Source organism: Chryseobacterium sp. HNCC26DJ240, from assembly GCF_057180485.1.
Map to the genome: position 1 here is coordinate 230,686 of NZ_JBXUGK010000006.1, position 57,671 is coordinate 288,356.

Below are 57,671 nucleotides of genomic sequence, written 5' to 3' on the forward strand. Positions count from 1 at the left end.
AATTTACAAGGAAGTAGCTAAAATTGAAGAAGTTATATTACTTTAGATATTGGTAAAGACTAATAAGTAGTAAGTAATAAAGTTACAATTAACCTAAAAGTGAAAGTCAGCGAATGCTGACTTTTCTGTTTTATTCAATAAAGAATTTTACGTTTTCAATCGGCCTTCCGAGCATCGCCACTGAGCCTTTAATTAAAACTGGCCTTTGAATAAGTGAAGGATTTTTCACCAGTACACCAATCCACTCATCTTCAGAAAGTTCTTTGCCTGCATAATTTTCAAGGTAAAGACGGTCAGTCTTTCTGATGAGATCATGAACGCTGTGGCTTAGCTTTTTGAGTAATGTTTTAATTTCCAGTTCCGAAAGCGGATCTTCAATTAAATCTATAATTTCGAAAGCAACGCCGTTTTCGTCCAGGTATTCTAAAACTGCTTTGGATTTTGAGCAGTTTCCGTTGTGAAGTACTTTCAGTATCATGATTTTTTAGATTTGAGATTTGATTCTTCGGCAAGCTCAGAATGACAATTAAGATTTAAAACAAGCCGTTGAGTTCTGCTTCAATCTTTTCAAGAATAAAGCCAAAGTCTTCAGGTTTTTCTACAAAATCAAGATCATCAACTTCTATGACAAGAAGTTTGCCTTCGGTATATTCAGAAATCCATTTTTCGTATTTCTGATTCAGTTTGGAAAGATATTCAATGCTTATTGAAGCTTCGTATTCTCGTCCTCTTTTATAAATTTTCTTAACCAAATTAGGAACGTCAGATTTCAGGTAAATCAAAAGATCAGGAGCTGAAACGAATGATTTCATCAGATTAAAAACAGAAAGATAATTGGCGTAATCTCTGTCTGAAAGGAGTTTCATATCATTCAGGTTTTCCGCAAAAATATGGGCATCTTCATAAATCGTTCTGTCCTGAATGATGTTTTTTCCACTTTCACGGATTTCTTTCACCTGTCTAAAACGGCTCCCAAGAAAATAAATCTGCAGAGCAAAACTCCACTTGCTCATGTCTGCATAGAAATCTTCAAGATATGGATTGTGGTCTACATCCTCAAACTGTGCATCCCACCCATAATGTTTAGCGAGCATGGTCGTTAAAGTAGTTTTTCCTGCTCCGATATTTCCTGTAACCGCAATATGCATATTTCTATGTGTCTTATTTAAATTTTAATAACCCAATTCCTCAATTTCGTCTAGAACCTTAATAATGTCGCCTTTATCAGATTTTTCATTTTCAAGTTCTTCGATGGTTTCTTCCAGCTTAGCTTTCTTAGCCTGGGCTTCCATAAGACGAAGAGTTTCTGGGCTGTAAAGATAGAGTTTGTTGCCTTTTAGTTCAAAAAAAGCAAGGCTGTTTTTTTCCACAATCTGCGTATCGGGATCTTCAAATATTTTGGTAATCTTCTGATCCGGACTGAATCTCAGGATACTGCTTTTGGTAATAATCAAAACCATTTCGTTTTCTCTTCTGAAACGTTTGGCATTGGCAACTTCAGCTTCAAATAGTTTTTCAAATTTTAAATTATAAATTCTGAAAAGTTTTTTACTTAAAACATAGACTTTATTTTCAAAAACCAAAAGATCAATAATATCTTCAAAACCACCATCGTAAGGATAAGAATTAATCGTTGTATCATTACGGAAATTATATTGCAAAAGTCGTCTTGTACTTTCATCCAAAAGCCAAATCTGCTGCAAATCCTCAGCATAAGCATGTTTGATGTAGCTGAATTTCTGTTTGAAATCTATTTTTTGAATATCATTAAGATTTTGATCCACAAACTTCATTTCCTGAGCATTTTCAGAAAAAAGCGGAATGCTTAAAGGATTCTGAACACTCTGTATTTTGTAAGGAACAGGAAGCATCATCTGACCAATCTGCTTCCCCAAAGAATCGTATTTGGTAAGGCTGAAATCTTTGCTTTTGTAGATATAGAGATTTCCGTAATCATCCGCAAAAAAATCTTTTACCTCCTTCAGTTTTAGCGTGTCTAAAGGAAGACTTTTCTGTGCCGAAACCGTACAGAATAAAAACACAAAGATGATACTAAATAACCTCAATATTATTTTACTAAGAAAGCGTCCCAAAAGGAACGCTGACAATTTACATACTTTATTTTATTAAGCGGGAAATTACTTTCAATTTTAACTATTTTACAGCAACCTCATAAATTTTTGACCACTTTTTACCCGTCACAACCATGTTGTCGCCTTTAAACGCAATTCCGTTCAGTACATTTTCGCTATCGGCATCGGTAAATGGTTTTGCAATATTTGTAAAATCAAATTTACCAACAACTTCTCCGTTGGCAGGATTAATTTTTAAAATAATCGGCTGGTGCCAAACGTTGGCATAAATGAAACCTTTGTAAAATTCAAGTTCGTTTAACTGATCGTAAACCGAACTGTTTCCTGCAACAGAAATATATCTTACAATTTTTGAAGGATCGCTTGGATTCAGAAAATAAAGATTTTTAGTACCATCCGACGCAATCAGATTTTTACCGTCGTACGTTAATCCCCAACCTTGTACCATCATATCAGGATAAGGAAATTCTGATAATAATTTTAAGGTGTTTTTATCATAAATCAGACCTTTTTTGTTTTCCCAAGTCAACTGAAAAATTTTATCTCCGGCGATAGTACTGCCTTCAGAGAAAATATCCGCCGCCTGCTTTGTCTGGTTTATCGGAAGCGTGTCTCCCAACTTATAAGTAAGAAGTCTTGAAGTTCCGTACTGACCGTCACTTTCATAGATTGTAGAACCGTCCATCTGGAAACCCTGTACAAAATTGGCACGATTATGAGGATATTCTGCTACAATTTCATAATTTAAAACCTGCTCAGGGCTTTTGCTGTAGACATTGATTGTCGCATCCTGATTCAGCATTTCGCCACTTTTTGTTTTGATATTAAAAGTGACAGCATTATCTCCAAGCGTAAAATATTTTGGGTCAACTACCAGATCTTTAGTTTCCTTGTCTCCAAAACTGATTGTGATTGATTCTGCCATATCTAAAACATCCTGTGGCAGATTAAGTTTATCTCCGAAATGATATCCTTTCGCCTCCATAGAATTGTTGTAATCTGCAAGATTATTCATTGTTTTCTCGTCATTTTTACAAGAAACAACCGAAAAAAGCGTTGCAGATATAAGAAGCGCAGAAAATCCTGCTATGATTTTATTTTTCATATTCCTTTTAAAAAATTTCTCAAAAATAACAAAATTTATGGCTCTTTGCTAATTTCAGAAACATTCTCTCCGAATTGTAATATATAACCGTTGTTGTCGTAGACTGCAAACTCTCTCATTCCCCATTCAAATGTTTCAATTTCGTAGCAGACATCAGCTTTTTCCTTTAAATCTGACCATAAAACTTCCACATCATCAACATTAAAATAAAAGGAACCTGAAAACCCAATATTGTTAAATTTAGAATGGTCATTCTTCTTGGAAATCATCAGAACCACCTGATCCTTCTGTAAAGAAGCCCACTGCCAGTCATCGTTTTTTTCATTTAAACTGAATCCTAAAATATGAGTATAAAACGATATGGATTCATCCAAGTGATCTGTCCACAGTATTGGTTTAAGGTTGTTGAATTTTGACATTTGAATTTGTTTAAATTATTTCTCCAAAAACGGTTTCAAACTCTGATTCAGAATTCCGCTCCAACCTTCTGCAAAACTTTTTCTGGTAAAGTTTTCGCCAAGACCTTCAAATTTATCTGTACCCGTGTGGGTAATTTTCACTACAGTTTCTCCTTTTTCATTTTGAATAATTTCCCAGGTCACGACCGTTTTTTCAACCGAAAAATCAGGATAAGTCCATGTGTAAGACAATTTCTGATTGGGTACAACCTCTAAAACTTCTCCTACGTGGTGGTATTTTTTGTGATCTCCTGGTTCATAAAAATTAAATAGAGCACCCACTTCCGGAACAAAATCAGGAATATCAAAATACCACGATTTCATCTCATTTTTATCTGTTAAAGCTTCCCAGATTCTTTCTGGCCAAGCATTTACCACGGACTGAATTTCGATAGGATTACTCATTTTTTTTTAAGTTTAAATGTTAAGTATGCGCAAAACCTGTGATTTTCGCTTCATCAAAATCGAGCTGCATTTCTATCGTTCTCATCACATGATCGTCAAAAATTTTCTCACGCTTCATTCTGTGAAGTTCGTTTCGCTGTGCCTGAATTACCTGCCTCAGAACATCTTTATTTTCATTCATTGCAGAAGCATAATCTACTGTAGAACTCATGCATTGAGCCTTATCTGCAATTAATTTCATCTCGTTTTCCAGTTTGTAAATCTGATGTTTTACCAAACTGTTGTTTTCAGAAAGTTCAGAAAAATCACCAGTAAGTTTTTCGAGTGCCGTTTCTTTAAGCTTTTTCATTAAAATTGCTTCCTGCTTTTCTTCAGGCAAATCGCTTCCGGCATCGTCAATTTTCAGCCATTTTAAAATTGGAGAAAGTAACAAACCCTGCCCCACTAAGGTAATTAAAATGATAACAAAAGTGACGAATAAAATTATATTTCTGTGCGGAAACGGTTCCCCTGGGCTGATATAAACCGGAATTGACAGCGCCGCAGCCAATGAAACTACTCCCCGCATTGCTGCAAAACTAATGATAAAAGGCTCTTTCCAATCTGGTTTGGGGTTTTCCAGCCTTCTTTTTTTGGATAGAAGCCATGGTACATAAACAATCGCATAACTGTAAGCCAGCCTCGTGAAAATAATAGCTCCACCGATGACAATACTGTAGAAAATACCTTCAGAAATGGTGTAATCTTTCATCGCTGCAACAACAATGGGTAATTCCAGACCAATTAAGATAAAAATAATCGTATTCATCAGAAAGATAATGACACTCCAGACGTTACCGGTCTGGATTCTTGAGGTATGACTGAGATAGCAATGTGAATTGTAAGACATCAATAAACCACCTGCTACAACCGCCAAAACACCGGAAAAGTGAAAATGTTCTGCAGCAACGTACATTACATACGGGACAATCAATGTAATAACCGTATCAATATTTGAATTAGATGGAATTAACCTTAAGAATTTACCAAAAATGAGTCCGGAAGCAATACCGACCGCTACTCCGCCAATAGCCATGGTAAAGAAATCCTGCACTGCATCACGGAAAATAAACTGCCCGGAAATCACAGCTGCGAGAGCAAATTTAAAAACTATTAAACTTGATGCATCGTTGATTAAACTTTCACCTTCCAGGACAGTTGTGATTTTTTTGGGAATTTTCATATTTCTTAAGATGGAAGTTGCTGCAACAGCATCAGGCGGAGAGTTTACACCACCTAAAAGAAATCCCATCGCCACAGTAAGCCCAGGAATAATGGATGAAGAAAGATAAGCTACCACAATCGAGGTAAGGAAAACCAGACCAAATGCCATTGAAAAAATCTGTTTGCGCCATTTGTGGAAATCCTGCCAGGACGTAAACCAGGCGGCTTCAAATAAAATTGGAGGCAGAAAGATAAGGAAAACCAAATCCGGTTCTATCTCGATTTGGGGCATTCCCGGGATAAAACTCACCAGCAAACCTGCAATAACAAGGAAAATGGGATAGGCAACTTTAAGCTTCTGACCGATCATTACAAGAATCATTACGGAAAGCAGCACGGCTATTGAAATAATTACGTAATCGTGAATCATACTGAAATGGTATTTTAGTTTAAAGGTATTTAGAATTGAAAGTAAAGTTAATTAATTTCTTCTATCAATTAAACAAAATTAATACTAAAAATCAATAACAGACAAAGAGTCGGATTCTTCAGTTTTAAACTGACGGAACTTCACTTTTAAAATTATTTTCAATAAATAAAAAGTCAGTTTGTCATTTATTGTTTAAAGGTTAGTTGGTTTAGTGGCTTAGTCTCTTTGTTTTATACGGATGATTTACAAATTTCTTTCTGTTAAATAAAAAACCGCCAGAAAAACTGACGGCTTAAATTTAAATAAATCTTAAGGATGTTGCTGCATTTTTGCAGGATCATCATAGTTTACCATCCAGTTGATGCCGAATTGATCAGTCAGCATTCCGAAATAAGCTCCCCAAAATGTGTCTGCCATCGGCATTTTCATGTGACCGCCCTGTCTTCCCAGACGTTCGTAGATTCTGTTAGCTTCGTCACGGGATTCTGCATTTACAGAGATTGCAAAATTGTTTCCTGCAACGAAATCGTTTGCCCATTCGCCACCAGTGTCGCTTCCCATCAAAACCGTTTCCTGGGAAATCGGCAGACTTACGTGCATAATTTTGTTTTTGTCTTCTTCAGACATTTCCATTCCTTCCTGCGGAGGCATTTCACCAAAAGTTCCCATGTAAGGAATTTCTTTTTCAAAAACATCCTGATAAAATTCAAATGCTTGTCTGCAATTACCGTTGAAGGTAAGATAAACGTTTACCTGTGCCATTTTTATATAGTTTAATGTTTGTTAATTTGAAATTTGAGGTTTGAGATTCGTGTTATAGGATGCGGGATGCGGGACTTGGGTTGTGAGTTTTGAGATGCAGGATTCATTCATCATTCATCAATTATTGCTCATTGCCAATTACTCATTACCCATCACCCATCACCGATGCTGATCGATAAGAATCATATTTCCGTCGGGGTCTTTGAGGAAGATATGTTCGGGACCGGTGGTAGATTCATCAGCCGTTTTTTCTAGTTCGATTCCGTTTATTTTGAGTTTTTGCTGAATCACTCTTACATCATCAAATTCCTCGAGATCCTGAGCATTTTCGTCCCAACCGGGATTGAAGGTGAGCATATTTCCATCAAACATGGCTTGAAAGAGACCAATTAAGGTAGTTCCGTTTTTCATGATGAGATAATTATGTTCCATACTTCCTCCCATCGATGAGAAACCCAGTTTTTCGTAGAACTCTTTAGATTTAGCTAAATCTTTTACGCTTAAACTTAATGAGAATACTCCTAATTTCATAAACTAATCTCTATTTTTTATTTAAAGCAACTTTGTATCCTGCGAAAACAATAAAGGGCGCTAAAATCCCTGAAATCCACATCCAGGCTGGTGTAGGCAGCATGGTAAAATTCCAAATAATGGCTGAAAGCAGTAGTACTCCGCAGATGATGGCGTAGTATGGTTTACCGTCTTTTGCAATTTTTGTAGAAACGAACCCAGCTGCAAATGCGCCAATTACATATCCAACAATGATCATCAGCAGCGCATCGGTAGGGAGACTTTCAACATATTTGCTGAAAGCTTCTTTATTTTCGTAAGTCACATCTTTTGGCAAAGGATAATGGTAATGATTAATGGCTTCCATCAAAAATATGATCAAATTACCGACAATCATTCCACCGATAACCGCAAATATTTTTCTAATCATCATTATTGGTTTTTGAGCTTTGTTTTAAAATTCATTGTTTTATCATAGCTAAACCAATCGCCAATCAGCTCTATCTCTTGATTTTCGATCTGATCCTTTTCTTTATTCCAGCTGAAAGTATAGATAAATTTTCCTTTGAATTCACCGGAGTGCTTGCCTTTGTTTTCTTCCGCCAGTTCGTAAGTGCCATAAACAGTACTTTTTTTAGCAGAATTTTTGTATCTGGTAATTTTTAATTTACCTTCAAATTTCGCATAGACTTTATCCACCAAAGAATATCCGGAAACGAAATACTCCTGATCATTCTTTTTATCCTGTTCAGAAATGTCAATCTTAAGTTTTAAAACTTCTGCATCTTTACCGATTTTCCCGACATATGGTTTACTGTTGTTGAGCCAGACAGTAGAAATATTCGGCATTTGTGCAAAACAAAATGAAGAAAGAAAAGATAAAACAAATAAAAATTTTCTCATAGAAAAATCTTTTAACATTAAAAATTTTGGCTAAAGCCCAACGGAATGTTCATCTTGCAAACGGGCTAAAGCCCGTTTTTACTGATTATATTTTTTTTAAACTCCAAACTGGCTCAAATGATGATTAAGGTGTTTTGCAAACATATTATTCCACTCCTGAGATTTAAGTTTTCCAAATGAGAAAGATTCTTTTCCTTCAAAAGCATCAGAGCCCAATTGCTGTGTTTTCTGAATAAATCCGATCAGTCTTTTTTTCTCTTCATGAAAATTTCTTCTGTTTGAAATCAAAAATTGAGGTGCTGTAGGCGAATCTCTTGGATAGGCTTTCTCGCTTACCACCTTGGGCTTTACAAACTGTTTCAAAATAAATTTTGCAATTGCTCCCGGTTTTTTGTGTTTTTCAGGCTCATAAACCATCTCATAAGTAACGCAACAGTGCGCCAACATTTGATCTACGGTCATTCTTCCCCACATTCCGTGCGTGTCTTCGATGAGATTATTGATTCTATTGATGTAATTCTGAGCGTCTTTAGAGTCGAAAACGTTTTCCATAGTCTGATTAATTGTATAGAAACAAATATATTATTTTTTTGTTTTAATTTTTAGTTTAAACTTAAACTCAATGATGATTTAATTGAAAATTCATTCAAATATTACTTTACAGAGCCGTTACAAACATCGCCGTCATCATAGCCATTCAGCCAAACTTTCAAATCATTAATGCGTTGCTCGGTGAGTTGCTGAAGATAAATATTGTAACACATGGGATAAACGCTGCCATAATGATTTTTCGCATCAGCTTCCGGATATTTCATCTGAACTTCAGCATCCCGAAATTTTATCCAGAGATTCTGTGCGACTTTCAGTTTCTTCAGAAAAACCGAATCTTTGGCATATTTCTTTAAAATCTGACCGTAAACTAAATTGAGTTGTTTGTCAGCTTTTGCATAATTATCATAAGCCGTTTTATTCATTTCAGCCTGAGTCTGAGCAAAAATAAATGAGCTCAACATTAATGAAAACAAGACTACTATTTTTTTCATTTTTAAATATTTTTATTTAAATACATCATAACGCAAAGCTTGAACGCAGAGTACACAAAAGATTTACTTCTGCTAATCGCTTAAGTTTCACAAAGCCGTTTCACTTATATAAGCTCACGATGATTTTTAATTTATTACAAATTCAGAAATATATCAGAATTATTCTTTGATTTCAACTTTGACACCTTTCGTATTCGAATTCATCTGCGGTGCATAATAATTCTGAATTGTGGTAATTCCGTTTGAGAAAACTCCGGATGCGTTGCAAATCAAATCATATTCAAAAACATATTTTCCTTTCTGCATCGACTGAATATAGAAATTGGTGGAAGCGTCTTTTGTAGACTGATAATAGCCCAAACTGTTTTTCCACTGATAACCCGAAATGACACTTAAAGGCTCTAAACCTGCCGCTCTCATGTCTTTGATCTGGATGAATTCCATCGCACGGTCAGTATTTAAAATCATTCTTACTGTAACTTTATCGCCTACTTTTAATGGAGTTTCTGGAGTGATTTTTTTCAGTTCTTCGCCGTTAACCGTTTTTATTTTTTTGTATAATTCTTTGGTCACGGAAAGGTAGTTTTCGGAAGATTTTATTTTATCCAAATCATCATAATACTGCCAGAATAATCCGCCCTGAACAATTCCTGCTCCTGGTTTTGTAATGGTAACGGTTGCTAATTTTTTATCTACAACGTCCGTTTTTAATGAAGATTTCACATAACCGGTTGCCTGAGTTTCAGGTTTTAATTCTTTTCCTCCCCAAATAACAGTTGCTTTATCGCTTTCTGCTGTCGTCCATGATTTTCCTGAATTTAAGATTGTGAAAATCACTTCTGCAGTTCCTCTGGAGCTCCCCCATGAATTCACTTCTTTTTGAGTGATCAGCCAGATTTTCATTTCTTCAATAAATTTCTGGTCATTTGGTTTTAATGTACTGAAAGCTTCCAAAGCACCTGCGTGATTCACCACTTTTGAGCTGAACCAGCCCCAGTCATTTAAATTCTGTTTCCAGTAAATACCTTGATTTTTGGTATCAACCGAAGTTTCCTTTAAAAAAGTCAATAGTTTTTCTGAAACATCTTTCAAACCGTAATCACTCATCAGTAAAGCTGCGCGGTGCAGTCCGAAGAATGTAAAATCTGTGATTTTTGCTGTTTTGGCTTTTTCTTTTACCGAAGATTTTAAAGTTGCAGATTTTCCGGTCAAAGGATATTCTTTTTCCCAGTAATTTCTGGCATTCAGGTAATCCAATGTCCAGTTTGTCCACACATTTTCCTTTTTCACGTCATATTTTCCAACTTCCTGATCGACATATTGAATCAGTTTTTTAACCAAATCTTTCTGCTCTGAATTTTGATAATCTTTCACATTATCTTTCAGCCAAAGATTGATTTTGCCTAAATTTTTTAAAATATAAAGCGATGTAGAATACGAACTAGGATACCCCTGATACCAAGAGAAACCACCATCCGGATTCTGCAGTTTTTTTAGCTCATCCCAATCCTGACTGATTGAATTTTTCATCGTATTGGCATCAAAAAGCAAAGCTAATTTCTGCATTTGTTCCGTCTCATTTTTACTTTCCAAAACCCATGGCGTTTCGTCGAGCAACATTTGTTTCAGTTCCTGATTTTTTTCAAGATTTGAAGTTAACAATCCTTTGTTTTGATATTCTTCAAAAACAGTTTTAAGTTTCGGATTGGCTTTAAAAATTTCCGATGCCAAAACATCTGCAAACCATTTATTAAAAGTAACATCAGCAGAATTGTTCTGATCATTTTTAAGGCTTGGCAACGCAAACATGATTTCCCAGATCGGATTTGTGGTTAGTTCCAACGTATTTGAAACATTTGAAATCGTAGTTGAACTGTTATTTGTAAGGTTTTCAAGCTCAAAAGTTTTGGTTTCGCCTTCTATTACAAAAACGGGAACCGCTTCTGTGACAAGCATTCTGTTTGGTAGAACCGCAACAGCTTTCTGCTCGCCATCAGAATAATTTCCGGCCTTGGCAACGACTTTTAAAATGATCGACGAAACATTATTCGGAACTTTTATCTTCCAAGTTAAAGCTGAATTTCCCTTTTCCTTTAAATCAAAATTCTGAATGCTTGATTTTAAAGCAAATTTATCAGAAATATCTTCATTGGTAAAAGCATCTAAGATTTGGAGTTGAGCCGTTCCGTTTAGTTTTTTATCGGTAAGATTCGAGAGTTTAGATTGTAAGTTTAATTCATCACCTTCTCTCAAAAATCTAGGATAATTCGGTGTTACTGAAAATTCTTTTTGCGTAACGACTTGTTTTTCCAAAGTTGCCGCTCTTGCATCTTTTGTGTGAGCCAGGAACATTAATTTCCATTTGGTTAATGCCTCCGGCGAAGTAAATTCAAAGCTTACATTTCCATCTTGATCGGTTTTTAAATCGGGATAAAAGAAGGCGGTCTCGTTTAGGTTTTGACGAACGGGAACAGTATTTGATAATATTTCCTGAATTTTTAATGGATCTACTTTATCATCGTATCTTGCTAATTCCGCTTGAGTTAAAGATCTTCCGGAATTGAGAATGTCAATCGCTTCATCATTCACTCGAACACTTTCTAACCGATTACGGATAGGAGAAGCAGATTTTGTAAGTGGAGAAGCTGCGTATCCCTGATTAGAAGTTGGCTCCTCATCATGATAATCTAAATCTTCATCTAAAGAATAATTTAGCCAGTTTAATTCAGGAATTCCAATGCTTTTTACTCTTAAATATTTATAATTTTTTTCATAATATCCCTGCTGAAGACTATTTTGCATAGAATAATTTTTAAAATCATCATAAGATATTTTTAAAGTATTCCAATCGAAGTTATTGACATTGAACTGATCCAACGACATATCATACATATTCGCAAGCACTTCTGCGTTTACTTTTTCATTATCGTTTCCTGAAACTTTGACTGTCCATTTTTCTTTAGAGTTCGGTTCTATTTTATCTCTGAAAGTTACCGTTTCAATCGTTACGCTTTTTGACTGATCTACCACACTAAAATTAACAGTTTTTGTTTGAACATCATTGAAAGATACCATCTGAAAAGTAACATTTAAGTTGGAAATCTTCTCATTTAAAGATGCCGTAACGGGGAATTTTAAAACTCCATTTTTAAACTGATGAACAGAGCTCACAGCGGGATTTACTCCATCCTGAAAAAACACGTTGACTGATGCATCCTGAATCGAAGAATAAACATAAATTTCCGAAGTTTCCCCGCGATTCAACTCTGTTTTTGGCTGAACAATTTCAAGGAAAATATTTTGCTCTTTACCGACAGATTTTTTACTGAAAACAGAAAAATTCTGCTTCGTTCTAATTGTGTCTTTTCCTTCGATATTAAATAATTCAAGTTCGTAATTTCCTGTTTTAAGTTTGCCTAAACTTAGATCCTGTGAAGCTTCGACTTCGCTTTTTGAAACAGTTTTACTTAAGATAACCGACTGAGGTTTTTGACTGTCTTCATCATCACTTTTATCAAAACGGTCGTGCGGAAATTTGCTTATAAATTCTGCCTTGGAATACTGCGGCAAATTCTGAGTATAATCTTCAAAATTACTTCTGAAAATCCTTTCCGGAGATTTCAGTTTTGAAAGTTTTATCTGATACGATTTTTTAAGATTCTGCTCGTTATAATTTTTAGTTTCAACTTTCAGTTTTACATTTTCATCGTCAAAAACATTTTTAATTTCATCCGTTTTGATATAGTGCGAAACTGATGAAACCTTCATATTTGTATTTGCAGACTGAGTTTCGCCGTTGATATCAGTAACAGAAGCATTCACCGCGAAATTATCGATTTGAATACCGTCAATTCTGTTGTCTTTCTTTAAATCAACTTTTATAGTAAATTCGCCTTTGTCATCGGTTTTAACATCTCCCAAAATTGAATTTTCGTTATCATAATCATGTGGAAACCAAGGGAAATATTTCCATCTGATGTTATGTTTTTTAATTTCATAATTCACGGTTGTACTGCTTAATGCTACACCCGAAAACATCATTGCTTTACCTTTTAATTCAAGCGTTTCTCCGTATTTGTATTCAGATTTTATGGGTTCAAAAGTAACTTCGAACTTAGGTCTTTTGTACTCTTCAACCTGAATATATTTGTTCCATTCTGCAAAACCTTCAGTTTTAATTGTGAAGGAGCCATTGAGTTTACCCTTGGGCAAAATAAAGCTTCCATGATAAGAACCAAATTCATTGGTTTGAAATTCCTGAGAAGTTATTTCCTGATTATTTGCATCAATCAGACTGATTTTCTGTTTCGTATTTGAAGCTACAGATTCTTTATCATTTACAATCTGAGTGTTGATTACTTTAAAATAAACTGTTTGACCAGGTCTGTAGATTGCTCTGTCTGTAAAAATCTGTGCTTTCTTTGCAATTTTCTCCTGAGTGTACTGACTCCTGCCGTGACCGTAAACACTCATCATCTGAAAACTGTTGGTTTTTGGCTGGCGGATCAAATAATTTCTGTAAAATTCTTTATTTTCGGATAATGGAAATTTAAAAATCCCGTTTTTATCAGTCAAAAGCTTCGTTTCAGATAATTTTTTATCACCTGAGAATTCATAAATGATAAGATTTTCTTCGCCAACAACATTACCATTTTCACTGTTTACCAATTTCAAAAGATTCTGTAAATCTCCCTCATCAGATTTTGTCTGATAAAGAATTTTGTTTTCTGAAACGAAAAAATAAAAATGTTGAGATTTAAGACTTTCTTTATCGTTTTCAACTAAAAATTCTGCAAAATAAATTCCCGCAGGAAGAGGTTTTATTTCGAGTGAAGTGATGTGAGTTTTGTAATCTTTAGGATTATTCAGTTTAAATTCATCCTTTCTAACCAATGCTTTTTTGACACCGTCTAATGAATTTTTGTTTTTGTATGAGAAAAACTCATTTACGTTTTGAGGTTTATAAATATTAATACTGAAATTTTCTACATTTTTAAATTCCGCAGAAAAATGGATCGGCAAATTAGGCTGCGTCTGGTCTTCATAAGTTATATGCAGAGACGGATTTACAATTCGGTTTTCGATATTTTTAAGGTTATTTAAAAAAGACGATTTAGGAAATTCCTTTTTAGCTTTTTCAATTGCTGCAAGCGCGTCTTTTTCCTTATCGTCCAAAGTCAGAGTTTGAGCAATATCTTCGTAGATCAAAACTTTGTAATCTCCTTCCACAGGAGAATTTGCTAATTTGTAAAGCTGCTCAACCTTATTTTTGCAGTTGGTATTTACACAATCCTGAACTATCTTATCATGAGAAAAATACAGTTTTGAATTTCCTGTATTTGCAGCAATTAATTCATCCAAAATTTTACTGATTTCAATTTTATTTTCAGCTAATTCGTTTGGTGTGAAAAAATTGAGATTTTTAAGAAAATTAATCTTTTCCAAAGCATACCAGTCGTATAAAGTCGGGAAAAATTCGATAGACGAAGTATTATAAAAGACTTTCTTATACTTCGAAAAATCAATCTTTTTTAATTCAGCTTTCATCTGATCCAACTCCTGATGCGATTTGGAAATATAGTTTTTAAAATCAAGCTTTGACCAGGTTTCAATCGAAGAAACGTCCTGTTGATTGATATTGGTTTGGTCGTTAATCTTCCAGATATTGTGAATGTAATATTCGTGTAAAAAATTTGAAACTAAAATTTTAAAGAAAAGCCTGTCGTCTCCCTTCAACTGCTGTTCAGTAGCTCTTATTTTCGCAAAAAATTTTGAATCCAAATCATTTTCTTCACTGTGGGAGATTTCGAAGATGATTGCATATTCTGATTTCAGAGCTTTTATCAGTTCAATCGTTTTATTTTCTTTCATTGCACGTGTCTGTATTTCTGTAATGATGGGAAGATTGCTTTTAAACTTCCCTGCATTCGAGTTTTCCTGAACTTTTTTCCATTGGGCATCATAATAGTTTTGTGCCTGAATCTGATTAAAAATTCCAAAACACAGAAGAATCAGGATGATTTTAATGCTTTTCATATTTGATGTTTAGTTTTTAATTTCTAGTTTATCGCCTTTTGTGCGGGCATTCATTTGAGGAGCATAATAGTTTTGAAGCGTTGCAAATCCGCTGGAGAAACTGCCCGCTGCATTACAAACGAGATCGTACTCAAAAACGTATTTCCCTTTTGGCATATAGTAAATATAAAAATTGGTTGAAGCATCTTTGGTTGCCTGATAATAACCTAAATTATTCTTATACTGATACCCCGAAAGCACGTCTACAGGCTCTAATCCTGCGGCTCTCATATCTTTCAGATGAACATACTGCATCGGTCGGTCTGAGTTCAAAATCATTCTTACCGTAAGGCGGTCTCCAACATTCAACGGACTGTTTTCTGTGATTTTAAGCAGTTCTTCGCCATTTGTAGTTTTCACTTTTTTGTAAAACTCTCTCGTCATCGAAATGTACGTTTCGGTAGATTTTGCATTATTGATATCTTCATAATATTGCCAGAACAAACCGCCCTGAACAATCCCCGGACCTGGTTTGGTTACCGTAACCTGACCCAGTTTCGGATCTATTTTACCTGAATTGATGGTCTGTTTCAGAAATCCTGTGGTTTTGGTTTGTGGAGCAACTTCTTTTCCACCCCAGATCACCGTTGCTTTATCGGCTTCAGGCGTTGTCCACGATTTACCGGAATTCATCATGATGTAAATGATCTCCGCCGTCGTTCTTGAGTTCCCCCACGAATTGGTTTCTTTCTGTGTTGCCAGCCATATTTTGGATTCTTCAATAAAATCGACATCATTCGGTGCTATTTTGGCTAAAGCTTCAATCGCTCCGGCATGATTTACAGCCTTGGATTCGTACCAGCCCCAGTCGTTGAGATTTTTCTTCCAGTAAGCACCCTGTGTTTCCGATGAAACTGAGGTTTCCTTTAAATAATTGATCAGTTTTTTCGAGGTGTCTTTCAATCCGTAATTATCGTAAATCAGAGCTGCACGATGAACACCGTAAAACGTTAGATCCGTTACTTTAAACTTATCAGCTCTGTCTATGATCATTTGTTTTAATCTTTCTCCTTTTCCTGAAATAGGATATTCTTTTTCCCAATAACGTCTTGTATCCAGATAATCCAATGCAAAATTGCTCCACGGATTGTCTTTTTCTTCACTCCAATATCTTTCTAATTGAGAATCGATATAGCCGATCAGTCGCCCAACCATCGATTGTTGTCCACCCGGTTGGTATTCTCCGATTCCGTCTTTCAGCCATGAATTCATCTTACCTAAATTTTTAAGAATATATAAGGAATTGCTGTATGAACTTTCATATCCCGGAAGCCACGGAAATCCGCCATCGCCATTTTGGTAACGCAGTAAAATATTCCAGTCTTTGGCAATAGAATTTTTCATCTGATTGACCTCGAAAAGTCGGGCAACTCTGTTCATCGTTTCGGTCTCAGACTGAGATTGCAGGACCCAAGGTGTTTCTTCAAGCAAAACCTGTTTCAGTTCCTGATTTTTTTCAAGATTGCTTTTCAGCAAATCAGCGCTTTTGTATTCATCAAAAACGGCTTTCATTCTTGGGTTGGCTTTAAATATTTCGGTACCGACCACATCTGCAAACCACGTATTGAACCAGTCATCCGAACTGATGTTTAAGTATTGACTCAAATCCGGCAAGGCAAAAATAATTTCCCAGATCGGATTGGTTTTCAGCTCTAAAGTATTTCTCACATTTTCTGCTGTTCCCGTGGAATAATTCGCAAGACTTTCCAAAGTAAAAGTTTTGGTTTGACCTTCTTTCACGAAAATCGGAACTGCGTCTGTTAACAACATTCTGTTAGACAATACCGCAACTGGAATCTGCTCTCCATCAGAGAAACCGCCTGCTTTTGCAACGACTTTTATGATGATGGAATTTACTTTGTTGTAAGGTGTTTTAATTTTCCAGCTCGCTACAGCATTTCCTGTATTCTGAACTTTAAAATCCTGAACTGAACCCGTAATTCCAAATAATGATGAAATATCTTCATCGGTTTCTGCATTTAAAATCTGAAGTGAAACTTTTCCATCCAAAGACTTTTCAGTAAGATTTGAAATTTTAGTCTGGAAACTAAGCTCATCTCCTTCCCTCAAAAACCTTGGATAATTTGGAGTAACCGAAAGTTTTTTCTGAGTAATGATATCCTGTTCCAAAACAGCATTTCTGTCGTCTCTTGTATGGGCGAGAAACATTAATTTCCATTTGGTTAAAGCTTCCGGTGTGGTAAATTCAAAACTTACATTTCCATTGGCATCGGTCTTTAAATGAGGATAGAAAAAGGCAGTTTCATTTAGATTCTGTCTCGGATTTACCTTATCCAGATCTTCATCTTTCACAGGTGGTGGCGGTGCATCGTCTTTATCTAAAACTCCATCTGCATCGTTCTTATCGAAACGGCTGGCAGATTTGTTACCCATAGCCACAACTTCCTCAACGGCCAAAGTTTTCGGTGCTGGACAGCCATTGTACGTTTCCAATCCTGGAACATCTGGACAGGCATCTTTCATATCATCAACGCCGTCGCCGTCGATATCTGTTGTTAAACCATATTTTACTAATAATTCATAAAATACATTTTCATCAAACCATTTAAGTTGCGGCAGATTTATTTGCTTGGTTTCAAGATATTTAACCTGTTGATACCAGTACAGTTGTGATGGATAAATCTCAACATTAAAATCTTTGAAAACGTTTCTCGGTCGATAAATTTTCGTCCATGAATAGGTGTTTGGAACAAATTTATCCAGCGATTTATCATACATATTCGCTAAAACTTCAGCAACAACCTTTTCCTTCTCTCTGCCTAAAATTTTGATGCTCCATTTTTCTTTGGAATTAGGTTCAAGTTTATCTCTGAACGTCGTCAATTCAATTTTAAGAGGTGGATCTTCATTTTTAATGTTGAGATTAATGTATTCATTTTGAACATCGTTGTACTGAGCCAGAACGAACTGAATATTATATTTTTCAATATTTTTATCTAAAGAAATTGTAAGTGGATAAACCAAAATTCCGTTTGAGAATTTCCTTGTTTCCATTTTAGGAGCTCCGAAACCATCCTGGACGTAAATGTTGACTTCTGCATCAGGAATTGCAGTATAGGCATAAATCGTCACTTTCGAACCTCTTTTCACATCAGCCTTTGGACCAATGATTTTTAAAAAAGGAAACTGATTTTTCCCAAGACGGCTTCTGTCCCAGACACTGAAATCCTGCTCGGTTTTGATGGAATCTTTGCCTTCAATATTATAAATCAACAATCTGTAAGTACCGGGATCAAGTTTTCCAAAGTTGAGCTCTTTGCCTGATTTTGTCTCATTGATTACCGTTTTTAAAGTCTCCCAATATTTCTGGTCATCCTTTTTATCATACCGGTCGTGAGGAAATTTGCTTAAAAACTCATCTCTACCCATTTTCGGAAGATTCTGAATCATATTTCTGAAATTATTTCTCAAAATCCTCTCCGGCTGTTTGAGCTGTATCAACTTTACTTTATAGCTTTTATCGAGTGCAATATCATTATAATTAAAGCTTTCAACTTTTATTTTGAGATCTTCATTCGCAGACGCTTCAGAAATAGGTTTTGTTTTTAAATAATGGGAAACTGAAGCCACTTTTACATTAGTTTCGGCACTTTGGGTTTCCCCGTTGATGTCGGTAACAGTGGTGTTGACTTTATAATTATGAACCTGAATTCCTTTTACATTTTCATCTTTTTTTGGATCAATTTTAATGGTAAATTCTCCCTTTTCATTTGTTTCAACCTTTCCTAAAACTGTATTTTCATTACTGTATTCTGCAGGATACCACCAGAAATAACGGTTTCGGATATTTTCTCTTTTAATGTCAAAATTTACCATCGTTTTACTGAGCGGAACTCCAGAAAACGTGGTAACTTTTCCAATCAGTTCAATGGTCTGACCGTATTTGTATTCACTTTTAATGGTATCAAATGTGATTTCAAATTTTGGTCTTTTGTATTCTTCTACAGAAAAATATTTTCCGTTCGAATAAGAATTATTGACATTAAGTGAAAACTTCCCATTTAAACGGTCCTTTGGAATTTCAAAACTTCCGCTGTAAGAACCGAAATCATTGGTTTTAAACTTTTGTGAAGATATTTTCTGATAATTAGTATCATACAAAACCACTTCATGTTCCAGATTAGGCAAAAGGACATCTTTGCGTTTTTCAAAATCAGGCCTTGTAGCAATCACTTTAAAATGAACGGTCTGTCCGGGTCTGTAAATTTCTCTGTCAAGAAAAACCTGGTACAAATCGTTGTGACTTCTGTAGTCATCATCTCTTTCATAAACAGAATTTAGAATATTAAAATCTCCCGAAACAGCATCATAAATTAAATAGGGATACTCACGGTGATATCCTTTAACAGAAGCAAATCTGGCAAAATTATCGGTCTGGATCAAAACTTCTGCTTCACTTGTATTCTTATAATCCGTGAAAGCATACTTATGAAGTTTTGTATTAATTTTTCTCTTCCCCGTTTCTCTCTCAACCAGAATATAATCTTTTTTTTCATCATAAATTACCCTTGACGAAGTAGAAACAAACAGAAACTTGGAAACATCTCCCCCATTGATATGCTCTCCGATGTAAAGGCCTTTTGGAAGCCCTTTCATTTCCAGTGAGGTTGAATAATTTTTGTAATCTTTTTGATTTGGAAGTTCAAAAATGTCAGTTCTTACTAAGGTTTTATCGATTTTTTTGTAATATTCTGCATAATCTAGGCTTTGCAAATAGAGCAACTGATTTTTAAAATCATTAACCTTATAAATTTTTATTTCAAAGCGGTGTGCATTTTTATGCGTTGCCACCAGATGCATTGGTTTTTCGGGGATATTGTGTTCTTCGTAAAAAACCTGTACAAAAGGACTTTTGATATTATTCTCTAAATAATCAAGGTTGCTCAAAAGCTTAGAATTAGGATATTCAGATTTTATTTTTTCGATCCAGCGGATGGCTTCTTTGTATTCAGATTTTCTCTGTAATTCTTCTGCAATTCTCTTGACAACTAAAATTTTGTACTCACCTTTTTCGGGAGAATTTATAAGATCGATCTGTTTTTTCAGAAACTGTTCATCCGTATTTATGCTGTTTTCAAAAATTAAAAGTTGATGTTGAAAATAAAGCTGCGGATTTCCCTTGTTGAAACTAATTAAATTCTGAAACAAAGATCTTATTACCGAACGGTTTTCTTTTACTTCATCTTTTGTGAAAATGCTTTCATTATTCAGAAAGTCTATATTTTTCTTTAATTTCCAGTCACACAAAGTTGGATAATAATCGTAATCAGCGTTCTCGCCAAGCGCTTCTTTATAAGATTCAAGTTTTACTTTTTTAAGTTGATTATCGAGTGCTGAAAGTTCTGCAAACTTTTGGGTATAATGATTTTTATAGTCGAGTTTTGTCCACGTTTCAATTTCAGAAATTTTTCCGTCTGCTGTATTGGTCCGTTGCTGAATCTGATACCTTGTACGGTTGAAATATTCCTCAAAAAATTCAATTTCAAGGATTTTAAAAAACAAAAGATCATCTTTTTTCAGTTGGTTTTCGGTTTCTTTAATTTTTGCAAAAAACGCAGATGCATAATCATTTTTTGTATCGTCATGCGTTTCCTTATAAATTCCAAATTCTGCCTGCAAAGATTTGATGAGTTGCGGAGCATTTTTATCTTTGATTGCTTTCTTCTGAATATCGATAATCAGCGGAAGTGAAGATTTAAATTCTCCGTTTTTGTAACCTTCCGCAATTTTCTTCCATTGCTCTTCATAATAATTCTGAGCAAAGATCGAAGTTGTGAAAAATACAAATAATAGTAAAAGACATTTGGATATGGTTTTCATAGGTCTTATTTTTGTCTGAATGAATGCTTTAAAATTACTGAAAAAATACGTCATCGACAGTCAAATATTTGTCTCATTGATGGGAACTTTTTTTGCAGTATTTTTCATGTTGGAACAGCAAACCTTTCGCTGGCCGACGGTTGCACTGATTTTCATTACTTATTTCAGCGGCTATATTTACACAAAATATCAAAAAACGAAATATTTCCCCAAAATTTTGGTTTTCAATTGCCTTGCAGGCATCGCTTCAGCAGTTTTAATTATTTTAAATCATAATGAAATACGCTTGCTGAAATGGTTTGTAATCGTCGTTCTTGGATTGCTCTACAACTCATTTTTTCTGGAAACTTACATTAGAAAAATCCCTTTACTGAAAGTATTTTACGTGGGTTTGATCTGGGGTTTAATGAATTGTTGGCTTACACTACCCGAATTCAGTTTACCCATTTTTCTGATTAGTTTTCTGTTTATTACCGCTTTGGTATTGCCGTTTGACATTCGGGATATGAAAAGTGATACAGTGAAGACTTTCCCGATGCTTATCGGGGTTCAGAATACCAAATATTTAGCTTACTTTCTGGTTTTCTCAGCGACAATTTTAAGTTTATTTTATTTAAAACTAAACTTTTCTATAAGCTTTTTTTTAACCTTAATTTCAACCTTCATCCTCATCTACTTTTCTGAAAATTCAAACCGGGATTCTTATTATTCTTTCTGGGTTGAGCTTTGCTCGGGATTGCCCCTTTTGTTTTTAATTCTGTCTGAAATGTTTTACCTTTACTAAAATTTGGTACACAAGAAAAAACCTTTCCAAATTTTAGATCTCATCAAGAGTTTTCAAAAATGACCATCAACAAACTTACCCTCTATAATTTTAAAAATCATGCAGAGCAGCACTTCGCTCTTTCCCCGCAAATCAACTGTTTTGTAGGAAATAACGGTGTTGGAAAAACCAATATTCTTGATGCACTTCACTATCTTTCGGTCGGAAAAAGCTTCCTTGGAAACAGCGATTTGAATAATATTCTGAATGATGAAGATTTCTTTACAATAGAAGCGGAAATTCAAAATGAAGATTCTGAAGATATTATTAAAATTCTTCAGCCAAGAGAAGCCAAAAAAGTCATTAAGAAAAACGATAAAAGTTACGACCGAATGGCTGATCACATAGGTTATTTGCCAAGCGTGATGATATCTCCGTACGATTCCAATTTAATTTCAGATTCCGGAGAGAGCCGTAGAAAGTTTCTGGATTCAATGATTTCACAAACCGATTCTTCGTATCTTTTTGATTTAATTCAATATCAAAAAACCATTCAGCAGCGGAATGCTTTGCTGAAATACTTTGCCAAAAACAGAACGTGGGACAAAGATTCACTTGAGATTTATGATGATCCTATCGTAAAATCAGGCACAAAAATTTTTGAAAAGAGGAAAGAATTTGTTTCTCAACTCTATCCTATTGTTCAGAATTTTTACAATATTATTTCCGGCGGTAAAGAAACTGTATCTGTAAAATATGAATCTCATTTGCTTGAGGAGTCATTTGAAAATTTATTGAAGGAAAGCTTAGACCGCGACAGAATGCTGACTTATACGTCCAAAGGAGTTCATAAAGATGATTTACTTTTTGAAATGAATTCAGTTTTGATTAAAAAAATCGGTTCTCAAGGGCAGCAAAAATCGTTTTTAATCTCATTAAAACTCGCTCAGATGAGTTTAATAAAAGAACTGACCGGAAAAACACCGATTCTTCTGCTCGATGATATTTTTGATAAGCTTGATGACAATCGCGTTTCGCAACTGATTGAGCTTGTAAATCAGGAAAACTTCGGGCAAATCTTTATTACAGATACGCATCGCGAACGTACGGAAAATGTAGTGAAGCGAATTAATGAGGAATCTAAAATTTTTGATATTTGATACGGGTTTCGGGATACGGGATTCGGTAAATATTTAAACAAAAGACTTTTTAATTTTGTCGGTTCTGTTTTTGATTTAATTTTATTTCCAAACATAAATAAGATGAGTTACCGAAATTTAGACATTTACAAAATTGCCTTCGACCTTTTTCCGAAAGCACATAAAGCTTCATTTTTACTTCCAAAATATGAGTTGTATGAATTGGGTAGTCAATTAAGAAGATCTTCAGATTCCGTAATTACAAGTATTGTTGAAGGATATGGCAGGTCTTGTAATAAAAATGAATACTACAGATTTTTGGTATTTTGCCACGCCAGTAACGATGAAACAATTAATCATTTAGAGAAAATTACTATTCTCTATCCTGAAATTGCCAAAGAATTTATGAATCTTAAAGAGCAATATAATATTCTTGGAGGAAAAATTAATAACTATAAAAAATGGGTAAAAGAACACTGGAACGAAAACAAAGACCAATAATCATAACATGAATCACGCAACTCATAACTCGAATCCCATAACCCATAACTCGAATCCCGTACCCCGAAACAAATGAGAAAGAACAAAAAACGTGAATTTCAATCCTCGGAACTGGTAAAATCTTTCGCCAGAATTCATGGTTTTGAAGATAAACTGGTGGCTTTTGAAATTAAAGATTTCCTTGAAGATTATCTGGATGAAGCCTTATTCAATGAAATTAAATCTGTAAATCTGGATGACAAAATTATTTCCATTAAAGTAAATTCTCCTTTGCTGAAGCACGATTTTCAGATGAGAAAAAGTTTTTTTCTAAAGAAATTTCAGGAGAAATTCGGGGAAGAAAAATTTAATGATCTTCAGATTTTGTAGGAATGCTGTTGCTGATTAAGGCATCAGATTTTCTGTCGTAAACAGAACGCATCGGAATAAAAAAACTGAGCGGACGACGCAGAAAATATCTGAAAATTTCACGGTAAATATCTCTCACTTCACCCAGATTCAGTTTTCTTGAACGGAATGCCAAAAACATTGACAGACCAAAACTCACCGCAAAGTTGAAAAAACCAATCATGAAAACGGTAAAAAACGAAAGCCAGAAAGTGTAGCCGTCTATCGAAAAGTCTCTGCCGTAAAGTCCTAAAGCGAAGTTTCCTGCAGCAAACGTGATGTGGCGGATATCCAGATCAAGTCCGAAAAACAGCCCGATGGGTGCCGTAGCTCCCAAAAAGACACCAAACCAGAAATTGGAAATAATCCCAGCCCAGTTTTTAGCGTAATATTTTGAAAGACTTTTGGCAAATTTTGCTCCGAACCATCTTTTAATGGTCAGATTCTTTGCAATTCTATCAGGAATTTGATAAAAAACAGAATTGTTTGCAATATTTCCTGAGATAATTCCCGAAATAAACAGATAAAATCCCGCAATACTCGCATGAAGAATGGCTTTAGACTGAAAAGGATCCAAATCTTTCAAAAGCTTATCTGATTTTTCTACAGCTAAATTTTGTGAGAAAAAAACATCCAAACCGTAAATAATCGCCAACGCAATCGGGAAAGACAATAAAACATTTCCTACAAATGCTATAAACTGACTTCTGAATAGTCTGGAAACCAAATCTGCAAATTCGGTATAATTTTTCTGTGAATTTCCCTGCTCCGAGAGTACTTTGGTCATCGTTGCGGCCGTCATAGCAGGCTGTTTGGTTGCCAATGTGAAACTCATCAGATAAATCATGATGAAACCCATCGCATAATTCATGGCATACAAAAATGCATGAAAAAAGTCGCTTCCGGGCATAAATCCATACAGCATTTTTAAGACGCAGAGCGCACCGACAATAATCCCGCCACCGCTGGCTTTGTAGAACATGCTCATGTACTGCTTACGATTTGCAGTAATGTAATGACTCCCCGCTTCAGCCGTGTGATTGGTAATTAAATGTGAAATCAGTCGTGTGCTGTCATTGAACAGTTCAGCAATATTATTTTTATGAGATTTATAAGATAAAATATTAAATATCAATTGTTTAGATTTTAATAAATAATCTTTTTCAGAGTCAATCACCAAAAGATTTGCAATTTCGAAAATTCTTGTGGTCTGCTGTCTGATTTTCAGAAGAGATTGATTGATTTTTCCTGAGATTCCATATTTTGATGAGTTTTTAAATGAAATATTAACAAAATCCAGACATTGCTCAATATAAATTTTTATCTGTTTGAAACGACTGTCCTTCGAAGAAAGCTGAAGTTTAGGATTAACTTTAAATTCTTCAGCCAAAGCTTCAAGCTCGTTTTGAAGCGCTAAAAATGGATTATCAAAATTTCTGTATTCAGGTGCCATCCTCACCACGTCAACCTCCAAAGCCATTCCTGTAACCCGCCAAGACAAGATATTCATGGAAAAAATAAGTTCGCTTTTTACCTTTTCATTTTTAATAAAATCTGAAATATTCAAAAGCTGTAGAAACTCATCAAGTTCATTTTCAGGAATATTGTGAAAGTATTCAAGATCTTTTTTTGGTCTTACGCTGATGTTGTCTATGAGATACCAAACCGTCTGCTCATGCTCCACAGAAGGCAGAATTTTATTTAAAGTTCTCTTTCTTAACTCTGAAAAAAATGAATTCTCAGATAAAATATTGGCCTCGGTAAGGGATAAATTGAAAGGTCTTTCTGAAAAAATATTTCTGATGTATTGAGAAAAGTGACTTAGCTGCTCGTCATTAGACCTGAAATAAGCTAAAACATCTTTAAAATCAGACTTTCGGATAGCTTCCAGAAACTCCGCAAGAGGTTCCAGCGACTTCGTTTCATTTTCAAAAGAAAAGTATTTGGAAAGAACTGTTCTAAAATTTTTACTATTCAAATCAATGTATTTTTATGATCAGCAGTACTTTATTTCAAACTGATATTTTTCATCTGTCTCATAATCCATCTGTGCTTTTTACTAAGATAAGCTGATGGATTTTTAGGATCATATTTTTTAGGATTTGGCAAAACAGCAGCTATCCAGGCAGCTTCCGACTGATTCAAATCTTTAGAAGATTTCCCGAAATAGTATTTTGAAGCGGCTTCAACCCCGAAAACACCACGTCCCATCTCAATTGAATTCAGGTAACGTTCCAAAATAATATCTTTAGACCAGACTTTCTCGATTACGAAAGTGTAAACCGCTTCCAAGCCCTTTCTCACCCAACTTCTGCCCTGCCAAAGGAAAATATTTTTTGCAGTCTGTTGAGAAATTGTACTTCCACCGCGTATTTTTTTTCCCTGTTCGTTACTTTTGTACGCTTTTTCAATTGCGGTATAATCGAAACCATCGTGGTTAAAAAACTTTTGATCTTCGGATGCAATGACGGCTTTTTTCACATTTGAACCCATTTCATCGTAAGAAATATAGTCTCTGTCGAGCTTTCCGTATTGTATTAAACCGCCAATCTGCGTAATGGTAATTGGAGCATTAAAAAATCTCCCCCAAATGATGAAAAACACATTCAAAAGAAGTATGATGAATATAAACTGTTTAATTCTTTTCCACATAAGCTAAAAACTAATACAAAAGTAAACAAATACTGCGAGGTTACTGCAATTCTTTGAAGTAAGTCAACTGATAATCCGGAAATAATTCTGGATGAAAAATCTTGATATAATCTTTCAATACCACGTCGCAACGTACTACTCCACTTTCAAAAAAATCATTGGCTGTAGCAGTTTGCTTTGCACTGAATGCATACACTTTTCCTTTGTTGAAAACATTTAATTTTGAATATAACGGATTGATTTGCAGCATTTCTTTCTTAGTTAAATGATTCCCCGCATTTACCCAAAAATTGATTGAATTTGACTTGGCATACACTTCTTCAAAACTCATGTTAACTGCTTTGTCATCTGTATTTTTACTTAAAATATAATTGGAATTGGCATCAGAAATAAAATTTGCTATAGAAGTTTTTCCGCCCGGCATATACCAGACATTTCCGTACATTTCATTGGCTAAAACATTAGGTTTTGAACTTGCAGATGCTGCCAATTTTTTATAATCACTATAATTTTTCTCAATCTCTTTAAATTTCTTTTCGGCTACATCGTTTTTACCTAAAAGTTTTCCAAAAATTTTCAGATAAGAAGTTTTTTCAAGAGGTTTTTGCTCCAAATATTCATCCAGAAAAATAACTTTTATTCCATTGGTTTTCAGAAGTTCATATGTATTTTCAAAGTTGGGAATGTGATTGGTGAAAATAGCGTCTGGTTTCAGAGAAAGTATCTTTTCGACATCATATTTTTGGTCGTTACCAACATTTTGAATTTTCCCTGATTTCACCAAATCCTGCACTTTCTTCGAATAAATATATTCCGGACTGGAAACTGCGATAATTTGATTTTCTGCCTCCAATTCAGAAATGTAACCAATCATACTTGCATTAAGGACGATAATTTTTTTAAAGGGAAGCTCACTTTTTTTAAAATTATAGTTAAATTTTCCCGCCTTAAGTTCAAAACTCTCAGAATCATCTTTGATTTGTGTACGCTGAGACAATTTCTGCCAATTCTCGGGCGTAATTTTTTGTTCTCTTTTACAGCCAATTAGCGATAAAAAGGCAATTAATATTAAAATTTTCGATTTCATATTTCAAAGAAAACAAAAAATTTGTATATTTGCAAACCTTTAAACAAGGCCTCGTGGCGCAACTGAATAGCGCATCTGATTACGGCTCAGAAGGTTACAGGTTTGAATCCTGTCGAGGTCACAAACAGCCAAATGGCGCCATCTGAAGACAGTTGGCGCCATTTTTTTAGGGTATTTCAATAAATTTCCACTTTTTGAAATGCTAAATATACTTATATATCACTTTTAAATTAAAGTACTTGATTGACATATTCATATAATTGCATTTAAATAATTCAAATGGAATTTCTAATTCTTAATTTTACGGGATTTTCTATTTGTACTTTTTCATTTTTTAAAACCATTTCCGAGAGCCTCTTTCCCATTTCGGAAAAGTCTGTTGAAAGCGTTGTGATTCCATCTTCCACTACTTTTTTCAATGGTGTTTCATTATAAGAAATGATTCCAATATCCTTTCCAAGTTTCAGACCTCTTAACTTACATTTCTCCACTGTTTCCACCAACTGTCTGTCATTGGGGATTAGAAACAATTGTCCTTTTACTAATTTGAAATCTTTTAAAGACGGAATAATTGTGTATTTCTTTTTAACCGTTTCACAATATTTTGTAAAACCTGTTACCATATCAGCAGGCTCTTTATCACCAGGGAAAATGAGAATGTAATGACTATATTTTTCTATGATGTGCTGAGAGGATTCGAAAGAACTGTAAATGTCCGTAATGAAATTCTGATAAATTCCTGAGTATTGGCGCAAAGAGTCTCTCATCTGATCGATGATATACACATCTTTTTCAGGGAGTTTTGCAATCACCTCCTCTACGCCTTCAAGATTTCCGGGCATTATGATGTATTTTGAATAATTTCCCATATTATCCAAAATCTGTTTTCTAAAAACACTGAAATTGAAATGATGGAAAAATAGATCCACCTGTGCTTTGTTATTAAGAGGTTTCATAAATCCCATCAAAAGATCTTCTTTAAATGAATTGAGTTCATCAAACAAAACAAAATAATTTTTATCATAGTTAAATTCTTCTCTTTTCACATAATAGCCTTTGGAAGGTATTGATTTTATTATTCCTTTCTGTTTTAACTTTTCGTAAGCCAATAAGACAGTATCTCGCGAAATTTGATGTTCCAGACAGACTTTATTTACAGATGGAAGCCTGTCATTGCGGAATAATCTTTTGCTGCTTATAGCATCTTCAACACTTTCTATTATCTGTTGATAGATAGGTATTAAACTTTCCTTGTTGATGTTAATTAATTTCATTACGACTAATCTAGTAGGCTAATTCTAAAAACTGGTAGGTACTGGTATGTAAATTACACAAAGTTATTTAGATTTAAACATCTGTTAATATTAATTTAAATAAAAATTCACAAATCATTGTAAATTAGAATTTTACAAACAATTTTTTAAAGAAAACGAATACTGATTTTGATTTTAATATTGATATTATAAAATAAAAACACATTGTAGAGATGCATTTTAGTGATTTTATAAAAGATTTAAGGATAAATGAAATTTAATTAAAAACAATGTTAATCTGAAATTTCATTGATAAAGAAAATCAACGATTTTTTTGAAGTTTCAGAAACACTTTTTTATATACATATTATGCTACAATGACTGAACTCGTAAATAAAACGAATACAATCTTCAGGGAACATTATGGTACAGATTCCTCAATAACAGTTCTATCTCCAGGTAGAATCAATATTATTGGGGAACACATAGACTATAACAATGGCTTTGTACTTCCTGCTGCTATTGATAAATATATATGTATTTCGATTTCAAAAATTGAAGAGGGAGAGAAAAGCCATTTTTTTGCCATTGATCTGGACGATCATTATACGTTGGATCATTGGCAGAAGCTGCAACCTTCAGGAGACATTTCTTGGACCAATTACCTTTTGGGCGTTATCAATCAAATACAAGAAAGAGGTAAAAAAATAGGGCCAGTTAATTTGGCTTTTAGCAGTACAATTCCAATTGGCGCAGGGCTATCTTCATCTGCTGCTTTAGAATGCGGTTTTGCATTTGCTCTAAATCAACTTTTTGATTTGAATTTTTCAAAAAAAGAAATTGCCCTTATCAGTCAGAAAGCAGAACACACATTTGCAGGTGTAAATTGTGGAATTATGGATCAGTTTTCTTCTGTTTTTGGTAAAGAAGATAAAGTATTGAAATTGGATTGCGATACCTTAGAATACGAATATTACAATGCTGATTTGGGAGAAAATTCGTTAATTCTTTTCGACAGCTGCGTGAAACATTCTTTGTTGGCAAGCGGATACAATGTCGTAAGAAAGGAGGTTGAAAAAGGACTTGAATTAATAAAGCACAATTTTACAGAAGTCAAAAATTGGAGAGATGTCAATGTAGAAATGCCAAAACAGATCAGACATTTACTGGGAGACTCAATATACGATAAATGCATTTTTGTGATAGAAGAAATTCAACGTGTAGGATTGGCTGCAGTTGCTTTTCAAACGGGCGATTTTGATGTTCTTGGAAAACTATTAACCCAGACGCATTTCGGACTTTCAAAACAATACGGTGTGAGCTGTAAAGAACTGGATTTTTTGGTGAATGAAACATTAAAATTGGATGGTGTTTTGGGATCAAGAATGATGGGAGGAGGTTTTGGAGGATGTTCAATTAACCTGGTGCGACAAGACCAATCTGAAAGAATAGCACAAAAAATTGCAAAAGTGTATAAAAAAGAATTCAATATCGATCTCAAAGTTTATCCCGTAAAAATTTCTGAAGGAACATTAAAATACGAAACCAATGTCAACATTTAATTATAAAGACCATTCTCACAGAAGATATAATCCCTTACTTGGAGAGTGGGTGCTTGTCTCCCCACAACGGTCCAAGAGGCCTTGGCAGGGACAACAGGAATTGATTAATGAAGAAATGCTCCCTACGCACGATCCGAGCTGCTATCTATGTGCCGGAAACCACAGAGTCAACGGTGATATAAACCCAGATTACAAAGGTGTTTATGTGTTTGACAATGATTTTGGGGCACTTCTAAAAGATGAGATCGAGTGGAATTCGGCAGAAACAAATTCTGATGATTTCTTTAAACTAAAGCCGGAACGGGGCATCAACCGTGTTGTTTGTTTCTCAGAAGATCATAGCCTTACGATTCCGGAATTGTCTGTCGATGATCTGAAAAAAGTCATCGAAGTCTGGCAGAATGAATTTCGAACGCTTGGTGCACTCGATTATATCAACCACGTGCAGATATTTGAGAATAAAGGAAGTGTAATGGGATGCAGCAATCCACATCCGCACGGGCAGATCTGGTCGCAATCCAGCATACCAACGTTAGTCGCAAAAACTCAGGAGAATCTTCAGAAATATTATCAGAAGCATCAATCTTCTCTCATAATGGATTATTTAAAAAAAGAGTTGGAAAGCGGAGAAAGGATCGTTTATGAAAACGAACATTTTGTCTCTCTCGTGCCGTTTTGGGCTGTCTGGCCGTACGAAACTATGATTGTGAGCAAAAGACATATCCGCAATATTCTTGAATTTACCGAAGAAGAAAAAGTTGCTTTCGCAGAAATCCTGAAAATTAATACCGTAAAATATGATAATCTTTTTCAGATTTCATTCCCATATTCTGCCGGCATTCATCAGGCTCCAACAGATGGCGAGGAACATCCTGAGTGGCATTTCCATATGATGTTTTATCCACCGTTATTACGCTCGGCAACTGTGAAAAAATTTATGGTAGGATACGAACTTCTTGCAGAAGCACAACGCGATATTACTCCTGAGCAAAGCGCAAAAATCTTGAAAAATCTTCCTTTGGTACATTATAAAAATAGAAATTAACCAAGTTTCGACATCAAAAATCGCATTATAAAATTTAAAAGTAATGAGTGTGAAAATTTTTATAACAGAAGGTTTAGGATATTTAAGGTCGCATAAAGTTGTTGAATCATTAGCTAATAAAAATCATTAACGATGGAAAATAAAGAAAAAGAAATCAATATCATAGATTCAATTTTAAAAAAAATAGAAGTTTCTGCTTTTGGCATTGCAAAAAATGGTCAAACGATAAACTGTTATACTTTAAAGAATAAACAAGGGATGCGCGTTCAGATAATTAATCTTGGCGGAATAATCACTTCCCTGACGGCTCCAGATAAAAATGGAAACTGGGAAGATGTTGTGTTGGGCTTTGTAAATCCCAAAGACTATCTTGAAAATGAATACTATTATGGCGCAATCGTCGGAAGATATGTGAATCGGATTTCTGGAGGGAAATTTACCATCGACGGAAAAGATTATATTCTTAATAAAAATGACAAAACCAATACATTACACGGAGGAAGTGAAGGTTTCAGTCATCAATTTTGGACTGCGGAAATTTTGGAAAATACCGATTTTCCAACCCTAAAGCTCTCCTATATCAGTAAAGATGGCGAACAGAATTTTCCTGGAAATCTTACCACCAATGTTTTCTATACCTTGAAAGAGGACAACAGTTTGGAAATTTCTTACGAAGCTCAGACAGACAAAACCACAGTAATTAATCTGACACAGCATTCATATTTTAATCTGAGCGGAAATTTTTCACAGTTAATTACAGATCACGAATTACAGATCAACGCAGAAAAATTTCTTCCGATAAATTCAAACTTAGTCCCAACCGGAGAGCGAAGACCAGTATATAAAACGTCTTTTGATTTTAATACATCAAAACTGATTGGACAAGATATTTGCAATGAAGATGAACAGTTAACTATTGGTAACGGTTATGACCACTCCTGGATTATCGAAGGATCAGATTTGCGAAAAGCAGCCAAAGTTTACCACGAAAACAGCGGAAGAGTAATGGAAGTGTGGACAACTCAGCCTGGTTTGCAATTTTACTCAGGAAACTTTTTAGATGGGAAATTTCTCAACAAATCTGGTGGGAAAAATGAGAAAAGAACAGGATTTTGTCTGGAAACGCAACATTTCCCGAATTCTCCAAACCAAGATGATTTCCCGTCCACTATTTTAAAACCAGGAGAAAAATATACTACAAAAACCATTTACAAATTTTCAGCAAACAACTATTTATGGAAACTCTAGATATTATTGTATTCTTAGCCTATTTTGTACTGGTTACAGGATATGGACTTTGGATCTACTATAGGAAAAAATCAAAATCATCAGGCAGCAAAGATTATTTTTTAGCTGAAGGATCATTAACCTGGTGGGCAATTGGTGCCAGTCTGATAGCTTCCAATATCTCTGCGGAGCAGTTTATCGGAATGAGCGGAGAAGGCTTTTTTGTAGGTATTGCAGTTGCTGCTTATGAATGGATTGCTGCGATTGCATTGATCATTGTAGCAATTTGGTTTATTCCCATTTACCTGAAAAATAAAATCTATACAATGCCCCAATTTTTAGAAATTCGGTACAACAAATCGGTTTCTTTGGTTATGGCGGTTTTTTGGTTGTTTTTGTATATAATCGTGAACCTAAGTTCTATTTTGTATTTAGGAGCTTTAGCAATTGACACCTTATTGGGTGGTAATAATTTCCATGCAATTATGATTACTTTGTTGATTATGGCTCTTCTAATCGGACTCGGCGGGATGAAGGTTATTGGATTTACCGACGTTATACAAGTAGCAGTTCTCATTATTGGCGGATTTGCAACGGTTTACATGGCTCTTCAAATTGTGGATCAGAGAATCAATGGTGCTGCTGTAGGAAATGCATTTGCAGGTTTTCAAACATTGTTGACAGAAGCACCGCAGCATTTTAAACTCATTTTGGATAAGCCATCTGTTAATACCACAACATTGGCAATACCGGAAAATCTCCAAGTTCAGAAATATGTCGTTTTACCTGGTTTGGCGATGTACTTTGCCGGACAGTGGATTGTACAACTTAATTATTGGGGTTGCAATCAATATATTACACAACGAGCTTTGGGAGCGGATTTGAAAACCGCAAGGACAGGAATTCTGTTTGCTGGATTTTTAAAATTGTTTATGCCGATAATCGTAATGCTTCCGGGAATTGCCGCTTATGTTTTGTATTCAAAAGGACATTTACAAGGATTTAATGGTGTAAAAGATGGAGCTTATTCTGCTATTTTACAGTTTTTACCAACCGGGCTTAAGGGACTTGCTGTAGCAGCACTCACAGCTGCGATTGTTGCCTCACTTGCCGGAAAGGTTAACAGTATTTCCACAATTTTCACATTGGATATTTATAAAAAATACATCAAGTCGGATGCAACGGAAATTCAGATGGTAAGGATGGGACGTTGGGTCATTATTTCTGCAATGCTGATAGCACTCGCATTTACCTGGACAGATGTGCTCGGAATTGGTGGTGAGGGCGGATTTACCTTTATTCAAAAATACACGGGATTTATTAGTCCTGGTGTTTTTGCGATGTTTTTGCTTGGGATGTTTTGGAAAAGAACTACCGGAACAGCAGCATTGGTCGGCGTTATTTTAGGATTTGTACTTTCTGTATTTTTCAACAATTTTGCGGTTGATATTTTCGGAAAAGAAACCTGGTTGTATACAGCTTTTACATACGAAAAATTAGAGAACGGAGTGGTTCATACCATTACTGAAATTCCGTTTTTGATCAATATGGCGTGGTCATTTTTTATCACTGTTTTGATAATGATACTTATTAGTTTGGCAGGTCCAAAAATTAATCCGAAAGCATTTGAAATTGATAGAACGATGTTCGAAGTTGATCCAAGAACAATGATTTTAATCGTTATCACATTGCTTTTACTAACTGCAATTTACGTTAGGTTTTGGTAACGTTTAATTATTTTATTTAAATAGATTTAGAGAAAAAAAAATAATATGAAAAATATTACAGCGTTCTTATTTGCTTGTATCTTTTATACAACTTCTTTATTCGGACAGAATAACAATAATAATGTGCGGATCTCACAACTGTTTAATTTCGGCTGGAAATTTAAATCAGGTGATATGCCCGATGCAAAAAATATCAGTTTCAATGATTCCGATTGGCGACCTTTAGATTTGCCTCACGATTTCCAGATTGAGCAGCCTTGGGATAAAACAGCCAACAAAAACCGTGGCTATAAAGCAATGGGAATCGGTTGGTATCGAAAAACATTTAAAGCCGATGAATCGTGGAAAGGCAAAAGGGTTTTACTTGATTTTGAAGGAATTATGCTGCACGGCGATGTCTGGCTTAATGGTAAAAAAATTGGCGGTACAGATTACGGATATCTCGGTTTTGAAGCCGATATAGCAGACGTTATTAAATACGACGCCGAGAATGTTGTAGCTGTTCGTGCATCTACAGGCGAAAACGAAAACTCCCGTTGGTATACAGGCGGAGGGCTTTTCCGCGATGTACATTTGGTGGTAAAAGATAGTGTTTCCATCGCTCGCCACGGAATTTTTATTACTACCCCAAACATTTCCAATCAAAGTGCTGATGTAAAAGTACAGGTCGAAATAGCTGGAATACAAAACAAACAATACGAACTTGAAATCAATACAAAAATATTTTCACCGCAAGGAAAACTGGTAGCTGAAACGAAAACGCCTGCTCCTAAAAAATCCAATCTTTTTGAAGTGGAAGTTGCATTGCCACAAGTATCTGTTGTTAACCCTCAATTGTGGAGTTGTGAAACACCAAATCTATATTCAGCAGAAGTTGAATTGGTTTTGAATGGAAAAGTTGTAGACAAGCTTACCAAGAAATTTGGAATCCGTACCATCGAATTCTCTAAGGATTTTGGATTAAAATTAAATGGGAAAAAAGTATTTTTAAAAGGCGTAGCCAATCACCACGATCTGGGTGCAGTAGGAGCAGCAGCTTATGAAACATCCATTGCCCGAATGATGGATCAGCTGAAGGCTTTTGGCTTTAATCATATCCGTACTTCACACAATCCTTACTCAGAATCGTTCTTTGACATCGCTGATGAAAAAGGAATTTTGGTGGTAGATGAATTGTATGATAAATGGGGCAGCATCCGTGCTTGGGCAGGCAATAAACCTTGGAATGACATCTGGTATGGCAATATGAAAGAATGGATCAAGCGGGACAGAAATCATCCTTCTGTGATTATGTGGAGTTTTGGAAATGAATTGCAGTTTCAGGAAGAACGCTGGAATTTCCCGACAAGTGACTGGGGTGTTACCACATATCGCCTGATGGATGTGGTGGCAAAGCGTTACGATCCAACCCGTAAAACAACCGTTGCAATGTACCCTGCGCGTGCTGGTGGTATCATAAAAGCAAACCCTGATTTTAAAATTGAAGCCAACATCATTCCGCCTGAATTGGCCACTGTAACTGAAGTTGCAAGTTTTAATTATGTTTGGGATGATTACCAGACTTATTTGAAACACGCACCCAATATGATTATTTACCAAAGTGAGGCTGTGACGAATGAACTGGCTGCACCTTATTTTGGGATGGATAGAGATAAAATGGTTGGACTGGCCTACTGGGGCGGAATAGAATATTGGGGAGAATCTCAAGGCTGGCCGAGAAAAGGATGGAACTATTCATTTTTCAATCATTCGATGGAGCCTTTTCCGCAGGCGTGGTTAACGAAAAGTATTTTCACAGAAGAGCCGGTTGTTCACATCGGTATTGTCGATAGCGAAGGTGAATCTAAAATGTGGAACGACCAAATTGTAGGTCAAAAGGTTATTTCAGCTCACTGGAATCGGGTTGATGGCGAAAAATACAATCTTTACACCTACACGAATGCTGAAGAAGTAGAATTATTCATCAACGGGAAATCCTTGGGCGTACAAAAAAACAGTGATGAGGTTAAAAAACGAAATACTATTTACTGGAAAGATATTCCCTACTCTTCTGGTACAATTACCGCTGTTGCTAAAACTGCTGGCAAGGAAGTTGCCCGTCACGAATTAAAAACCACAGGAAAAGCTGTCGCATTAAAAATTGAAACAGAAAACACAAACTGGAAAGCCGATGGTATGGATTTGCAATACGTGAAAGTCTACGCAATTGACAGCAAAGGAAACAAGGTTCCTACTGCTGCAGGCGAATTGACTTTTGAAGTAAGTGGCGCAGCACAATTAATTGCTTTGGATAATGGTGACCATTCAAGTGATGAATTATTTAGTGGTAATAAAAAAGCTTTGTATAAAGGTTTTGCAATGGCAATTTTGCGTGCGGAACAAAAAGGTGGAACTGTTAAATTGAAAGTATCGGGAGCAGGTTTAAAGCAGACAACACAAACTTTTAAAACTAAGTAAGTTTTGAATAATTCTTTTGATAATATTATTTCAAAGTTATTATGATCAAAGAAATTTTAATCTGTAATATTCGTTGCAATCAGTTCGTTAATAACTTTGTTAAATATTAATTTAAACAACATACTTAACTGTAATAAGTTTCATCTTTACATAAATTCTATTTACTATATACAATTTAACTATTCTCCGTAAAATCTTTATGAAAATGTAAAAATCAATCGAAGTCAAATAAAGTCAAACTATTTAAACTTCGATTGTTTCAATTATTTAAAATGATCTTGTAAAAAATCCACAACTATAAAAAATTAAATGCAAAATTAGGAATTGCCAATTCTTGTTTATTTTGGCTCAACCGAACCAAATCATCTATAAAAGTGTTTGAAGATACGCTCGTCTTGGTCACAAACAAGTAAATGGCTCCAATTTAATCCAAATTGAGCCATTTTTTTATTTTTGATTCCAGAATAAGCCAGATTAATCTATTTTATTGTTTGGGTAAATCTAGATGCAAAACATTAAAATAAATTTGTAAACGACACCTCACAAATTACTAAGAATCTATTGGTACATTAAAGTATATAGTTGCCAAAAGAAATTCATACATAGATCTTAAGGAATAAATGTCATAAAAAGATAAAGGAGAAAATTGAAAACTTGGATAAAATCAGATAACATCATAATCGTTCAACGTAGTTACAAAATGATGATTAATAAAATTTTTAGAAGTCTTACATAATTCCAACGATTCTTTATTGCTGCGGTATTCTAAAATTAAAATCGTCAGAAACATCCATTATATATTCTGTTATTATTTCTGTATAAAGAAGCTCTATTGCCATCAGATCATTAAGAGAATTAAGCAGACTTTTTTCTCTCAGAAGAGGAAATTTCTGCGTGAGTCTTTAAATTTATATAATGTAATTGTTTTCATTTTTTTTCAATTTTTTTTGAAAAATAATAAGCTGAATTCTTACAGATGAAAGATATTGCTTTAGGTCTTTAGTAGTGATATATTTCTCATTTTACGTCATCAAAAAAGGAGTTTGATTTAAAAGAAAATATAATTACGGATATAAAGTCTGGATTTTAACTGTTACCTCAAAAATCTTTTTGGTAAGGTCTTGTAAAGTATCAATTGATTTCACATTTATCATATTGGAGGACACATTCAATTATTTTAAAATAAAAAAAGAGCAGAAACTTAAAAGCTCCTGCCCCTTTTTCTACCAAAGCCTTTAAAACATATGTACTATTTCTTAGATTTTGATAAGATCCTTTATGAAAACTAATCGTTATTAAGGATTAAAATAACTTTTTTCACGGTTTTTTAGCTATAATTTATTTCTATCCAAAGATGCTGCTTTAATCAGATAAAAATGCTACACATTTCTGCAATAGATTTACATTTATCACACTTTTTTATAGGTCCTCTAAATTTTTCAGGCGTTTTTGCTTCAGCAGTTTGTAGAAAGATGGAGAAAGTCCAGTTATCTTTTTAAACTGATTGGAAAGATGCGCAACACTGCTGTAATTGAGTTTATAAGAGATTTCAGTAAGATTGAGTTCATCATACAAAAGAAGCTCTTTTACCTTTTCTACTTTATTAATGATTATAAATTGTTGTAAAGTCATTCCTTTTACTTCAGAGAAGGTATTGGCAAGATAGGTATAATCATACCCAAGCTTTTCACTGAGATAATCCGAGAAATTTTCTTTTGGAAGAGATTCGGAATAATGGATCATTTCTGTGACTGCATTTTTTATTTTTTCAATCAGAATGCTTTTTTTGTCATCTAACAATTCAAGTCCGGTTTTGAGGAGGTTTTCTTTTAGCAACTCTCGCTTTTCATTAGTAATATCATCCAATATTTCTACAAGACCAAGATCTACTACGGCATTCCTGATATTCAGTTTTTCTAGTTCCTGATGAACCACCATTTTACAGCGCAGGCTTACCATATATTTTACATACAACTTCATAATCCTTTACTGTATTTAAGTCCGCCAATCAATACATCAACAGCCACTCTTTCAAAGTTAGTCCTTTAAATTTTAATAACTATGATTTATGTAACAAATCGAAAGACTATTACAAACCTTTCTTTTTTTAATAGATGACCTTTACATACAATAAAAATATTTAAAATGTCTAAAGAAAAGGATACGAAGAAAAAAACAGATAAAACACCTGCATCTAAATCACTAAAAGAGAAGCGCGAAGACAAGCAAAACAAAAGGAAAGACAAAGAAAATGAAAGTCGCAACGCAACAACGTAAATGGTAGAAATAAAAAAAGAAAGAATTATACTCAGAAAAACCAATTTAAGTTTTGAAAACGAAGGAGTTCTGAATCCTGCAATCATTAAAGAAAATGGCAAAATACATTTATTTTACCGCGCCGTGGCCAAAGGTAATTTTTCAACTGTCGGGCATTGTGTATTGTCAGATCCGCTTACGGTAGAAAAACGGTCAGATACGCCAATCATTATTCCTGAATCTGAGTATGAAAAACAAGGTGTGGAAGATCCCCGGATTGTAAAAATTGATGATTTATTTTATATCACCTATACCAGTTATGACGGCATCAATGCTTTAGGAACATTAACGACTTCAAAAGACCTCAAATCCTGGAAAAATGAAGGAATTATTGTCCCGAAAATTTCTTATGAAGAGTTTAAGCTTCTATCAGAATCAGAGGGTTTAATACCTGATAAATATAGAAGATACAACGAATTTCAAAGTAATCATACTGACAGTGACCCTATTTTTTTATGGGATAAAGATCTGATTTTCTTCCCACGAAAAATAAACGATAAATTTTATTTCCTTCACAGAATAAAACCTGAAATTCAGATTGTCAGCGTAAAAAACATCGAAGATCTGAATTCTGATTTCTGGCAGAATTACTTTTCACATTTTAAAGACCATATTCTTTTATCACCGAAGTACGATCACGAATCAAGTTATATCGGCGGTGGTTGTCCGCCAATAGAAACAGAATATGGCTGGCTGATGATCTATCACGGTGTTTATGATACCGTTAACGGTTACGTTTACAACGCCTGTGCAGCTTTATTGGATCTTGAAAATCCGGAAAAAGAAATTTCCCGACTTCCCTATCCGCTTTTCAAACCAGAAGAAGAATGGGAACTGAAGGGTGAAGTTAACAATGTGTGTTTCCCGACAGGTACCATTGTGGAAAATGACAGACTGTATATCTATTATGGAGCAGCGGATGAAAGGATAGCCGTAGCATCACTTAATATTTCAAAATTATTGAAAGAGTTAATGATGTACGCTGTATAAAGATGATTAGCCAAAATATGGTTAAAAAGAAATTAAAAATGAATAAAAATATTAAATCAGACGCGGAGGATAAAGCAATTAGACAATCTTATAATGATAAAAAACACAAAACCTATAATAAAACCAACATTGTCTTTGTAAGCACTTTTCCTCCAAAAGTATGCGGAATTGCCACTTATACGCAGGATCTAATAAAATCTCTTCATTTGAAATTCGGAAAATCTTTCAATGCAATTATTTGTCCGATAGAAACAGAAGAGGAAAACTATGAGTATAAAAGATACACCGAGTATAAATTAAATATCTCAGATGCCGTTTCTTATTTGGAATTGGCCGCAAAGATCAATAAAAACGATACGATTAAGTTAGTGATGCTCCAGCACGAATTCGGCTTTTTTAATGAAACCCGAAATGGTTTATTTCTTTTTCTCAAAAACTTAAAAAAAGATGTTATCATCACTTTTCACACTGTTTTACCAAAACCGGATAAAGAGCTAAAGGAAAAGGTGAAAGAAATCGCCGGTTTTGCAAAATCTCTTATTGTAATGACTGGTATTTCTGCGGAAATTCTTTCGAATGATTATGAAATTCCTTTCGATAAAATTACTATAATACCTCATGGAACGCATCTTCTGCCTTTCACAGACAAAACTGCTTTGAAAGAAAAGTATAATCTTCAAAACAAAAAAGTTCTTTCAACTTTCGGATTATTAGGTTCGGGGAAAAATATTGAAACTACACTGAAAGCCTTACCGGAAATCATTGCTAAAAATCCTGATGTTATTTTTTTAATTCTTGGCAAAACACATCCTGCAATAGTAAGACGCGAGGGAGAGAAATATCGTGAACTTTTGGAAGACCTTACTTGTAAGCTCCATTTGGAAAACCATATCCGCTTTATTAATGATTATCTGCCACTACCAGAATTACTAGAATATCTTCAGCTTACCGATGTTTATCTTTTTACGTCAAAAGACAGAAACCAGGCAGTGAGCGGCACTTTTTCCTATGCAATCAGTAGCGGATGCGCCATTGTCTCTACTCCAATTCCACACGCTCTGGAAGTTTTAAAGGAAGATACGGGAATTATTGTTGATTTTGAAGCTCCAGAGCAGTTGTCTGTTGCTGTAAACACATTATTAGAAAATGAAAGCAAACGGGAGGAGCTACGTTTGAAATCACTGGAGAAAATGGCTCCGACAGCTTGGGAAAATTCATCTATTTTACACGCTTTATTATTTCAGAAATTGATAAATAATAAAACAGAACTCAATTATAACCTACCGGTAATCAATCTTGGGCATATTCAAAATATGACGACAGATTTCGGGATGATCCAGTTTTCAAAAATCAGTAAGCCGGATATCGATTCAGGTTACACATTGGATGATAACGCACGGGCGATGATTGCTATTTGCAGGCATTTTCAAATCAGTAAAGACAAAGCTGATCTACAATTAATTTCAATTTATTTAAACTTTATTAAATTTTGCCAGCAGAAAGACGGAAGTTTCCTAAATTATGTTGACGAACACCAACAGTTTACACAGCAGAATTACGAAACCAATCTGGATGATTCCAACGGCAGAGCAATTTGGGCTTTAGGTTATTTAATCTCATTAAAAGAAATTCTGCCTCAGGAATTGTCTGATATTGCAGAGAAGATTATTCAAAAAAATCTTATTTGGGCAGAAAAAATCCATTCTACAAGAGCAATGGCTTTTATTATTAAAGGATTGTATTATCAAAATTCAGAAAAAAACCTTCCATTGTTAAAACAATTAGCGAATCGTCTGGTAAAAATGTATCAACACGAAGCAAAAGACGAGTGGCATTGGTTTGAAAGTTATCTGACCTACGGAAACAGCGTGTTGTCGGAGGCTCTACTCTGTGCTTGGCTCTCAACCAAAGATGAACTTTACAAACAAATTGCGGAAGAATCTTTCGAGTTTTTACTATCTAAAATTATGATTGATGATACTATAAAAGTAATATCAAACAAAGGCTGGTTGCAAAAAGAAAACACTGAAAACGACACTCCAATTGGCGGAGAACAGCCTATTGATGTTGCTTACACTATTTTGGCATTATCAGCATTTTACAAAGTTTTTGATGACGAAAAATATTTAATGATGATGAATAATTCATTCAATTGGTTTTTAGGAAAAAATCACTTGAATCAAATTGTTTATAACCCTGCAACAGGAGGTTGCTATGACGGACTTGAGGAGAGAAATGTAAATCTCAATCAGGGTGCAGAATCTACAGTTAGTTATCTAATGGCAAGGCTTAGTCTTTAAAAATTAAGGACATTAAATACTTAATTTTTATAGTATTAAGAGACAATTGAAGTAAAATAGAGTCAAAATATGTCAACATCGATTGTTTCAAATACTTAAGATTACATAACAAAAAACTTTGCAACTATAAAAAATCAAATGCTAAATTCGCAATAATCAATTCTTGTTTAATTTGTCTTAACCAAATCAAATCATCAACAAAATTGTTTGAAGATTAAGGCCACAAACAGCCAAATGACGCCAATTGAAGATGATTGGCGCCATGTTTATTCTTAAAAAATTTATTTCTTAATTTCTTCAATCGCAGTTTGAATTCCACCACCCGCAACTTCAAAGAAAGACGGAACAGCTAAAAGATATACTTTTTTAAGTTTCTTAATTATTAAATTAATCTTAAATTCAAAAATGGAATGTTCTTTAGTTGGCTATTCATCAATAAGTTTTTTAATTTTAACTTTTTAAGCAAATCAACTGCACAAAATCACTCATTCAATATCAAAAAAAATGATTCAACTGCCAGAGGAATTTAGTATCTATAAAAAAGCAATCCTTAGCATTCATCCCGAATGTTCTGAAGAAGAATGGGAATATCTGGAAAGCGGACTGAGCGTTCAGCATTTTAAGTCTAAAGAAATGTATATGGAAGCCGGAAAAAAAAATCATCAGCTTGGATTTTTAACGAGTGGACTTGTCAGAGCATATTACATCAATGATAAAGGGAACGAAATCACGATTTTATTTGCAAAAGAAAATGAGTATATAACAGATTATCCCTCATTGCTCAATCAAATGCCCAGCAGATATTATTTTCAATGTCTGGAACCTAGCACCATTATCACGCTTCCTTATGAGCATATGCAAAACGGTTATAAAAAGTTTAGCGGCTTCGAGCGTTATGGCAGATTGATGGCAGAGGAAATATTGATAATGCTTCAAAGCAGAATAGAGAGTTTCCAGTTTGACCAGGCAGAACAGCGTTATATTCAATTTATCAGACAAAACCCTGAACTCTTTAACCGAATTCCTTTGACTCACCTTTCTTCTTATCTCGGAATTGAACGACCTTCATTAAGCCGGATTCGAAAAAAAATAGCCGGACTGTAATTTTGTAACATATGTGTCAGTGAACAGGTTTCTATAAGGATGACCTTTGTAGAAACAAAAAATAAATGAAAACAACTGTCAATGCAGTGATTAACCTGCATAAAATTTTAGTCAGTCCTATCGTCTTATTACTGATGTGGACTTATAACAACTGGAGTGCGCCTACTTTTCTATATCTTGGATTGCACGGCACTTACACCATTCTCTGGCTATTCAAACAAAAACTATTTCCCGACAAGAGATTTGAACAGAAATTACCCGTCACTACAGGGCTTCTGACTCCATTTTTGCCACTTGCAGGCTATTACATCGCACCTTACCTGCTTATTTCAGAACACACTAATATACCGGTTTGGGTTTTTGGGCTGGCTCCAGCTATTTACACGGTGGGAATTTTTCTTCATTATGTAGGTGATGCCCAAAAGTTTTATACTTTAAGAATCCAGAAGGGATTAATTGAAGACGGACTTTTTGCTCGCACCAGAAATCCTAATTATTTAGGCGAAATATTGATTTACGGCTCATTTGCACTTGTTGCCTGGCATTGGATTCCACTCATTGTACTGGCTTTCTGGGTTGGATATTTCTTTATCAATATGGGCAAAAAAGACCAATCAATGTCTAGACACGCAGGTTTTGCAGCTTATAAGGAAAAAACCAACAAACTTTTTCCAAAGTTGTGGTAAAATTTTGGGTATAAATTTTAGTAACAAAAGTCTAATCAATTTATAAATAAAAACAACCGGCATTTAAACAAATACCGGTTCTCTCACCTTCACTTTCTATTATAAAATTATTTCTTATTCACTTCCGCAATCGCAGCTTGAATTCCCCCGCCTGCAACTTCAAAGAAAGATGGACCAGCCAAAAGATATACTTTTTCCAGTTTTTTTGTTTTGGAAAGGTTGTGTTCTTTCAAATACGTTTCAGAACGGTTTGCATTCACAACACCTTTCACCACATTTCCTGCAACCAGAGCGGTTGGAGAATCAATTCCGGCATCTTTTAAGTCGCTGGCAAAGGCAAAGTTGGTTACGCCTAATCTCAAAGCTTCTCTGGTAGCCACTTCTGCTACGGAAGTCATCAGTTCCGGAGTGAAATTATTGCGGTCGCCCAAACCAATCAATAACAATTTTTTCGCTGACATAGAACCTGCCGGAGGCGTAATCAACAAGGTTTCCAAAGAATGTCCTTTGAACTGACCCAACTGTCTGATTTTGGTGAATTCACCTTTTAAAGCTTCATCCAAATGCACCAATCCGTTTAAGTTGGCAGGCAATGCCTGAGCGCTATGGATGTCGTTATCTGTATATTCGAAAACACAGGCCACCTGCAGTTGAGCGTCGGCAGAAGATGGTCCCTGAACCAATCCAATCATTGAAATTCCGTCCACTGAACCCCAGTTTTTGGATGTTCCGATGGCTGTGGTTTTTGCAGTTGCGTTGGTTGTAGTTGTAGCAGTTTGTGCAAATATCAGGGTAGAAAATGCTAGTCCTGCGATTAATAATGATTTACTTACTGTATTTTTTAAGATATTTTTCATAATATTTTTTTGTATTTTAGCTTGAGCAGTTTGCTGTGAGCTGATGATAATTTTGTTAATTTATTTTTGTTTTAATGTTATTCAAAGGTAGTTTCAGAAATAGACTCTGACATTGATGTGAGATAACTATTGAAATTAATTTTCAAATTACCGCATTCTCAAATTTTCAAATTAATTCATTAAAATTTGAATACAATTCTTGAATTAATAAAAAGTCCGTCTTTATCGTTTTCAATAATATCATCTACGAATTCTCCGGTTTTGAAATATTGAATTCCGGTATTGAAAGTAAAAGATTTGCTGATTTTATAATTAAAGCTTCCTAAAAATGCTGTTCCGATATATCTTTTTTTAGAATTCATTGACGTAAGATTTAAAGAACCACTCGGTCTGTAAACACCGTCCTGCGTAGAATATCTCCAGTTAAAAACCACATCGGCCTGAACCGTCATTTTACTATTCAAATCTACGGTTGCATACGGGTGAATGTCAATCAAATTAACAGGGCCGATTTGTGGATTGAATCCGAAATAACCACCTTTCGGATATAATGGATTGAAAGTTCCCAATTTGCCGTCTCCTCTGTTTCGGTCTCCGGAAATGTAATCGTTTCTAAGATTGATGGTCGGTTTTCCTTTTACGTTTTCGAATAGATATCCGATGTCTGCAGAAGCTGTCCAAGCACTTATTGTACTATTATTGAAGTTTCCGAACTGATAAGCGCCTTCAAAGTTGTAAATAAAACCGCCACCGTATCTGTAAAATCTTCCGCCCAAAGTATGTCTGGTTTCATCGCCTGTTCCATCTTCAAAACGGGTTTCCTTGCGGTGAATTCCTAAATAATAGAATTCCAGATTTCCACTTTTCGGAAGAGCTAAAGTGTTGTAACTTCCCCAAAGATTGACTGATTTTGAAGGTTTGTTGTCAAAAACTCCGGTGCCGATTTCACTCGCCATCATCATAAACGCATCCGATTTGAAATTCCCTCTTTTGTACATCAGTTTCAGTCCGTCAAAATAGAGTCTCAGGTTCGGACCTTCACGCACCGAAATCAATCTTCCGCTTCCGTAATCTAACTCCTGTCTTCCGGCACGAACGGTTAGTTTTTCTTTTTCATTTTTAATGGCATCAACGTCTATGAAAAGGTTCTGAACATTCAAATGGTCTTCATCAATCGGTCTTGGTCCGTTTTTTCTTCCGTTTTCCCAAGCACTTCTCAACTGTCCGAAAACACGAACTCTTGAACCTAAATGCAAATCGGCGTGAACTGTATATCTCTGGATAAAAAACGGATTGCTTCCAATTCCCAATCTTCCCCAATCTTCATTATTAAATTCTACAAATTCTGCTCTCGCCTCTCCGCCTAATGATAAATATTTATTGTTATTTTTTTCGGAAAGCGGAATGTATTTGATGGAATTAGAAAATGTGTCTGCAGAATCTTTATAAGTAGAATAATCTTCATCAAATCTCATCAGTTTAAATTGTGCGGAGACTACCGTCGGAAGGATGATTTGAATAATCAATAATATTTTAATCAGCTTTTTCATTTTAAATTTTTCTTAAATAATTATCGATTGAATATTTTCCCGGACCTACAAAAAACAGAAATAGGTAACACAGGCTATACACAAACGGTGTGTCTTTTATCAGCAAAGCATCGTTCCAGTGAAGGATAAAATATCCTGTCAAAGTCACCGCCAGAATCGGAAGAACGGCCACTCTGGTGAACAATCCGAAGATAACAAACACCGGAAATACCAAGTTGGCCGCGTCTGCAAAAAGGCTGTTGAATGCATCAGGTAAATGCAAAGGATTTGGAACCTGTTCCGCTTCCGCGACGCCTACTCCGAGTTTTTTCAGTCCGTGAGCGACGATTAATTCTAAGGACAATGCAATTCTGAAAACGAATAATGCAACTTGAATTAATTTGCCTTCGAGGTTGGTATTGGTGATGATTTGAACGAGCTTTTTCATTGTTTTTAGGTTTGAGTTTTTCAGGAGTGTATTGAGTTACTTTTGATTGTCAGTTTTGAACCACCCCGTCAAAAATTCTTTGAATTTTCGCCACCCCTCCAGAGGAGGGGAATTTTTATGCGAAATTATTTTGTTTAAATCTTAGTTATTTTGTTTGATATCCGCCGTAATATTTTACAGGAGACCATTCTGGAAGTACTGGAAGTGCAGGTGGAGAAACTATTTTGTACGTTTCATCCCCGTACACTACTTTTCCGTCAACGATGGTTAATTTGGAAGTGATGTCTTTGATTTGTTCTTCATCAACAGAGAAATAATCTTTATCTAAAATCGTAAGGTCTGCGAAATATCCTTTTTTGATTTTTCCCTTCTCATAATCCTTTATCAATTCATATCCTCCAAAAGTGGAAAGCGATAAAGCTGTTTTTCTGTCAAGAGCATTTTCTTTTGCCATCACCTGAGTTCCGCCCAAAGTTTTTCCTGAAGTAATCCAGTACAAAGCCACCCACGGATTATAACTAGCGACTCTGGTTCCGTCTGTTCCCAGTCCTACAGGAATTCCCATTTCCAGCATTTTCTTGACTGGTGGAGAAGCCAACGCAGCCTTTTTCCCATAACGGTGGATGAAACTTTCACCCTGATACGCCATTCTGTGTTGCACTGCAATTCCGCCATTTAAAGCTTTAATGCGTCTCATATTTTCTTCGGTTACGGTTTCTGCGTGGTCAAAAAACCAGACCAATCCGTTTAAAGGCGTTTCTTTATTTACTTCTTCGATGACGTTTAAGAATCTTGTGATGCTTTCATTATACGTTGCGTGGATTCTGAAAGGCCATCTTTTTTTTACCAAAAGGCTTACGACTTCTTTCATACTTTTCTCCATTGTTGCGGGCAATTCCGGTCTTGGGAAAAGGAAATTTTCAAAATCTGCGCCGTCTGAAACCAGATTCTCTCCGCCACCTTCTACGTGATAATCAATTCCGTTGTGGTCGTTGTGCCCGTGGTCATCGATGTCTACCATTCCTGTCCATTTGGTGTAGTCTGCCAACTCGGAACCTTTTTTCTGAGCAAATAAATAGTAAGGCAAACGAACGGTAATTTTTCCTTTTTTATTTAAAGCATCGGTTGTTCCGTAATCATCTGGGAAGTTTTGAAAACCACCACCAGCATCCATTACCGCTGTTACGCCAAGACGATTCAGTTCAGTCATATATTGAAGCGTTGAATTTTCTTTTTCCGCTTCGGTCAGCTCAGGTAATTTTGCCAAAGTTGAATATAGGATAAATGCATTCGGTTCTGCAACCAATAAACCTGTCGGGTCGCCGTTATTGTCTTTTTCAATTAAACCCTGAGAAGGATTTGGCGTTTCACCGTTGATATTTAATTCTTTCAAACCTGATTTATTCAACCAAGCTTTTCCGTAGAGATACATCACAAAGGCCGGCACATCGCCTGTCGCTTCGTTGATTTCTGCTAAAGTCGGCAGTCTTTTTTCTTCAAACTGATATTCATTCCAGCCACCGATCACTCTTACCCATTGACCTTTCGGTGTTCTCTGAGCCTGTTCTTTCAACATTTCTAAAGCCCTTTTCAAAGTTTTCACACCGTCCCAGCGAAGTTCTGTATTGTAAAATCTTCCACCACGGATGACATGCAAATGACTGTCAAACAATCCAGGAATCACACGGTTTCCTTTAGCATCAATGATTTTTGTGGAGCTTCCTTTTAGTTTTAAAATCTGCGCATTTGTTCCAGTCTGGAAAATTTTGTTGTCTTTAATGGCAACCGCCTGAACTTCCGGATTTTTATCATCCATTGTGGTGATTTTTCCATTGGTTACAATTAAATCTGCTTTCTGAGCATTTAATAATCCAGCACCTAAGACGAATGAGAATAGAATTTTATGGAGTGGTTTCATAATGTACTTTTTAATGGTTTGAAGAAAAAATGGCAGGTCGGTTTTCAACCTGCCTCTGTTGAAATTTGATTAGTGTTTAAGCATATCCTGAGCGTACTGAATTCCCAATCCGTAAGCACCACCATATTTTTTCATTAAATCATTGACCGGTTTATATGTTTCTTTTCTTGACCAATCTCTCTGTAATTCAAGAACATACTGAACTGATGTGATCGGTCTTGCACCTGCCTGAACCATTCTTGTAACCGCCTGGTCGTGAGCTTCTTTCGAAATATCACCTGAAGCATCCGTAATCACATACACTTCATAACCTTCATCGATGGCCGATAGAGCCGGACCAACGATACAAACGCTTGTCCACAGACCAGCCAAAACCAGTTTCTTTTTGTTTTTTCCTGTAATCGCTTTGTGAGCATTTACATCTTCCCAAGTGTTCATTGTGGTTCTGTCTACATATCCACTGGTTGCTTCAGGATAAACTGCTGAAATTTCCGGGAAAACAGGACCGGCGAATGACTTTTCCGCAACAGTTGTTACAACTGTAGGAACATTGAAGATTTTTGAACCGCCTGCAATCAATGCAACATTGTTTCTCAGTTCTTCCATACTGATGTTTTTTGTTGCGAATGCCATCTGTCCCTCGTGGTCAATTAATACCAAAGCGTGATTGGTTGGGTTTAGCATTGTAGATCCTGCTTTTTGAGCGAATGCTGTTACTGATAATACTACTGTTGCGAATGTTAAGATTAACTTTTTCATAATGTTTGATTTTTAAATGTTGTTTTGTTATAATGTGTGTTCGATTATCAAAATCTGTTTAATATTTGTTTGATTTTGATATGACAAATTTAGGGCGACGGGAAACCCTGCACATTTAACTAGTTTAATAAATCGTTTTTATTGAAAAAAAATTAAATTTACTTTTATTGAATTTCAGACATACTTAAGTATAATGATCTACAAAGAGAATAACACAACATTAAAATAATGATTATCAGTATTTTATAAATAAAATAGAAATTTTTATCTGCAAAATTTGGATAAAAAAATAAGACCCGGATATTAAACCCAGGTCTTATTCATTATAATATATCACTCAAAAATGAATGAGTGTTTAATTTTTTACTGATATATTATCACCAATTTTTCAAAATACTTTTTTAACTTTTCGAAGATTAATGACAGGACAAATTTATGATGAAAAAGTTCACTGTACATTTAACCAGTTTAATTAAATCAGTTTAGTGAAAAAAAACTGCAAAATTAATTTGTTGCTTCTTCGTCAGTAAAAATCTGTACACTTTCTTTCTTTTCAATTAACTGAAGCGGATATAATTCAGGATGATACGCTCCATTTAAAACTTCATTCAGAGCATGTTTTTTAGATTGACCAAAAGTGACAATCAAAATATTTTCAGCTTTATTGATGATAGGCTCAGTCAAAGTGATTCTGTACATTTCCTGAGGTTTAAGAAAATAGGCATCAACCCATTTTTTCTTTTCGTGTAAAACCGTTTCACCTGGAAATAATGAAGCCGTATGCCCATCATCGCCCATGCCTAAAAGGATAAAATCAAAAATGCCGTCATCGCCCAAAACATTTCGGATTTGCGCTTCATATTCTTTTGCATAATCTTTAGGTTCAACTCCATCTTTGTACATGGGAAAAACCTGATTTTCATTTACCGAAACTTTAGATAAAAGCGTTTCCCTAGTCATTTTGAAATTGCTTTTTTCATCATCAAGAGAAACCCATCTTTCATCTACCCAGAAAAAATACACTTTGCTCCATTCTATTTTACCGGCATATTCCGGAGTCGCCAATAAACTGAAAATGGCTTTCGGAGAAGAACCGCCACTTAATGCAACTGTAAACTTCCCATGTTTTTGGATAGACTTTTCTGAAAGTTCAACAAAAGTGTCTGCTGACTTTTTGTATAATGTGTCTAGATTATCAAATATCGTAGTTTTCATTTTGTTCTTTGCTTAATTTTAAACCCACTGATTTCCCTGTCTCTCAACCAAAGCATTGCTGTCATCGGGACCCCAGCTTCCTGCTTCGTAGTTCGGGAAAGATGAATCTTTCGTTTTTTCCCAGGTTTCCTGAATTGTTTTTACAACATCCCAAGCTTCCTCTACCTGATCAGAACGCATGAACAATGTAAGATCCCCTACAAGTGCCTCTAATAAAAGTGTTTCGTAAGCTTCAGGAGTATCGGTCTGACATGCAAAATTATCAAAAATCATCTCTACTGGTTTCAATTCTAATGAAAGTCCAGGCTTTTTTGACATGAACTGTAGCCTGATATCCATTTGTGGCTGAATATTGATAATCAACCGGTTGGCTGACAGAAGAGATGTACTTTCTGAAAATGCAGAATGAGGAAGCGGTTTAAACTGAATGGTAATGTAAGAATGCTTTTCCTTCATTTTCTTTCCGGTACGAACGTAGAAAGGAACGCTTTCCCATCTTTCATTATCTAAATAAAATTTAATGGCCACAAAGGTTTCTGTATTTGAATCAGGTGCAATTCCTTCTTCCTGGCGGTAGCCGCTTACTTTTAATCCATTTACTTTACCCCGTCCATATTGGCCCCGAACAGCATAATGATCTACTTTTTCGGGCGAAATTCTGCGGATTGATTTTAAAACATCCACCTTACGGTCTCTGATTTCACCGGACTCCAGTGAAACCGGTGGTTCCATGGCAACCATGCAGAGAATCTGTAAAAGATGATTCTGAATCATGTCACGCAAAGCACCTGTCTGCTCATAAAATCCAGCTCTGGTCTCTACACCCACTTCTTCTGCCACAGTAATCTGGACAGATTCGATATGTCTTTGGTTCCACAAAGGCTCAAAAATTGAATTTCCGAATCTGAATGCTAAAATATTCTGAACCGTTTCCTTTCCTAAATAATGATCGATACGGTAAATCTGTTCTTCCTGAAAAGTTTCAGAAAGAAGATTATTCAGTTCTATAGCAGACTCTTTATTGTGACCAAACGGTTTTTCTATAATGATTCTGTCTTTTGCCGGATCGGAAGCGATCGATGTATTTTTGATATGATTTGAAATAACTGATACAAAGTTCGGTGCAATAGAAAGATAGAACAGCCTGTTCCCTCTCATTCCGTACACTTTATCAAAGCTTTCCAGTTTCTGATATAAATTTTGGTAGGAACTTTCTTCGTCCAGTTGATGCTGAAAATAGCTGATGTGCGCCTGAAACCCGGCCCAGTCTTCCGATGCTATACTCCTTCTTGAAAAACTCTCAAGATTTTCTTTTACGTAAGATCTGAATTTTTCATCTGTATTTTCGGCTCTTCCCAAAGCTAAAATATTGAAGCCCTTCGGCATTCTGCCATCAATATACAAATTATAAAATGCAGGAAAAAGCTTTCTTTTTGCCAAATCTCCAGTCGCACCAAAAATTACAATAGTCGTTGGGTGCAGGATTGTATTGTCGCTCATTTTCTGAATTTTAATTATTTTCTGTGTTCCAGGATGTGTGAAAAACTCCTTCTCTATCTACTCTTTGATACGTGTGTGCCCCGAAATAATCGCGTTGAGCCTGAAGAAGATTCACTGGTAAAGATTCCGTTGTGTAAGCATCGAAATATCCTAAAGCTGTCTGGATTCCTAAGCTCGGAATTCCATTTGAAACAGCGAAGGATGCAGTTTTTCTTAATGAGGAAATTTTATTTTTAACGATTTCAGAAATATCTCCGTTTAATAAAATATTAGATAAATTTTCATCTGTAGAATAAGCCTGATAGAATTTTTCTAATAAGACAGAACGGATAATGCAACCGCCTCTCCAGATTTTGACAACGTCTTTTAATGGAATTTCAAATTGATACTCTTCAGAAGCTTTCACCAATAATGCAAGACCTTGAGCATAACTCATTAAAGTAGCCAGATACAATGCATCACCAACTTCATTAATAAGTAATTCTGTGTTTTCAGGAGTTGCAACTTTTTCTTTTGTATATAACTGAGATGCCTGAATACGCTCTTCCTTATAAGCAGATAAAATTCTTGACGTTACAGCAATATCGATTGTAGGGATAGAAACGCCAATTTCCATTGCCTGCTCGGAAGTCCATTTTCCTGTTCCTTTTGCTCCGGCTTTATCTAAAATCTGATCGACAAGAAAACCGTCTTTCAAATCATCTTTCTGTTTGAAAATATCTCTGGTGATTTCAATTAGGAAAGAATTCATTTCTCCTTCATTCCATTTTTTGAAAACTTCGTATAACTGATCGTTATTCAGGTTTGCTCCTTTTCTCAGCAAATCATAAGCCTCACTGATCAATTGCATAATGGCATATTCGATACCGTTGTGAACCATTTTTACGTAGTTTCCGGCAGCACCTTTTCCCATATAAGCTGTACAGGGTTCACCATTTACTTTTGCTGAAATCTTTTCCAGCATTGGTTTAACTAAGTTGAAGGCTTCCAAATCTCCTCCGGGCATGATACTCGGTCCTCTTCTTGCACCCTGCTCTCCTCCTGAAACGCCCATTCCCATAAAATGCAGATTCTTAGAAGCTAAATCGTCAATACGTCTTTCAGTATCTTTAAAATAAGAATTCCCCGCATCAATTACGACATCTTTCGGGCTGAGAAACGGTGTAATACTTTCTAGAACAGCATCGACCGGCTTTCCTGCAGGAACCATCAGAATAATTTTCCTAGGAATGTCCAGACCTATTACAAATTCTTCCAGAGAAACAGACCCGATGACCTTTGTACCTTTAGCCACTCCATTTCTAAGCTCAATGACTTTTTCTTCATCTAAATCGAATCCTGCTACAGAAAAACCATGATCAGCAATATTATAAAGCAGATTTCTCCCCATTACGCCGAGACCAACGACCCCGTAATTATACTTTTCCATTCTTACTTAAGATTTATTTTTATTTTTACAGCTCAAATTTACGGAAATGCATATCAGTAAAAAAATTATGTTAATTTTATTTCGTTTGATATCTTATGTATCATTAAATAAAACCGAATCAATAATTTAAAATTTTTATCAAGTTCTTACATCGTCATCGGAACTTCCATCAATAAAATTTCTGTACCTTCTGTTGTTGATTTGATATTTAAATCCGCAATATCCCAGACACCAAAACCATCTCTTGTTTCCACTTTTTGTCCTTCGATTTCTGCGCTTCCTTTTAAAATAAAAGCATATACACCGTTTCCTTTTTTCTTGATTTGATAATTGGTTTCGAAGTTATTTTCGAAGTTCCCTAAGTGAAACCACGCATCCTGATGAATCCAAACGCCTTCGTCATCTGCATTGGGAGAAAGAATCTGCTGGAATTTGTTCTGACCTTTTGATTTGTCTAAAGTAATCTGGTCATATCTCGGTGTCACATTTCTTTTATTAGGATAAACCCAAATTTGAAGAAACTTCACCAAACTGTCATTATTTTTATTGAATTCGCTGTGCATAATTCCTGTTCCGGCACTCATCACCTGAATGTCTCCACTCTTGATAATCGCCGAATTTCCCATACTGTCTTTATGCTCCAAATCACCTTCCAAAGGAATGCTGATGATTTCCATATTATCGTGCGGATGCGTTCCGAAGCCTCTTCCCGCCTCCACTTTATCATCATTCAAAACTCTGAGAACGCCAAAGTGCATTCTCTCCGGATTATGATAATTCGCAAAACTGAACGTATGATTGCTCACCAACCAGCCGTGGTCTGCCTTCCCTCTGGAATCCGCTTTGTGAATCACAGAATTGTCTTTGATTTTTGAATCGGTGTTCGGTAAATGATTGTATCCGATGGGTTCCAGCGGCTCGATTTCGTCAATCTCATTTTTCATTGTATTTCCCAATGAAGCGGTTGCTACAAACATTCCTGTTCCCAATAATCCTTTCTTTAAAAAATCTTTTCTGTCCATATCTGTTGGTTGTTTATTCGTTATTGATAGGACAAATTTATGGTGATGGAAATTGCTGCGCATTTAACTAGTTTAATAAATGCATCTAAAGCAAAAAATATGGAGCGTGAATTCCCCTTCTCTGAAGGGGTGGATTTTTGTAAAACAAAAAGACGGGGTAGTTTATACATAACGCATAAACCACCCCGTCAAAATTCTACGAATTTCGCCACCCCTCCAAAGGAGGGGAATTTCGTGCGTGTTATTATTTAATAATAAAAATTACTTTTCTTTCGTCGCCAGGCGTTTTCTGATTGTACTAACAAATTCTTTAGAAACGCCCAAATAAGAAGCTATATAATACTGCGCAACGCGCTGTGGAATCGTAGGATATACTTTGATAAATTCCAGATATCGGTCTGATGCGCTTTTGGAAATGGTATTCACCAAACGGTTTTGAAGCGTAAACAGATTTCTCTGAACCAACATTCTGAAAACCCTTTCAAATTTTGGAATTTCCTGCAACAGCTTTTCTTTGGTGGTCGGACTCAGCATAAAAATCTCTGAATCTTCAATCGTTTCAATATACAAATTGGACGGTTTCTGGTCTTGAAATGAGGCAATATCACTTATCCACCAATCCTCAATGGCAAACAAAATCGTGACTTCAAAACCATTATCATCAAGATAATAAGCCCTCAGACAGCCTTTGTGAATAAAGCCTTCAAACTGGCAAATTTCGCCTTCCCGCAGTAAAATTGTTTTCTTCGGAATGGTTTCACAAACCAATAAATCGGTGAATATTTTCTCTTCTTCGTTGCTCAGACTAATAAAACGCGTGACGTTCTTGATGATATTTTCAAACATAAATTAAGTTTACGGCTGCAAATTAGGAAAAAGTGCGTAAATTTCGTTCTTCAAAAGCCCACTTCCACCGCCGTAATGGTCGATAACCTTCACATCTTTGTCCAGATTCTGGCAGAAAGTTTTCATTTCATTTTCAAATTCCTCATCCAAACCGGAACTCAAAAGCACAATATCTACCTGATTTTCTTTGATATAATCATAGCAGACCGTTTCATCGCTCTTGATTTCTGCCTTCCAGCCTTCATTATTTTCGATAATTCTTTTCAAGGTATCAAGAATTTCCTGATTTTTCCCAATGACTAAAAATTGTAAGCTTTCCATTTGATATTTGTTGTATTGAAGTTAATTTTCAGGAGCTTAATCCCGCTATCCACTATATCTTTTTTTCCCGCCGCCAATTCCAACCGCAAAAAAAGGATGCCGTTCCTATCGGGGCTAGGGATTTGGTCTGTATTATAAATGTTTGGTACCAGTAATTTTCAGTTCATTAAGGTCAAGTTGTGATTCCGCTTTTCTGACCTCATCCTCACTGAATTGGTTTTCACGCTTTATTTTGAACAGTTCTTTTCTCTGCAACGCGAAAATATCCAGCATAATTTCGTGGTATTCATTTAAATCATTTCGTCTGTTGGTGCACATTTCCAAAGATTCCAGATGACCCTGCTGTTGCAAAATATCGTTTTCAATGGTATGTTTAAAGTTTTCCACCAGACTGTTCGTCTCCAGATTGGACTGGTATTTTTCATTCAGTCGGTTCACCGCCAAATTATCTAACCTGATTTGAATACTTGCCTGCTGTTCGTGGGAAGGTAAAATGTTATCAATCTCACCAATCTTGGTCAATTTAATAATCAAAGGCAGCGTCAAACCCTGAAAAACCAAAGTCACAAAAATCACCACAAACGTTATAAAGATAATCAAATTCCTGTGCGGAAATTCTGACTGCTCATTCATCATCACCGGAATCGATAAAGCCGTTGCCAGAGAAACCACGCCACGCATTCCTGCCCAACCGATAATCAATGGGTTTTTCCAACCCGGACTTGGGTCTTTACGCACTTTTTTGCTCAGCCATCTCGGAATGTGCGCCACAGGATAAATCCACAACATACGCACGATAATCACGATTAAACTGATAATTAGACCATATTTAATTCCATCCATCACAGATGTTTCTCCCAATCCATCGACAATGTCGGGAAGTTCCAATCCGATTAAGACAAAAACCAAGGCATTCATCACAAAAATCAGGGTATTCCAAACGCCTGCCATATTGATTCTGGTGGTTCCCGTTTTGAAGATTTCGTGCGAACGGAACGACATAAACAGTCCGCCACTCACCACTGCCATTACTCCTGAAAAATGAAAATGCTCCGCCGAAAGAAATAAGATATACGGCGTCATCACCGTCAAAGCTGCGTCAATAGCCGGAGTTGTTGGTAAAAATCTGTGGATGGCGTAGAAAATATGAGCCCCTGCAATTCCGACTACAACGCCCATTCCAGCAACCAGGAAAAACTGCCCAGTTGCTTCCTGCATTGAAAACATTCCTGTCATCACCGCGGCCAAAGCAAATCTGAAAACAATAAGTGATGATGCATCATTGATAAGACTTTCGCCTTCCAGCATTGCAATCGTTCGCTTTGGAACTTTTAAACCTTTCAAAACGGTTGTCGCAGCAATCGCATCCGGTGGCGAAACAATGCCGCCCAGCAAAAATCCCATTGCCAATGTAAATCCCGGAATCAATGCCTGTGAAGCAAATGCTACTACAATTGAGGTCAGAAAAACCAATCCGAAAGCCAGTAATCCGATGGTGCGTTTCCATTTCCAGAAATCGTTCCACGAGGTATACCAGGCAGCTTCATACAACAACGGCGGCAAAAAGATGAGGAAAATAATTTCAGGGTCCAGTTTCAAAACAGGAACTCCTGGAATTAAACTGATTCCCAATCCTGCCAACACCAAAAATATGGGATACGCAATTTTGATGCGCTGTGCCAGCATAACCAGCAGCATTACGACTAATAGGAGTCCGAGTATGAGTAGTAAATCTTCGTGCATAGTTTTTTGTTTAGAAGTTAGATGTCAGATGCTAGATGCTAGATGTTAGACTTTCCAATT

At 35.5% G+C, this 57,671-nt stretch carries 47 protein-coding genes and 1 tRNA gene (1 of these 48 running past the window's edge); 16 read left to right on the forward strand and 32 right to left on the reverse strand.

The annotated features are described in order from the left end of the window. On the forward strand, positions 1–46 hold the 3' end of the coding sequence (locus AC2A1G_RS13540) for a DUF493 family protein (protein WP_484047444.1). It extends 260 nt beyond the left edge of the window; only the last 46 of its 306 coding nucleotides appear in the window; the start codon falls outside the window, past its left edge; it ends in the stop codon at positions 44–46. An 84-nt stretch (positions 47–130) separates the two neighbouring features. On the opposite strand, the gene AC2A1G_RS13545 is transcribed toward AC2A1G_RS13540, so the two are convergent. From AC2A1G_RS13545 to AC2A1G_RS13615, 15 genes are all read right to left on the reverse strand, one after another. Next, the gene (locus AC2A1G_RS13545) at positions 131–478 is read right to left on the reverse strand and encodes an ArsC/Spx/MgsR family protein (RefSeq protein WP_484047445.1); all 348 of its coding nucleotides are present in this window, start codon (positions 476–478) and stop codon (positions 131–133) included. Between the two features lie 55 nt (positions 479–533). After that, positions 534–1,148: a deoxynucleoside kinase gene (locus tag AC2A1G_RS13550; protein ID WP_484047446.1), complete on the reverse strand. Its 615-nt coding sequence runs from the start codon at positions 1,146–1,148 to the stop codon at positions 534–536. Positions 1,149–1,172: 24 nt separating this feature from the next. Beyond that, a complete protein-coding gene (locus AC2A1G_RS13555; protein WP_484047447.1) occupies positions 1,173–2,042 on the reverse strand; it encodes a hypothetical protein in 870 nt (289 codons plus the stop codon). A 112-nt stretch (positions 2,043–2,154) separates the two neighbouring features. Further along, positions 2,155–3,198 (reverse strand): glutaminyl-peptide cyclotransferase, encoded by a 1,044-nt coding sequence (locus AC2A1G_RS13560; protein ID WP_484047448.1) that lies wholly within the window; start codon positions 3,196–3,198, stop codon positions 2,155–2,157. A gap of 35 nt (positions 3,199–3,233) precedes the next feature. Continuing rightward, positions 3,234–3,617: a VOC family protein gene (locus tag AC2A1G_RS13565; RefSeq protein WP_484047449.1), complete on the reverse strand. Its 384-nt coding sequence runs from the start codon at positions 3,615–3,617 to the stop codon at positions 3,234–3,236. 15 nt (positions 3,618–3,632) lie between these two features. Continuing rightward, positions 3,633–4,061, reverse strand: a complete 429-nt coding sequence (locus tag AC2A1G_RS13570; RefSeq protein ID WP_484047450.1) for an SRPBCC family protein — start codon at positions 4,059–4,061, stop codon at positions 3,633–3,635. A 19-nt stretch (positions 4,062–4,080) separates the two neighbouring features. Further along, a complete protein-coding gene (locus AC2A1G_RS13575) occupies positions 4,081–5,694 on the reverse strand; it encodes a Na+/H+ antiporter (protein WP_484047451.1) in 1,614 nt (537 codons plus the stop codon). Between the two features lie 309 nt (positions 5,695–6,003). Further along, on the reverse strand, positions 6,004–6,456 hold the full coding sequence (locus AC2A1G_RS13580; protein WP_484047452.1) for a VOC family protein: 453 nt from the start codon (positions 6,454–6,456) through the stop codon (positions 6,004–6,006). 159 nt (positions 6,457–6,615) lie between these two features. Further along, positions 6,616–6,987, reverse strand: a complete 372-nt coding sequence (locus AC2A1G_RS13585) for a VOC family protein (protein ID WP_484047453.1) — start codon at positions 6,985–6,987, stop codon at positions 6,616–6,618. A gap of 10 nt (positions 6,988–6,997) precedes the next feature. Further along, positions 6,998–7,396, reverse strand: a complete 399-nt coding sequence (locus tag AC2A1G_RS13590) for a hypothetical protein (protein WP_484047454.1) — start codon at positions 7,394–7,396, stop codon at positions 6,998–7,000. A gap of 2 nt (positions 7,397–7,398) precedes the next feature. Further along, on the reverse strand, positions 7,399–7,869 hold the full coding sequence (locus tag AC2A1G_RS13595; protein ID WP_484047455.1) for a hypothetical protein: 471 nt from the start codon (positions 7,867–7,869) through the stop codon (positions 7,399–7,401). A gap of 96 nt (positions 7,870–7,965) precedes the next feature. Further along, a complete protein-coding gene (locus tag AC2A1G_RS13600) occupies positions 7,966–8,421 on the reverse strand; it encodes a DUF1569 domain-containing protein (protein WP_484047456.1) in 456 nt (151 codons plus the stop codon). 101 nt (positions 8,422–8,522) lie between these two features. Further along, positions 8,523–8,912, reverse strand: coding sequence for a lysozyme inhibitor LprI family protein (locus AC2A1G_RS13605; protein WP_484047457.1), 390 nt, complete (start codon positions 8,910–8,912; stop codon positions 8,523–8,525). A gap of 159 nt (positions 8,913–9,071) precedes the next feature. Beyond that, positions 9,072–14,948 carry an alpha-2-macroglobulin family protein gene (locus AC2A1G_RS13610; RefSeq protein WP_484047458.1) on the reverse strand — a complete coding sequence of 1,959 codons (5,877 nt, stop codon included), beginning with the start codon at positions 14,946–14,948 and terminating at the stop codon, positions 9,072–9,074. Positions 14,949–14,957: 9 nt separating this feature from the next. Then, positions 14,958–20,828 carry an alpha-2-macroglobulin family protein gene (locus AC2A1G_RS13615; RefSeq protein WP_484047459.1) on the reverse strand — a complete coding sequence of 1,957 codons (5,871 nt, stop codon included), beginning with the start codon at positions 20,826–20,828 and terminating at the stop codon, positions 14,958–14,960. 19 nt (positions 20,829–20,847) lie between these two features. Here AC2A1G_RS13615 and AC2A1G_RS13620 point away from each other — a divergent pair, with 19 nt between their 5' ends. The 4 genes from AC2A1G_RS13620 to AC2A1G_RS13635 all read left to right on the forward strand — a co-directional run bounded on the left by AC2A1G_RS13620 (position 20,848) and on the right by AC2A1G_RS13635 (position 23,600). Further along, the gene (locus AC2A1G_RS13620; RefSeq protein ID WP_484047460.1) at positions 20,848–21,612 is read left to right on the forward strand and encodes a UbiA prenyltransferase family protein; all 765 of its coding nucleotides are present in this window, start codon (positions 20,848–20,850) and stop codon (positions 21,610–21,612) included. A gap of 59 nt (positions 21,613–21,671) precedes the next feature. Continuing rightward, complete coding sequence (gene recF / locus AC2A1G_RS13625; protein WP_484047461.1) at positions 21,672–22,751, forward strand: DNA replication/repair protein RecF; 1,080 nt, start codon at positions 21,672–21,674, stop codon at positions 22,749–22,751. Positions 22,752–22,853: 102 nt separating this feature from the next. After that, complete coding sequence (locus tag AC2A1G_RS13630; RefSeq protein WP_484047462.1) at positions 22,854–23,231, forward strand: four helix bundle protein; 378 nt, start codon at positions 22,854–22,856, stop codon at positions 23,229–23,231. Positions 23,232–23,303: 72 nt separating this feature from the next. After that, positions 23,304–23,600 carry a hypothetical protein gene (locus AC2A1G_RS13635; protein WP_262152464.1) on the forward strand — a complete coding sequence of 99 codons (297 nt, stop codon included), beginning with the start codon at positions 23,304–23,306 and terminating at the stop codon, positions 23,598–23,600. On the opposite strand, the gene AC2A1G_RS13640 is transcribed toward AC2A1G_RS13635, so the two are convergent. The 3 genes from AC2A1G_RS13640 to AC2A1G_RS13650 are packed head-to-tail and all read right to left on the reverse strand — an operon-like array spanning position 23,578 to position 27,357. Further along, positions 23,578–25,596 (reverse strand): recombinase, encoded by a 2,019-nt coding sequence (locus AC2A1G_RS13640; protein WP_484047463.1) that lies wholly within the window; start codon positions 25,594–25,596, stop codon positions 23,578–23,580. The genes AC2A1G_RS13635 and AC2A1G_RS13640 overlap by 23 nt on opposite strands. Positions 25,597–25,625: 29 nt before the next feature. Beyond that, positions 25,626–26,270 (reverse strand): monofunctional biosynthetic peptidoglycan transglycosylase, encoded by a 645-nt coding sequence (gene mtgA, locus AC2A1G_RS13645; RefSeq protein WP_484047464.1) that lies wholly within the window; start codon positions 26,268–26,270, stop codon positions 25,626–25,628. Between the two features lie 40 nt (positions 26,271–26,310). Continuing rightward, positions 26,311–27,357: an ABC transporter substrate-binding protein gene (locus AC2A1G_RS13650; RefSeq protein WP_484047465.1), complete on the reverse strand. Its 1,047-nt coding sequence runs from the start codon at positions 27,355–27,357 to the stop codon at positions 26,311–26,313. A 47-nt stretch (positions 27,358–27,404) separates the two neighbouring features. Here AC2A1G_RS13650 and AC2A1G_RS13655 point away from each other — a divergent pair. After that, positions 27,405–27,478: transfer RNA gene (locus AC2A1G_RS13655), tRNA-Arg, on the forward strand. A 154-nt stretch (positions 27,479–27,632) separates the two neighbouring features. Here AC2A1G_RS13655 and AC2A1G_RS13660 read toward each other — a convergent pair. Beyond that, the gene (locus AC2A1G_RS13660; protein ID WP_484047466.1) at positions 27,633–28,631 is read right to left on the reverse strand and encodes a GntR family transcriptional regulator; all 999 of its coding nucleotides are present in this window, start codon (positions 28,629–28,631) and stop codon (positions 27,633–27,635) included. Between the two features lie 356 nt (positions 28,632–28,987). Between AC2A1G_RS13660 and galK the strand changes: the two genes are divergently transcribed. The 5 genes from galK to AC2A1G_RS13685 all read left to right on the forward strand — a co-directional run bounded on the left by galK (position 28,988) and on the right by AC2A1G_RS13685 (position 36,628). Beyond that, positions 28,988–30,172 (forward strand): galactokinase, encoded by a 1,185-nt coding sequence (galK, locus tag AC2A1G_RS13665; protein ID WP_484047467.1) that lies wholly within the window; start codon positions 28,988–28,990, stop codon positions 30,170–30,172. Further along, entirely contained in the window at positions 30,159–31,217 is a 1,059-nt protein-coding gene (locus tag AC2A1G_RS13670) for a UDP-glucose--hexose-1-phosphate uridylyltransferase (RefSeq protein WP_484047468.1), read from the forward strand. The genes galK and AC2A1G_RS13670 overlap by 14 nt, the downstream gene beginning before the upstream one ends. A 132-nt stretch (positions 31,218–31,349) precedes the next feature. Beyond that, the gene (locus tag AC2A1G_RS13675) at positions 31,350–32,465 is read left to right on the forward strand and encodes an aldose epimerase family protein (RefSeq protein ID WP_484047469.1); all 1,116 of its coding nucleotides are present in this window, start codon (positions 31,350–31,352) and stop codon (positions 32,463–32,465) included. Further along, positions 32,453–34,171: a sodium:solute symporter family transporter gene (locus AC2A1G_RS13680; RefSeq protein ID WP_484047470.1), complete on the forward strand. Its 1,719-nt coding sequence runs from the start codon at positions 32,453–32,455 to the stop codon at positions 34,169–34,171. The genes AC2A1G_RS13675 and AC2A1G_RS13680 overlap by 13 nt, the downstream gene beginning before the upstream one ends. Before the next feature lie 45 nt (positions 34,172–34,216). Then, positions 34,217–36,628 (forward strand): glycoside hydrolase family 2 TIM barrel-domain containing protein, encoded by a 2,412-nt coding sequence (locus tag AC2A1G_RS13685; protein WP_484047471.1) that lies wholly within the window; start codon positions 34,217–34,219, stop codon positions 36,626–36,628. 1,419 nt (positions 36,629–38,047) lie between these two features. Here the strand turns inward: AC2A1G_RS13685 and AC2A1G_RS13690 are convergent. Next, on the reverse strand, positions 38,048–38,608 hold the full coding sequence (locus tag AC2A1G_RS13690; protein WP_484047472.1) for a helix-turn-helix domain-containing protein: 561 nt from the start codon (positions 38,606–38,608) through the stop codon (positions 38,048–38,050). Between the two features lie 165 nt (positions 38,609–38,773). Between AC2A1G_RS13690 and AC2A1G_RS13695 the strand changes: the two genes are divergently transcribed. The 5 genes from AC2A1G_RS13695 (at position 38,774) to AC2A1G_RS13715 (ending at position 44,024) form a co-directional block, all read left to right on the forward strand. Beyond that, positions 38,774–38,905 (forward strand): hypothetical protein, encoded by a 132-nt coding sequence (locus tag AC2A1G_RS13695; protein WP_262484108.1) that lies wholly within the window; start codon positions 38,774–38,776, stop codon positions 38,903–38,905. Next, positions 38,906–39,934, forward strand: coding sequence for a glycoside hydrolase family 130 protein (locus tag AC2A1G_RS13700; RefSeq protein WP_484047473.1), 1,029 nt, complete (start codon positions 38,906–38,908; stop codon positions 39,932–39,934). It begins immediately after the preceding gene. 38 nt (positions 39,935–39,972) lie between these two features. Further along, entirely contained in the window at positions 39,973–42,234 is a 2,262-nt protein-coding gene (locus AC2A1G_RS13705) for a glycosyltransferase (RefSeq protein WP_484047474.1), read from the forward strand. 504 nt (positions 42,235–42,738) lie between these two features. Next, positions 42,739–43,338, forward strand: coding sequence for a Crp/Fnr family transcriptional regulator (locus AC2A1G_RS13710; RefSeq protein ID WP_484047475.1), 600 nt, complete (start codon positions 42,739–42,741; stop codon positions 43,336–43,338). A gap of 65 nt (positions 43,339–43,403) precedes the next feature. Next, entirely contained in the window at positions 43,404–44,024 is a 621-nt protein-coding gene (locus tag AC2A1G_RS13715; RefSeq protein WP_484047476.1) for a DUF1295 domain-containing protein, read from the forward strand. A 107-nt stretch (positions 44,025–44,131) separates the two neighbouring features. On the opposite strand, the gene AC2A1G_RS13720 is transcribed toward AC2A1G_RS13715, so the two are convergent. The 12 genes from AC2A1G_RS13720 to AC2A1G_RS13775 form a co-directional block, all read right to left on the reverse strand. After that, entirely contained in the window at positions 44,132–44,881 is a 750-nt protein-coding gene (locus AC2A1G_RS13720; protein ID WP_484047477.1) for a M17 family peptidase N-terminal domain-containing protein, read from the reverse strand. A gap of 179 nt (positions 44,882–45,060) precedes the next feature. Beyond that, positions 45,061–46,431, reverse strand: a complete 1,371-nt coding sequence (locus tag AC2A1G_RS13725; protein ID WP_484047478.1) for an alginate export family protein — start codon at positions 46,429–46,431, stop codon at positions 45,061–45,063. Between the two features lies 1 nt (position 46,432). Further along, the gene (locus tag AC2A1G_RS13730; RefSeq protein WP_484047479.1) at positions 46,433–46,858 is read right to left on the reverse strand and encodes a DoxX family protein; all 426 of its coding nucleotides are present in this window, start codon (positions 46,856–46,858) and stop codon (positions 46,433–46,435) included. Between the two features lie 145 nt (positions 46,859–47,003). After that, the gene (locus AC2A1G_RS13735) at positions 47,004–48,776 is read right to left on the reverse strand and encodes an amidohydrolase (protein WP_484047480.1); all 1,773 of its coding nucleotides are present in this window, start codon (positions 48,774–48,776) and stop codon (positions 47,004–47,006) included. Positions 48,777–48,845: 69 nt separating this feature from the next. Further along, a complete protein-coding gene (locus AC2A1G_RS13740) occupies positions 48,846–49,535 on the reverse strand; it encodes a hydrolase (protein ID WP_484047481.1) in 690 nt (229 codons plus the stop codon). 504 nt (positions 49,536–50,039) lie between these two features. After that, positions 50,040–50,750, reverse strand: a complete 711-nt coding sequence (gene pgl / locus AC2A1G_RS13745; protein ID WP_484047482.1) for a 6-phosphogluconolactonase — start codon at positions 50,748–50,750, stop codon at positions 50,040–50,042. 18 nt (positions 50,751–50,768) lie between these two features. Beyond that, entirely contained in the window at positions 50,769–52,250 is a 1,482-nt protein-coding gene (gene zwf / locus AC2A1G_RS13750; RefSeq protein WP_484047483.1) for a glucose-6-phosphate dehydrogenase, read from the reverse strand. A gap of 10 nt (positions 52,251–52,260) precedes the next feature. Beyond that, on the reverse strand, positions 52,261–53,679 hold the full coding sequence (gndA, locus tag AC2A1G_RS13755) for an NADP-dependent phosphogluconate dehydrogenase (protein ID WP_484047484.1): 1,419 nt from the start codon (positions 53,677–53,679) through the stop codon (positions 52,261–52,263). A gap of 146 nt (positions 53,680–53,825) precedes the next feature. Next, positions 53,826–54,701: a pirin family protein gene (locus AC2A1G_RS13760; protein WP_484047485.1), complete on the reverse strand. Its 876-nt coding sequence runs from the start codon at positions 54,699–54,701 to the stop codon at positions 53,826–53,828. 261 nt (positions 54,702–54,962) lie between these two features. Then, positions 54,963–55,547, reverse strand: a complete 585-nt coding sequence (locus tag AC2A1G_RS13765) for a Crp/Fnr family transcriptional regulator (RefSeq protein WP_484047486.1) — start codon at positions 55,545–55,547, stop codon at positions 54,963–54,965. A gap of 9 nt (positions 55,548–55,556) precedes the next feature. Further along, the gene (locus AC2A1G_RS13770; protein WP_484047487.1) at positions 55,557–55,868 is read right to left on the reverse strand and encodes a hypothetical protein; all 312 of its coding nucleotides are present in this window, start codon (positions 55,866–55,868) and stop codon (positions 55,557–55,559) included. 132 nt (positions 55,869–56,000) lie between these two features. Then, a complete protein-coding gene (locus AC2A1G_RS13775; RefSeq protein ID WP_484047488.1) occupies positions 56,001–57,611 on the reverse strand; it encodes a Na+/H+ antiporter in 1,611 nt (536 codons plus the stop codon). Positions 57,612–57,671: the final 60 nt, after the last annotated feature.

What these genes read in the sequence shown, in the direction of transcription:
- AC2A1G_RS13545 (WP_484047445.1), bottom strand. Translation starts at nt 478, where the DNA reads ATGATACTGAAAGTACTTCACAACGGAAACTGCTCAAAATCCAAAGCA.
- AC2A1G_RS13550 (WP_484047446.1), bottom strand. Translation starts at nt 1,148, where the DNA reads ATGCATATTGCGGTTACAGGAAATATCGGAGCAGGAAAAACTACTTTA.
- AC2A1G_RS13560 (WP_484047448.1), bottom strand. Translation starts at nt 3,198, where the DNA reads ATGAAAAATAAAATCATAGCAGGATTTTCTGCGCTTCTTATATCTGCA.
- AC2A1G_RS13565 (WP_484047449.1), bottom strand. Translation starts at nt 3,617, where the DNA reads ATGTCAAAATTCAACAACCTTAAACCAATACTGTGGACAGATCACTTG.
- AC2A1G_RS13570 (WP_484047450.1), bottom strand. Translation starts at nt 4,061, where the DNA reads ATGAGTAATCCTATCGAAATTCAGTCCGTGGTAAATGCTTGGCCAGAA.
- AC2A1G_RS13575 (WP_484047451.1), bottom strand. Translation starts at nt 5,694, where the DNA reads ATGATTCACGATTACGTAATTATTTCAATAGCCGTGCTGCTTTCCGTA.
- AC2A1G_RS13580 (WP_484047452.1), bottom strand. Translation starts at nt 6,456, where the DNA reads ATGGCACAGGTAAACGTTTATCTTACCTTCAACGGTAATTGCAGACAA.
- AC2A1G_RS13585 (WP_484047453.1), bottom strand. Translation starts at nt 6,987, where the DNA reads ATGAAATTAGGAGTATTCTCATTAAGTTTAAGCGTAAAAGATTTAGCT.
- AC2A1G_RS13590 (WP_484047454.1), bottom strand. Translation starts at nt 7,396, where the DNA reads ATGATTAGAAAAATATTTGCGGTTATCGGTGGAATGATTGTCGGTAAT.
- AC2A1G_RS13595 (WP_484047455.1), bottom strand. Translation starts at nt 7,869, where the DNA reads ATGAGAAAATTTTTATTTGTTTTATCTTTTCTTTCTTCATTTTGTTTT.
- AC2A1G_RS13600 (WP_484047456.1), bottom strand. Translation starts at nt 8,421, where the DNA reads ATGGAAAACGTTTTCGACTCTAAAGACGCTCAGAATTACATCAATAGA.
- AC2A1G_RS13605 (WP_484047457.1), bottom strand. Translation starts at nt 8,912, where the DNA reads ATGAAAAAAATAGTAGTCTTGTTTTCATTAATGTTGAGCTCATTTATT.
- AC2A1G_RS13610 (WP_484047458.1), bottom strand. Translation starts at nt 14,948, where the DNA reads ATGAAAAGCATTAAAATCATCCTGATTCTTCTGTGTTTTGGAATTTTT.
- AC2A1G_RS13615 (WP_484047459.1), bottom strand. Translation starts at nt 20,828, where the DNA reads ATGAAAACCATATCCAAATGTCTTTTACTATTATTTGTATTTTTCACA.
- AC2A1G_RS13620 (WP_484047460.1), top strand. Translation starts at nt 20,848, where the DNA reads ATGAATGCTTTAAAATTACTGAAAAAATACGTCATCGACAGTCAAATA.
- recF (WP_484047461.1), top strand. Translation starts at nt 21,672, where the DNA reads ATGACCATCAACAAACTTACCCTCTATAATTTTAAAAATCATGCAGAG.
- AC2A1G_RS13630 (WP_484047462.1), top strand. Translation starts at nt 22,854, where the DNA reads ATGAGTTACCGAAATTTAGACATTTACAAAATTGCCTTCGACCTTTTT.
- AC2A1G_RS13635 (WP_262152464.1), top strand. Translation starts at nt 23,304, where the DNA reads ATGAGAAAGAACAAAAAACGTGAATTTCAATCCTCGGAACTGGTAAAA.
- mtgA (WP_484047464.1), bottom strand. Translation starts at nt 26,270, where the DNA reads ATGTGGAAAAGAATTAAACAGTTTATATTCATCATACTTCTTTTGAAT.
- AC2A1G_RS13650 (WP_484047465.1), bottom strand. Translation starts at nt 27,357, where the DNA reads ATGAAATCGAAAATTTTAATATTAATTGCCTTTTTATCGCTAATTGGC.
- AC2A1G_RS13660 (WP_484047466.1), bottom strand. Translation starts at nt 28,631, where the DNA reads ATGAAATTAATTAACATCAACAAGGAAAGTTTAATACCTATCTATCAA.
- galK (WP_484047467.1), top strand. Translation starts at nt 28,988, where the DNA reads ATGACTGAACTCGTAAATAAAACGAATACAATCTTCAGGGAACATTAT.
- AC2A1G_RS13670 (WP_484047468.1), top strand. Translation starts at nt 30,159, where the DNA reads ATGTCAACATTTAATTATAAAGACCATTCTCACAGAAGATATAATCCC.
- AC2A1G_RS13675 (WP_484047469.1), top strand. Translation starts at nt 31,350, where the DNA reads ATGGAAAATAAAGAAAAAGAAATCAATATCATAGATTCAATTTTAAAA.
- AC2A1G_RS13680 (WP_484047470.1), top strand. Translation starts at nt 32,453, where the DNA reads ATGGAAACTCTAGATATTATTGTATTCTTAGCCTATTTTGTACTGGTT.
- AC2A1G_RS13685 (WP_484047471.1), top strand. Translation starts at nt 34,217, where the DNA reads ATGAAAAATATTACAGCGTTCTTATTTGCTTGTATCTTTTATACAACT.
- AC2A1G_RS13690 (WP_484047472.1), bottom strand. Translation starts at nt 38,608, where the DNA reads ATGAAGTTGTATGTAAAATATATGGTAAGCCTGCGCTGTAAAATGGTG.
- AC2A1G_RS13695 (WP_262484108.1), top strand. Translation starts at nt 38,774, where the DNA reads ATGTCTAAAGAAAAGGATACGAAGAAAAAAACAGATAAAACACCTGCA.
- AC2A1G_RS13700 (WP_484047473.1), top strand. Translation starts at nt 38,906, where the DNA reads ATGGTAGAAATAAAAAAAGAAAGAATTATACTCAGAAAAACCAATTTA.
- AC2A1G_RS13705 (WP_484047474.1), top strand. Translation starts at nt 39,973, where the DNA reads ATGAATAAAAATATTAAATCAGACGCGGAGGATAAAGCAATTAGACAA.
- AC2A1G_RS13710 (WP_484047475.1), top strand. Translation starts at nt 42,739, where the DNA reads ATGATTCAACTGCCAGAGGAATTTAGTATCTATAAAAAAGCAATCCTT.
- AC2A1G_RS13715 (WP_484047476.1), top strand. Translation starts at nt 43,404, where the DNA reads ATGAAAACAACTGTCAATGCAGTGATTAACCTGCATAAAATTTTAGTC.
- AC2A1G_RS13720 (WP_484047477.1), bottom strand. Translation starts at nt 44,881, where the DNA reads ATGAAAAATATCTTAAAAAATACAGTAAGTAAATCATTATTAATCGCA.
- AC2A1G_RS13725 (WP_484047478.1), bottom strand. Translation starts at nt 46,431, where the DNA reads ATGAAAAAGCTGATTAAAATATTATTGATTATTCAAATCATCCTTCCG.
- AC2A1G_RS13730 (WP_484047479.1), bottom strand. Translation starts at nt 46,858, where the DNA reads ATGAAAAAGCTCGTTCAAATCATCACCAATACCAACCTCGAAGGCAAA.
- AC2A1G_RS13735 (WP_484047480.1), bottom strand. Translation starts at nt 48,776, where the DNA reads ATGAAACCACTCCATAAAATTCTATTCTCATTCGTCTTAGGTGCTGGA.
- AC2A1G_RS13740 (WP_484047481.1), bottom strand. Translation starts at nt 49,535, where the DNA reads ATGAAAAAGTTAATCTTAACATTCGCAACAGTAGTATTATCAGTAACA.
- pgl (WP_484047482.1), bottom strand. Translation starts at nt 50,750, where the DNA reads ATGAAAACTACGATATTTGATAATCTAGACACATTATACAAAAAGTCA.
- zwf (WP_484047483.1), bottom strand. Translation starts at nt 52,250, where the DNA reads ATGAGCGACAATACAATCCTGCACCCAACGACTATTGTAATTTTTGGT.
- gndA (WP_484047484.1), bottom strand. Translation starts at nt 53,679, where the DNA reads ATGGAAAAGTATAATTACGGGGTCGTTGGTCTCGGCGTAATGGGGAGA.
- AC2A1G_RS13760 (WP_484047485.1), bottom strand. Translation starts at nt 54,701, where the DNA reads ATGGACAGAAAAGATTTTTTAAAGAAAGGATTATTGGGAACAGGAATG.
- AC2A1G_RS13765 (WP_484047486.1), bottom strand. Translation starts at nt 55,547, where the DNA reads ATGTTTGAAAATATCATCAAGAACGTCACGCGTTTTATTAGTCTGAGC.
- AC2A1G_RS13770 (WP_484047487.1), bottom strand. Translation starts at nt 55,868, where the DNA reads ATGGAAAGCTTACAATTTTTAGTCATTGGGAAAAATCAGGAAATTCTT.
- AC2A1G_RS13775 (WP_484047488.1), bottom strand. Translation starts at nt 57,611, where the DNA reads ATGCACGAAGATTTACTACTCATACTCGGACTCCTATTAGTCGTAATG.